Origin of the sequence: Primorskyibacter sp. S87 (assembly GCF_049801055.1) — a bacterium.
GTDB lineage: Bacteria > Pseudomonadota > Alphaproteobacteria > Rhodobacterales > Rhodobacteraceae > JBNAGF01.
Map to the genome: position 1 here is coordinate 57280 of NZ_JBNAGF010000015.1, position 53972 is coordinate 111251.

Annotated in this window: 65 protein-coding genes and 1 pseudogene (2 of these 66 only partly in view); 25 read left to right on the forward strand and 41 right to left on the reverse strand. The window is 58.5% G+C overall.

Annotated elements, in window-relative coordinates:
• The 12 genes from ACP15U_RS20005 to ACP15U_RS20060 form a co-directional block, all read right to left on the reverse strand.
• Positions 1–815, reverse strand: the 5' portion of a protein-coding gene (locus ACP15U_RS20005) for a TrbI/VirB10 family protein (protein WP_425046783.1). Its footprint begins 607 nt before the window's first position; only the first 815 of its 1422 coding nucleotides appear in the window; it begins with the start codon at positions 813–815; its stop codon lies beyond the left edge, outside the window.
• 3 nt (positions 816–818) lie between these two features.
• Positions 819–1550 carry a TrbG/VirB9 family P-type conjugative transfer protein gene (locus ACP15U_RS20010; RefSeq protein ID WP_425046784.1) on the reverse strand — a complete coding sequence of 244 codons (732 nt, stop codon included), beginning with the start codon at positions 1548–1550 and terminating at the stop codon, positions 819–821.
• 3 nt (positions 1551–1553) lie between these two features.
• The gene (locus tag ACP15U_RS20015; RefSeq protein ID WP_425046785.1) at positions 1554–2219 is read right to left on the reverse strand and encodes a virB8 family protein; all 666 of its coding nucleotides are present in this window, start codon (positions 2217–2219) and stop codon (positions 1554–1556) included.
• Positions 2216–3229: a type IV secretion system protein gene (locus ACP15U_RS20020; RefSeq protein WP_425046786.1), complete on the reverse strand. Its 1014-nt coding sequence runs from the start codon at positions 3227–3229 to the stop codon at positions 2216–2218. The genes ACP15U_RS20015 and ACP15U_RS20020 overlap by 4 nt, the downstream gene beginning before the upstream one ends.
• Complete coding sequence (locus ACP15U_RS20025; RefSeq protein ID WP_425046787.1) at positions 3230–3625, reverse strand: hypothetical protein; 396 nt, start codon at positions 3623–3625, stop codon at positions 3230–3232. It abuts the gene before it with no gap.
• Positions 3622–4356 carry a type IV secretion system protein gene (locus tag ACP15U_RS20030; protein WP_425046847.1) on the reverse strand — a complete coding sequence of 245 codons (735 nt, stop codon included), beginning with the start codon at positions 4354–4356 and terminating at the stop codon, positions 3622–3624. The genes ACP15U_RS20025 and ACP15U_RS20030 overlap by 4 nt, the downstream gene beginning before the upstream one ends.
• 35 nt (positions 4357–4391) lie before the next feature.
• On the reverse strand, positions 4392–5498 hold the full coding sequence (locus ACP15U_RS20035) for a lytic transglycosylase domain-containing protein (RefSeq protein WP_425046788.1): 1107 nt from the start codon (positions 5496–5498) through the stop codon (positions 4392–4394).
• A gap of 172 nt (positions 5499–5670) precedes the next feature.
• Positions 5671–8052 carry a type IV secretion system protein B4 gene (locus ACP15U_RS20040; RefSeq protein ID WP_425046789.1) on the reverse strand — a complete coding sequence of 794 codons (2382 nt, stop codon included), beginning with the start codon at positions 8050–8052 and terminating at the stop codon, positions 5671–5673.
• Positions 8042–8320, reverse strand: coding sequence for a type IV secretion system protein VirB3 (locus tag ACP15U_RS20045; protein ID WP_159810859.1), 279 nt, complete (start codon positions 8318–8320; stop codon positions 8042–8044). Before ACP15U_RS20045 ends, ACP15U_RS20040 begins: the two co-directional genes overlap by 11 nt.
• A complete protein-coding gene (locus ACP15U_RS20050; RefSeq protein WP_425046790.1) occupies positions 8320–8601 on the reverse strand; it encodes a TrbC/VirB2 family protein in 282 nt (93 codons plus the stop codon). The genes ACP15U_RS20045 and ACP15U_RS20050 overlap by 1 nt, the downstream gene beginning before the upstream one ends.
• A 23-nt stretch (positions 8602–8624) precedes the next feature.
• On the reverse strand, positions 8625–9245 hold the full coding sequence (locus tag ACP15U_RS20055; RefSeq protein ID WP_425046791.1) for a lytic transglycosylase domain-containing protein: 621 nt from the start codon (positions 9243–9245) through the stop codon (positions 8625–8627).
• Positions 9190–9546: a hypothetical protein gene (locus ACP15U_RS20060; RefSeq protein WP_425046792.1), complete on the reverse strand. Its 357-nt coding sequence runs from the start codon at positions 9544–9546 to the stop codon at positions 9190–9192. The genes ACP15U_RS20055 and ACP15U_RS20060 overlap by 56 nt, the downstream gene beginning before the upstream one ends.
• Positions 9547–9675: 129 nt before the next feature.
• Between ACP15U_RS20060 and ACP15U_RS20065 the strand changes: the two genes are divergently transcribed.
• The gene (locus ACP15U_RS20065) at positions 9676–10254 is read left to right on the forward strand and encodes a hypothetical protein (protein WP_425046793.1); all 579 of its coding nucleotides are present in this window, start codon (positions 9676–9678) and stop codon (positions 10252–10254) included.
• Between the two features lie 15 nt (positions 10255–10269).
• On the opposite strand, the gene ACP15U_RS20070 is transcribed toward ACP15U_RS20065, so the two are convergent.
• The 4 genes from ACP15U_RS20070 to ACP15U_RS20085 all read right to left on the reverse strand — a co-directional run bounded on the left by ACP15U_RS20070 (position 10270) and on the right by ACP15U_RS20085 (position 12151).
• Positions 10270–10848, reverse strand: coding sequence for a PIN domain-containing protein (locus ACP15U_RS20070; protein ID WP_425046794.1), 579 nt, complete (start codon positions 10846–10848; stop codon positions 10270–10272).
• The gene (locus tag ACP15U_RS20075; protein WP_299720344.1) at positions 10845–11309 is read right to left on the reverse strand and encodes a helix-turn-helix domain-containing protein; all 465 of its coding nucleotides are present in this window, start codon (positions 11307–11309) and stop codon (positions 10845–10847) included. Before ACP15U_RS20075 ends, ACP15U_RS20070 begins: the two co-directional genes overlap by 4 nt.
• A gap of 407 nt (positions 11310–11716) precedes the next feature.
• A complete protein-coding gene (locus tag ACP15U_RS20080; RefSeq protein ID WP_425046795.1) occupies positions 11717–11905 on the reverse strand; it encodes a hypothetical protein in 189 nt (62 codons plus the stop codon).
• Between the two features lie 33 nt (positions 11906–11938).
• Positions 11939–12151, reverse strand: coding sequence for a helix-turn-helix domain-containing protein (locus tag ACP15U_RS20085; protein WP_425046796.1), 213 nt, complete (start codon positions 12149–12151; stop codon positions 11939–11941).
• Positions 12152–12739: 588 nt separating this feature from the next.
• On the opposite strand from ACP15U_RS20085, the gene ACP15U_RS20090 reads away from it, so the two are divergent.
• Genes ACP15U_RS20090 through ACP15U_RS20100 form a run of 3 tightly spaced genes read left to right on the forward strand, consistent with a single transcriptional unit; the run spans position 12740 to position 14336 of the window.
• Complete coding sequence (locus tag ACP15U_RS20090) at positions 12740–13198, forward strand: PepSY domain-containing protein (RefSeq protein WP_425046797.1); 459 nt, start codon at positions 12740–12742, stop codon at positions 13196–13198.
• 2 nt (positions 13199–13200) lie between these two features.
• Positions 13201–13785 (forward strand): cytochrome b/b6 domain-containing protein, encoded by a 585-nt coding sequence (locus tag ACP15U_RS20095; RefSeq protein ID WP_425046798.1) that lies wholly within the window; start codon positions 13201–13203, stop codon positions 13783–13785.
• Between the two features lie 11 nt (positions 13786–13796).
• On the forward strand, positions 13797–14336 hold the full coding sequence (locus tag ACP15U_RS20100) for a helix-turn-helix transcriptional regulator (protein WP_425046799.1): 540 nt from the start codon (positions 13797–13799) through the stop codon (positions 14334–14336).
• A 205-nt stretch (positions 14337–14541) separates the two neighbouring features.
• Here the strand turns inward: ACP15U_RS20100 and ACP15U_RS20105 are convergent, their stop codons facing one another.
• Entirely contained in the window at positions 14542–14967 is a 426-nt protein-coding gene (locus ACP15U_RS20105; RefSeq protein ID WP_425046800.1) for a MerR family transcriptional regulator, read from the reverse strand.
• Positions 14968–15093: 126 nt separating this feature from the next.
• Between ACP15U_RS20105 and ACP15U_RS20110 the strand changes: the two genes are divergently transcribed.
• Genes ACP15U_RS20110 through ACP15U_RS20120 form a run of 3 tightly spaced genes read left to right on the forward strand, consistent with a single transcriptional unit; the run spans position 15094 to position 15802 of the window.
• Complete coding sequence (locus ACP15U_RS20110) at positions 15094–15396, forward strand: hypothetical protein (RefSeq protein ID WP_425046848.1); 303 nt, start codon at positions 15094–15096, stop codon at positions 15394–15396.
• Complete coding sequence (gene merF, locus ACP15U_RS20115; RefSeq protein ID WP_116904618.1) at positions 15393–15602, forward strand: mercury resistance system transport protein MerF; 210 nt, start codon at positions 15393–15395, stop codon at positions 15600–15602. The genes ACP15U_RS20110 and merF overlap by 4 nt, the downstream gene beginning before the upstream one ends.
• The gene (locus tag ACP15U_RS20120) at positions 15578–15802 is read left to right on the forward strand and encodes a GDCCVxC domain-containing (seleno)protein (RefSeq protein WP_425046801.1); all 225 of its coding nucleotides are present in this window, start codon (positions 15578–15580) and stop codon (positions 15800–15802) included. Before merF ends, ACP15U_RS20120 begins: the two co-directional genes overlap by 25 nt.
• A gap of 106 nt (positions 15803–15908) precedes the next feature.
• Here the strand turns inward: ACP15U_RS20120 and ACP15U_RS20125 are convergent, their stop codons facing one another.
• From ACP15U_RS20125 to ACP15U_RS20145, 5 genes are all read right to left on the reverse strand, one after another.
• Positions 15909–16376 carry a methyltransferase gene (locus ACP15U_RS20125; protein ID WP_425046802.1) on the reverse strand — a complete coding sequence of 156 codons (468 nt, stop codon included), beginning with the start codon at positions 16374–16376 and terminating at the stop codon, positions 15909–15911.
• 2 nt (positions 16377–16378) lie between these two features.
• Positions 16379–17293 (reverse strand): cation diffusion facilitator family transporter, encoded by a 915-nt coding sequence (locus tag ACP15U_RS20130; RefSeq protein ID WP_425046803.1) that lies wholly within the window; start codon positions 17291–17293, stop codon positions 16379–16381.
• Positions 17283–18053 carry a transglutaminase-like domain-containing protein gene (locus tag ACP15U_RS20135; RefSeq protein ID WP_425046804.1) on the reverse strand — a complete coding sequence of 257 codons (771 nt, stop codon included), beginning with the start codon at positions 18051–18053 and terminating at the stop codon, positions 17283–17285. Before ACP15U_RS20135 ends, ACP15U_RS20130 begins: the two co-directional genes overlap by 11 nt.
• Positions 18054–18158: 105 nt before the next feature.
• A complete protein-coding gene (locus tag ACP15U_RS20140) occupies positions 18159–18704 on the reverse strand; it encodes a c-type cytochrome (RefSeq protein WP_299832016.1) in 546 nt (181 codons plus the stop codon).
• Between the two features lie 115 nt (positions 18705–18819).
• Positions 18820–19248 carry a MerR family transcriptional regulator gene (locus ACP15U_RS20145; RefSeq protein ID WP_323804412.1) on the reverse strand — a complete coding sequence of 143 codons (429 nt, stop codon included), beginning with the start codon at positions 19246–19248 and terminating at the stop codon, positions 18820–18822.
• A 172-nt stretch (positions 19249–19420) separates the two neighbouring features.
• On the opposite strand from ACP15U_RS20145, the gene ACP15U_RS20150 reads away from it, so the two are divergent.
• The 11 genes and pseudogenes from ACP15U_RS20150 to lspA all read left to right on the forward strand — a co-directional run.
• Positions 19421–20017, forward strand: a complete 597-nt coding sequence (locus ACP15U_RS20150; protein WP_425046805.1) for an SCO family protein — start codon at positions 19421–19423, stop codon at positions 20015–20017.
• A gap of 8 nt (positions 20018–20025) precedes the next feature.
• Entirely contained in the window at positions 20026–20439 is a 414-nt protein-coding gene (locus ACP15U_RS20155; RefSeq protein WP_425046849.1) for a disulfide bond formation protein B, read from the forward strand.
• Positions 20436–21095 (forward strand): DsbA family protein, encoded by a 660-nt coding sequence (locus ACP15U_RS20160; protein WP_425046806.1) that lies wholly within the window; start codon positions 20436–20438, stop codon positions 21093–21095. Before ACP15U_RS20155 ends, ACP15U_RS20160 begins: the two co-directional genes overlap by 4 nt.
• Before the next feature lie 25 nt (positions 21096–21120).
• Positions 21121–21582 (forward strand): copper chaperone PCu(A)C, encoded by a 462-nt coding sequence (locus tag ACP15U_RS20165; RefSeq protein WP_425046807.1) that lies wholly within the window; start codon positions 21121–21123, stop codon positions 21580–21582.
• The gene (locus ACP15U_RS20170; protein ID WP_425046808.1) at positions 21582–22208 is read left to right on the forward strand and encodes an SCO family protein; all 627 of its coding nucleotides are present in this window, start codon (positions 21582–21584) and stop codon (positions 22206–22208) included. Before ACP15U_RS20165 ends, ACP15U_RS20170 begins: the two co-directional genes overlap by 1 nt.
• A complete protein-coding gene (locus tag ACP15U_RS20175; protein ID WP_425046809.1) occupies positions 22205–23578 on the forward strand; it encodes a M23 family metallopeptidase in 1374 nt (457 codons plus the stop codon). The genes ACP15U_RS20170 and ACP15U_RS20175 overlap by 4 nt, the downstream gene beginning before the upstream one ends.
• Before the next feature lie 3 nt (positions 23579–23581).
• Complete coding sequence (locus ACP15U_RS20180; RefSeq protein ID WP_425046810.1) at positions 23582–24031, forward strand: DUF411 domain-containing protein; 450 nt, start codon at positions 23582–23584, stop codon at positions 24029–24031.
• Positions 24032–24057: 26 nt separating this feature from the next.
• Entirely contained in the window at positions 24058–24840 is a 783-nt protein-coding gene (locus ACP15U_RS20185) for a ZIP family metal transporter (RefSeq protein ID WP_425046811.1), read from the forward strand.
• 351 nt (positions 24841–25191) lie between these two features.
• On the forward strand, positions 25192–25569 hold the full coding sequence (locus tag ACP15U_RS20190) for a rhodanese-like domain-containing protein (protein ID WP_425046812.1): 378 nt from the start codon (positions 25192–25194) through the stop codon (positions 25567–25569).
• Between the two features lie 122 nt (positions 25570–25691).
• Positions 25692–26375 (forward strand): DsbA family oxidoreductase, encoded by a 684-nt coding sequence (locus tag ACP15U_RS20195; RefSeq protein WP_425046813.1) that lies wholly within the window; start codon positions 25692–25694, stop codon positions 26373–26375.
• 109 nt (positions 26376–26484) lie between these two features.
• Positions 26485–26820: pseudogene (gene lspA / locus ACP15U_RS20200) on the forward strand (signal peptidase II); the annotation flags it as partial.
• Here the strand turns inward: lspA and ACP15U_RS20205 are convergent.
• The 4 genes from ACP15U_RS20205 to ACP15U_RS20220 form a co-directional block, all read right to left on the reverse strand.
• Positions 26811–27287: a L,D-transpeptidase family protein gene (locus ACP15U_RS20205; RefSeq protein WP_425046850.1), complete on the reverse strand. Its 477-nt coding sequence runs from the start codon at positions 27285–27287 to the stop codon at positions 26811–26813. The pseudogene lspA and the gene ACP15U_RS20205 overlap by 10 nt on opposite strands.
• 126 nt (positions 27288–27413) lie before the next feature.
• Entirely contained in the window at positions 27414–28787 is a 1374-nt protein-coding gene (locus ACP15U_RS20210; RefSeq protein WP_425046814.1) for a TRAP transporter large permease, read from the reverse strand.
• Positions 28777–29298 carry a TRAP transporter small permease subunit gene (locus ACP15U_RS20215; RefSeq protein WP_425046815.1) on the reverse strand — a complete coding sequence of 174 codons (522 nt, stop codon included), beginning with the start codon at positions 29296–29298 and terminating at the stop codon, positions 28777–28779. Before ACP15U_RS20215 ends, ACP15U_RS20210 begins: the two co-directional genes overlap by 11 nt.
• A gap of 37 nt (positions 29299–29335) precedes the next feature.
• Entirely contained in the window at positions 29336–31678 is a 2343-nt protein-coding gene (locus tag ACP15U_RS20220) for a heavy metal translocating P-type ATPase (protein WP_425046816.1), read from the reverse strand.
• A gap of 252 nt (positions 31679–31930) precedes the next feature.
• Here ACP15U_RS20220 and ACP15U_RS20225 point away from each other — a divergent pair, with 252 nt between their 5' ends.
• Positions 31931–32200 (forward strand): hypothetical protein, encoded by a 270-nt coding sequence (locus ACP15U_RS20225; protein ID WP_425046817.1) that lies wholly within the window; start codon positions 31931–31933, stop codon positions 32198–32200.
• A gap of 38 nt (positions 32201–32238) precedes the next feature.
• Here the strand turns inward: ACP15U_RS20225 and ACP15U_RS20230 are convergent, their stop codons facing one another.
• Complete coding sequence (locus tag ACP15U_RS20230) at positions 32239–32901, reverse strand: L,D-transpeptidase (protein WP_425046818.1); 663 nt, start codon at positions 32899–32901, stop codon at positions 32239–32241.
• Positions 32902–33186: 285 nt separating this feature from the next.
• On the opposite strand from ACP15U_RS20230, the gene ACP15U_RS20235 reads away from it, so the two are divergent.
• Positions 33187–33828, forward strand: coding sequence for a hypothetical protein (locus ACP15U_RS20235; protein ID WP_425046819.1), 642 nt, complete (start codon positions 33187–33189; stop codon positions 33826–33828).
• Here the strand turns inward: ACP15U_RS20235 and ACP15U_RS20240 are convergent.
• The 4 genes from ACP15U_RS20240 to ACP15U_RS20255 form a co-directional block, all read right to left on the reverse strand.
• Positions 33825–34340 carry a disulfide bond formation protein B gene (locus ACP15U_RS20240; protein ID WP_425046820.1) on the reverse strand — a complete coding sequence of 172 codons (516 nt, stop codon included), beginning with the start codon at positions 34338–34340 and terminating at the stop codon, positions 33825–33827. The genes ACP15U_RS20235 and ACP15U_RS20240 overlap by 4 nt on opposite strands.
• A 97-nt stretch (positions 34341–34437) precedes the next feature.
• Positions 34438–34779, reverse strand: coding sequence for a copper-binding protein (locus ACP15U_RS20245; RefSeq protein WP_299720459.1), 342 nt, complete (start codon positions 34777–34779; stop codon positions 34438–34440).
• A 33-nt stretch (positions 34780–34812) separates the two neighbouring features.
• Entirely contained in the window at positions 34813–37992 is a 3180-nt protein-coding gene (locus ACP15U_RS20250) for an efflux RND transporter permease subunit (RefSeq protein ID WP_425046821.1), read from the reverse strand.
• Positions 37989–40184, reverse strand: a complete 2196-nt coding sequence (locus tag ACP15U_RS20255) for an efflux RND transporter periplasmic adaptor subunit (protein ID WP_425046822.1) — start codon at positions 40182–40184, stop codon at positions 37989–37991. The genes ACP15U_RS20250 and ACP15U_RS20255 overlap by 4 nt, the downstream gene beginning before the upstream one ends.
• A 620-nt stretch (positions 40185–40804) precedes the next feature.
• Here ACP15U_RS20255 and ACP15U_RS20260 point away from each other — a divergent pair.
• From ACP15U_RS20260 to ACP15U_RS20270, 3 genes are all read left to right on the forward strand, one after another.
• Entirely contained in the window at positions 40805–41587 is a 783-nt protein-coding gene (locus tag ACP15U_RS20260) for a DsbA family protein (protein ID WP_425046823.1), read from the forward strand.
• 59 nt (positions 41588–41646) lie between these two features.
• Positions 41647–42102 carry a rhodanese-like domain-containing protein gene (locus tag ACP15U_RS20265; RefSeq protein WP_425046824.1) on the forward strand — a complete coding sequence of 152 codons (456 nt, stop codon included), beginning with the start codon at positions 41647–41649 and terminating at the stop codon, positions 42100–42102.
• 101 nt (positions 42103–42203) lie between these two features.
• The gene (locus ACP15U_RS20270) at positions 42204–44216 is read left to right on the forward strand and encodes a protein-disulfide reductase DsbD family protein (RefSeq protein WP_425046825.1); all 2013 of its coding nucleotides are present in this window, start codon (positions 42204–42206) and stop codon (positions 44214–44216) included.
• A gap of 27 nt (positions 44217–44243) precedes the next feature.
• Here the strand turns inward: ACP15U_RS20270 and ACP15U_RS20275 are convergent, their stop codons facing one another.
• The 4 genes from ACP15U_RS20275 to ACP15U_RS20290 form a co-directional block, all read right to left on the reverse strand.
• Positions 44244–45011, reverse strand: a complete 768-nt coding sequence (locus ACP15U_RS20275; protein ID WP_100269118.1) for a MauE/DoxX family redox-associated membrane protein — start codon at positions 45009–45011, stop codon at positions 44244–44246.
• 18 nt (positions 45012–45029) lie between these two features.
• Positions 45030–45968 (reverse strand): DUF305 domain-containing protein, encoded by a 939-nt coding sequence (locus ACP15U_RS20280; RefSeq protein WP_425046826.1) that lies wholly within the window; start codon positions 45966–45968, stop codon positions 45030–45032.
• Between the two features lie 75 nt (positions 45969–46043).
• Positions 46044–46436, reverse strand: a complete 393-nt coding sequence (cueR, locus tag ACP15U_RS20285; protein WP_425046827.1) for a Cu(I)-responsive transcriptional regulator — start codon at positions 46434–46436, stop codon at positions 46044–46046.
• A gap of 12 nt (positions 46437–46448) precedes the next feature.
• A complete protein-coding gene (locus ACP15U_RS20290; protein WP_425046828.1) occupies positions 46449–48959 on the reverse strand; it encodes a heavy metal translocating P-type ATPase in 2511 nt (836 codons plus the stop codon).
• 205 nt (positions 48960–49164) lie between these two features.
• Here ACP15U_RS20290 and ACP15U_RS20295 point away from each other — a divergent pair, with 205 nt between their 5' ends.
• Together ACP15U_RS20295 and ACP15U_RS20300 are read left to right on the forward strand one after the other, a co-directional pair.
• Positions 49165–49452: a DUF2933 domain-containing protein gene (locus ACP15U_RS20295; protein WP_425046829.1), complete on the forward strand. Its 288-nt coding sequence runs from the start codon at positions 49165–49167 to the stop codon at positions 49450–49452.
• Positions 49453–49503: 51 nt separating this feature from the next.
• Positions 49504–49698 carry a heavy-metal-associated domain-containing protein gene (locus ACP15U_RS20300; protein WP_153217543.1) on the forward strand — a complete coding sequence of 65 codons (195 nt, stop codon included), beginning with the start codon at positions 49504–49506 and terminating at the stop codon, positions 49696–49698.
• Between the two features lie 2 nt (positions 49699–49700).
• Here the strand turns inward: ACP15U_RS20300 and ACP15U_RS20305 are convergent, their stop codons facing one another.
• The 6 genes in view from ACP15U_RS20305 to ACP15U_RS20330 are tightly spaced (at most 27 nt apart) and all read right to left on the reverse strand, a layout consistent with a single transcriptional unit that may run on beyond the window.
• Positions 49701–50429 carry a DsbA family protein gene (locus tag ACP15U_RS20305; protein WP_299720436.1) on the reverse strand — a complete coding sequence of 243 codons (729 nt, stop codon included), beginning with the start codon at positions 50427–50429 and terminating at the stop codon, positions 49701–49703.
• Between the two features lies 1 nt (position 50430).
• On the reverse strand, positions 50431–50916 hold the full coding sequence (locus ACP15U_RS20310) for a c-type cytochrome (protein WP_425046830.1): 486 nt from the start codon (positions 50914–50916) through the stop codon (positions 50431–50433).
• Entirely contained in the window at positions 50913–52298 is a 1386-nt protein-coding gene (locus ACP15U_RS20315) for a multicopper oxidase family protein (protein ID WP_425046831.1), read from the reverse strand. The genes ACP15U_RS20310 and ACP15U_RS20315 overlap by 4 nt, the downstream gene beginning before the upstream one ends.
• Positions 52295–53161 (reverse strand): copper resistance D family protein, encoded by an 867-nt coding sequence (locus ACP15U_RS20320; protein ID WP_425046832.1) that lies wholly within the window; start codon positions 53159–53161, stop codon positions 52295–52297. Before ACP15U_RS20320 ends, ACP15U_RS20315 begins: the two co-directional genes overlap by 4 nt.
• Before the next feature lie 3 nt (positions 53162–53164).
• Positions 53165–53509, reverse strand: a complete 345-nt coding sequence (locus ACP15U_RS20325) for a copper resistance CopC family protein (RefSeq protein ID WP_425046833.1) — start codon at positions 53507–53509, stop codon at positions 53165–53167.
• A 27-nt stretch (positions 53510–53536) separates the two neighbouring features.
• Positions 53537–53972, reverse strand: the 3' portion of a protein-coding gene (locus ACP15U_RS20330; protein WP_425046834.1) for a c-type cytochrome. It continues 5 nt past the right edge of the window; 436 of the gene's 441 nt are visible here — the last part of the coding sequence; the start codon falls outside the window, past its right edge; the stop codon is at positions 53537–53539.

A 53972-nucleotide genomic window follows, 5' to 3' on the forward strand; every position in this document is an offset into this window, starting at 1 on the left:
TCGTTCTCATTCAGAGCCAGGTCAGCGCTGGCCGATCCGTTCGGCGGTCCGCCTGTGCCGGAAGGCGACGCGGTTGACCCCGTAGAATAGACAACAGCGGGTGATCTGATTTGGGCCGTCATAAGCTCGGCGGCTTGACGCTCGGCCTCACGACGCTGTTGCTCTTGTTCCTGCCGGCGTCTTTCTTCAAGGAGTTGTTGATCCCGGACCAGTGCATCATTGGCACGCTCTGCTTCGAGCGCCTCGCGCTGCGCGCGTTCCGCGTCCAGAAGGCTCTGAAGAGAATTCAGGCGGGTTTCGTTTTCTCGCTCAAGGGTGGCCAGTCTTTCATCGCGCTCTTCCACGGCCGCCTCCAGCGCGCTCGTCTGATCGGCGAAGGCATCCCGTAGGTCACTTACAGCTGATTGGATCTCGGCGTTTCGCTCCGCTTGCGCCGCAGCCAGTGCTTCGCGGAGTTCCGCGAGTTCTGCCAAGACTTCCGCGCTTGGTTCGATTTCTGGTGTGGCCGGGGCAGGCACTTCGAGCGCTTCTTCAACAGCAATTATTGCGTCGTTGACCCGCTGGTCGGCTTCGTCGGAGGGGAACTCCAAACGACCACCGTTGGAAAGGCGATCATCTTGAAATGGCTCTACGTCCGAGGTTTGAAGGCGGTCGGGATCGGTTTGCCATTCCGTTGCAAGGAAGTAGGCGACACCCGCACCGCCCAAGCTAAGAGCAAGCGCAAGCGCCGTGACACCGAACCGTGAGCGTGACTTCCTTCGGCTGCCATCATTGAACTTGCCGAGGCGTTCCTGAAGGTTGGGATCCTCCGCCATCGGTCAGTTACTCATATAGATGGTGGAGGTGTCGCGGTAGATGCAGAGTGCATCCTCGCCCAACCGTAGTGTCCAGAAATCATTGACGCCAGAGACGCGAACCGTATTTCCGTTTTGTGTCCAATTGATCGTCCTCTCGCGGCCTCGATTGTCGGCTTTGAAGATCGCGGGTTGGCGCCCCGTCTCAGGGAACGTGAAATAGGTGAACCGGCCGTCGTCGTAGACGGTGACAGGGCGGAAATCTCCGTCGCCCGCAGCCTTGTAATTGTAGTTGCGCGGAGCCTGAAATCCCTTTGGTTGGGCGCTGGCCACCGTCGCGCGTCGCTCGTCTTCCGGATAGCGAAACCGCACTTCGAAAAACATGCCGGTACGCCCAGGGATAGACCCCTCTCGGAGATGGAATGTGTAGCTACGCCGGTTGGTGATGACGCTCATGTTGGTCGACGCGCCTTGCACGTGCGGTTTGATGGTCAGAACGTTCCCGAGCTCCGGGATAGGATCGACCTGAAAGCTTTCCGTATCGCCCACGATGACGGCCTCGAAGCGCTCGCCCTGACCAAACTGAATCGTAGTCGAATGCCGAAGGTCCGTTTCAATCCGGAAGACCTGTTGCTCGTCATAGACCGCATAGCGGATACGAATGTCCTTGGGCCCTCCCTGTGGAGTCGCCTCGGCAAGCGCCTCCCCTGATAACAGCGTGATCAACAGAAAGGGCAGGGCGGTACGCAACACCATAGCTCAGTTCTCCAAGGTTTCGGCGTCGACGCGGTACGACGTCACGACGAAGCCAAGCGGGTTCGCCCAGACTTGCTGAAGCCGTTGACGGGTCTCCGGCCGAAACTCATATCGGAGTGTGGCCACGTAGGGCCTCGTCACCGTACGGTTGTCGCGCGGTTTCCGAAGGGTCTTTGTAAAGCGGACCTGGGCAACACCGGCTTCGACCTGATTGACCGACCGGATCACCACATCGATCTTCGCGTCGCGGCCATAGACCGAGATCGGGTAGTCAGGATTCGTGGACGACCAAAGATCCCGAAGGGTGCGCGCGGCATCTTCATCCGACCTCTGCAGAACGGAGTTGATCCGCTCTTCGCCATCCGTCAGATCGTAGGTCTCACGATCGTCCACATAGGCGACCAGGTTGGCCTGAATGACAGCGTCGCTTTCATCGAGGGTGAGCGCTTCGACGGCCGCAACCCGGTCCATCTCGCCCGTTTCCTTGTCGACCACCACCACGAACGTCTCGACCGTCTTCAACGGGAACAGCGATACAGCGCCGACGAATCCGACAACGCCCACGATCACACCTGCTGCAGCCACGAGATAGGCAAACCTCTCTCGTCGTCGTGGACCGAAGATGAAGTCTGCCTCGAAGGCGTCCTGATCGAACTCGGCACGCGTCATGTCTTGCGAAATGACTTGGTGAGCGCGAGCGCCGCTGCTGGTGTGCGCCTGATAAGCTCGTTGCTCTTCGTGGCTGCACCGCTGACATCACGACGCAGTTCGTAGGGTGTCCGCCCGGTAAGCACACGTCCGGCACCACCTGCACCGTATTCGCCTGCATTGACCACGCCGCGGCGCGCCAGCCCTGTCAGACCTATGGCGTTCGACGCGATCCCCATCACACCGGTGAGGTTTGAAGCGATAAACGGAACGGCGGCCATGACGCCTGCGGACAGGAGCAGGATGACCAGAAAGGGGAGGATCAGGCTGACGGTTTCGACATTGTCAGGATCAGCAGAGGCATCCCCGATCGCCTCGGCGATGGCCACGATAATGCCTGCGGCACCCGCCGCCGCAACGGGCATCAGGGCGTAACCGATTGTGGCGCGGGTCCATGCCTCGAACAGCGACTGGGTCGGCTTGAAGAGCGACGTCAGGATCATGAACGGTGCGATCACGATCATTAGTGTGAATACGATCCGGGCATAGGCAATGATCCCGGCTGTCACTGCCGCGAACACGGCGGAGAGGACAAAAAAGATCGCGCCAAGGACAGCCCCGAACACCCAACCCGCACGGTCCCCGATTGCGTCGCCATAGGCCGTGATCCGGTTCACCATGCTGTCCAGGCTTTCGTAAATGCCGGTCTCATCGCCGGTCGCCGTTAGGGCCAGAATGCGCGAGCCGATTGCTTCTGGAACCTCGGAGGCAATATTGTAGACGACTTCAAAGTTCTCCCAACTTTGCGCAAATATTCCAATCAACGAAATCTTCAGTCCGAAAGCGAACGCACTCCCAAAAGTCATTGGGCGCAACTGCATCACAACGCTGATACCAAGAAACACCAGCAAAAGTGCTGCGCCGATTCCAAGGACATTGCCAACCTGTCCGGCGGCTTCCACGAAGCCTGCTTCGGCCACAGAGTCGATTGCATCATCGACTTGCTGGAGAATGTCCGTGATGATGCCCATTCAACGCTCGCAAGTCTCATCAAGTACAGCTTCCAAGCTGTCAGCATGGCTTCGCAGCTCAATCACATCGAAGGGCAATTTCGGATTGTCCGAGGTGATGTACTGTTCGTTGTTTTCGACGACAAAAGCCCAGTCCACTTCCGCAAAGGGACAGCCGCAGAACGCTGTATCGATTGAGTTTTGATATGCCTCGATGCGCATTATCTCTCGATATCCATTCCTGATATATGCGAACGAATCCAAGTCTTTCGGTGGCCGCGGTACTTTGCATTCACTCTGTTCTTCCGTGGGCTGTGCCATCGTCTCGAACCCGCCCTGAGAGGTTTGAGCGCTCACGCTGATTGAGGAAGCGGCGATCATGAGAGCAAAACAATAGACTGTGGCTGCACGGGTCATTCGGGGACCTCCATCGAGCGAAATTTTCGTTCATCCGCCAGCGTCGCCGCATCGACGACACCGAGTTGCCCGCCGTTGACCCCCGCCGCTGCCTCGAGACGCCAGATTTGGGTGAGGATGATCCCGAGTTCTGCGGTGACGCGCGTGTTGAGATCGACGGCCGCCTTCAATCCGTCTTGATCGTCGATCTGGCCCACCATGGACTCCAGCCGACCAAGGCTTTCGCCCGCTTCGTTGTGGCTTTCCTGAGCGGCAACAGAGAGCATCGCGCTGGATCCGGCCTGCACCGCGATACGGTTGTCGGCAGGTTCCTCGCTTGTGGAGAGCGACGTCAGACGCTCTTGCGTGAAGCCGCTGCCCGACAGAACGCGCTCGACTGCGGTGTCCAACTCTGCGCCCGGGCGAAAACCGCTCAGGAAATCACCGCTCGATATGGCTTCCGCCGTCGCCAGTGGTGCGGTCAACTTGCCCCTTACACGTTCGAATTCTTCGACCGTCGCAAACAGCTGGCCAAGCTCATTACCGTCAACCAGGGAGGCGAGTTGCGCTTCGAGATTGAGAAGCTGGCTGAGTTGGGTTTCCAGCTCCTCCCGCATGGTCGCGAGGTGCTGAAGCTGAACGTTCAGATCCTCAGCCATGTGTTCAAGTTGAAGAACAAGCTGCCGGAGGTTCGATTTGTCAAAGGTTGGCACACCTTGTGCATTGGTTTGATCTGCCGGCGTGACGGCCATCAGTGTGGCTAAGGCGGTTCCGAAGGTCTTTCCTTTCATCTGACTACTCCCATGCGCATGAAGTCGCGTTCAGCAAGACGGTCAGCGGCCAGATGTTGGCCATGCGCTGCCTCGCGCTGACGGTTGGCAGCCATCAGGCGAACACGAAGGTTGAGGATGCGGCCGATCTCGGCCTTGGCGTAAGTGTTGAGCTCGAAGGCACGCTTGATGTCCGGCGTTTCATCGATCTGCCGGATGATCGCGGCGAGCCGATTGATCACCTGTTGCGTCGTCGCATGGCTGTCGGCCGCATAATAAATGCTGGCTTCCGAGATGCTGCTGTATTCGGCCAGAGCCATGTCGGATGGGGACAGCGTGCCGAGCGCATCGGCACCGCCGACAACAGCGAGGTACTCGTTGTAGAACCTGGAGATGTTGCGGACGTAGCCTTGGGTCTCTGCAAAAGGCGGGACACCACCATATTCCTGAACCCGGCCCGGTCCGGCATTGTAAGCCGCAAGCGCGTGCGGGATATTCCCGAAGGTGTTGAGCTGCGTGGTGATGTAGCGTGCGCCGCCGCGCAGATTGTCCATCACATCGTATCGGTCCACGCCCATGTCCGACGCGGTGCCGGGCATCAGCTGCGTCAGACCATAGGCCCCGACTGGGCTTTGTGCAGTCACGCTGAACCGGCTTTCCTGTTTGATCAGCGCCTGAAACAGGAAACGCCACTGGGTGGCGGACAGTCCAGCCCTGCGGACGCCGGGTGCGCCAGCATACTCTCCCGCCACGCGCACAATCATCATCTCAATGGTCTCGCGGCCTTCGCCAAAGAGCCTGCTGTCCATTGGGTGACTCGAGGTGACCGGATAGACGTCTCCGACAGGGAAGTCGGCATTGCCTTCCAAGGCCCTGACATCGAGGCCGGGTCCCGAAAGGGCGGCCGACATTGCCTCCAGAACGCGCAACTGATCTGCTTGCACAGAAGACAGCGATCTTGCTGTTCCCAGCTGATTTTGTTGTGCCTCCATGTCTTCGCCCAATTGCGAGAGGATCGAGAAGAGCTGTCCCAGCCCCGCATTGTCTTGTGTCGGGACGCCCTGCGCCTCGGCCGAAGGAGAGGCGCAGACCAGAAATGTGGAGACCCCCGCGACCAGCCTCATTGCGGTCGTCCGATGTCTTCGAAGACGCAGTCCTGCGACAGGTTTGCCGCAAACGACAGAGTGTCCAAGTTAGCCCGCGAGACCATGGGCTTTCCGTCATTGCCAAAGCAAGGCGACGTCGCGTCCGTATATCGCTCACAGGCGGCAAGCAGAACAGCGAGACAAATGAGGCCTAGTCGCATGCGATTCTCCAGAAGTCTTGGGTGGTGCGCCAGTCGCGTCCAAGGCGCGCTTCGCCGGACTGTCCGCCCCCCAGAATTGGCAGCAGAGGACCGAGTGCGGAGAGATCTGCATCGATGAAGACGCTGTCGCCCGCGGACCGGACCAGAGCGATCCGTTGCCCGGCGGTGGGCCGTGTCAGCAGGTCAGCTTCCTTTTCGTTGACCCTCAGGAAATCGTAATCCGCAGGCGTCGCCCGGTCATTCGGGAACAGGATTTGCGTCGGCACGGTCTCGATGATCGTTTTCCCGACCCGGGCCTCACGTAATTGGCTTGGGTACTGCGTCATCATCACAACGACGCAGTTCATCTTCCGGAGTGTCACAAGCCAGTTCTCGAGGCGGGCTGCAAAATAAGGATCGTCGAGCAACTTCCAGGCTTCGTCGAGAACGATTACTGTCGGGCGGCGATCCTCAACCAACCGTTCAATCCGCCGCAATATGTAGGACAAAACGGCCATGCGTTCGGTCGACATGTCCAGAATCTCGGTCATGTCGAACCCGACAATGTTGCCCGCCATATCGAGGGGCGCGCCGTCTGATGGTTCGTCAAACACCCAGCCAAACCGTCCGCCCGGAGCCCACTCGCCAATCCGGGCCTGTAACTCACCTTCATCGTCAAGCGATTGGAACAGGGTCTGAAAGGAGACGAAACGCTGCAACGACGGCCCGGCTTGCGCGTTTTGCGACACCGCGCTCTGGATGTGACGCGATTGCTCCCCTGATAGCTTTCCGGCATGTGCCAGCAGTGTCGCAAGCCAATCCGAGAGCCAGGCACGGCCGCGTTCGTCGGTTTCCGTTTGCAGTGGGTTGAGGCCGGTGGGGATGCCAGCAAGAATCGTATTGTAGCGACCGCCGAGGGCACGAACGGCCATCTCCAGTCCCCGGTCCTTGTCAAAGAAGAACAATCGGGCCCCAATCCGTTGCGCCTGAGCTGCCAGAAACGCCGTCGTGAGGGTTTTCCCGCTGCCCGTCCGCCCCAAAAAAAGCGTGTGGCCGACCGTGGGTTCCCGGTCCGGAGATCCGGGTTCATGAAAGTTGAAGCCATAGGCAGATGTGCCGGTCGTCGGGAACAGTGTCAGGCGTGACCCCCATGGCGTGCTTTTGTCTGAACGGCCTTCGACGCAGCCATGAAGCGCCGAGAAGTCCGCGAAATTCGTGGTGGAGATGGGCGTTTTTCGCGCGCGATACCCGAAGTTTCCGGGCGCTTGTGCAAAGTAGGTCGCCTTGAGCGCCATGTTCTCCCGCACGATCACGGCCATGATTTCCTGGCCGAGGCGTTTGACCTCCGCCGCGGCCTGTTCGAGCGTCTCTTTGTCAGGTGCGTAGACGGCGACGGACAGGTGGTGGTCGCCGAAGGCGATCCGCCCGGCTTCCTGGTCGTCAGCTGCCTCCATCAGCTGATCGCGCAAGGACACGGCGGCATCATCGGCGGCACGCATTTGACGGACAATCCGCTGGATCCGTTCCGCCATGATGTTGGTGGGGATCGGTGAGAAGGAGTTGGTCAAAACGACATCGAGGGGCAGGTCGAGGCCGTCAAACAGAGAAACATCGGTCAGGGCAGGGTAACTCTTGATGCTGAAGAGCGCGCCAAAACGTGTGGCACCCGTTGTCGCGCAGGCAATGGTCGCCGTGTCGCCATCGAATGTCGCGCGGCAGGAGCCGAGCGCATAGGCGAGCGGCAAGGGCGCAGCTGGCTGGGCAATTGGGGCGTATTTCCCAGTCAGTAATGTGCTCAGGAATCCGAGCCATTCGCCGGTGTTCCTGTCGAGCCGCACCGGTTTGGCAGAGCCAAGTGCGGATTCAAAGAACCCCGTTACTTCGTTAAGTTCCCGCGCGCGGGCTGCGCGATCCTTCATCCACGTGCGCTTGGCAAACGCGTTGAGCAGCGGGATCCGTGCGCCGATTTCCGGACGCCGGAGAATGCTTAGGTAGAGCTGCGACTTCTTGGGCGCGAGATCGGAGATATGTGCTTGCCACCGCTGATCGATTTCGGCTGCAAAGCCGTCGCCTTCGACGGGTGTCAGCGCCACGTCTTGCGGGACAAAGATGCGATGTACGTAAAAGCCATAAAGGTTTCCGGTCTGGGCAATAACGGCTGCAACAGCGCGTTTCATTGCGTCGAGATCGGCATCTGGTGTTGTAGACGACGCAAGACCATCAAGGCGCAGGGTTGCCATCAGATCGCCCTCGCGCAGAACCATGATGTTCGATCCGGCAAAGCTGACGAAAGGCAGATGTTCGGCGAGATGGCTTTCGCGTGCCAAAGCCGCCCCGCTGACCTCGAAGAGCGCTGCACTTGGTTTTGCATATCCGACACCGTCAAGCGCCATAGCTGTCTCCCCTGTGCAGGGATCGGTTCCGCGTTCCCCGCACCGCCCCATAGGAAACGCGCAGCACCTCGAAGAAATGCGGCTCCTTGTCGGCGACAAACCAAAGCACCGGATAGGCGAGGAATCCGACAAGGAAGAAGATCAGAGACTTCGTCCAGATGAACGGCAGGACCACGCCAAGTGACAGCACCACAAGGTAGCCGACTGGAAGACCGAGGTACTTTGGCGGGCGTGCGAGTCCAAGGAAAAGGGGAGAGCGTTCGGCCATCAGGTGAACCCGTCGACGATGGTGCCCGCCGAGAAGATCAGCACGATCCCAATGACAACGGATGCAAACCAGCCCCAGTTTAGCCGCCCCATCATACACATGAAGCCGGTTCCGATGACCGCAAGCGTCGCAACGGCGATCCCGATTGGACCGGTTAAAGCTGCCTCTACCGTCTCGAGCATGGTCTGAATTGGCGAGAGGTCCTGGGCGAGGGCAGGGGTGGCCCACAGCAGCACGGCTCCGATCGCAGGAGGCAGAAATCCTGGTGGCAGTCTTCGCATGGGCTTCCCTCGTTTCTTGTTTCCTATTTGAGGCTCAGTACGACGGCTGGGCGCCTTTGGTCGCGCGCCGTCGTGCCAGGCATGTTTTGGAGCGGAGTGTTAGAGAGTCGCGCGCGAATTCGATGGACTCGCGCGATGTAATCTCGAGTCTCACGGAATGGGGGCACACCGCCATATTCCTCAACGCGGTGGGGTCCGGCGTTGTAGGCAGCAAGTGCAAGGTCGATGTCTTCGAAAGCGGCAAGTTGCGCCAGAAGATACCGCGCCGATCCGTCGAGGTTTTGCGCGATATCGGCTCTGTCGACGCCCAAGTCCCGCGCCGTCGCGGGCATGAGTTGGCCCAACCCGTAAGCCCCCTTTGCGCTTCTGGCAGTCGGTCGGTAGGCGCTTTCCGCTTCGATTAGTGCGCAGAACAAGGCCATCCAGTCGTCAGGACCGAGACCCATAGCCCTGACCGCTTCATTGCCTTCGTGCCTTGTGGCGGTCTGTCTGATCGCCTCAAGAATGTCGCTCTTTGGCGTGGCCGCGAAGCGTCGAGCGTCCCCTAGAGGTGTCTCTTCAGCGGCTCGGCCGTGGAATGTCCAGCCGTCAGTTGTTCGGACGCTGCCGTCCCGACCGAAGATCATCACCTCCGCCGACAGCATCGAAGGCAATAGCGTAGTCGAGGTCAAAACAAAGAGCGCGGCCGTCACCAAATTCACGGTGATGTTTGAAGAGGCCAGGCCAGATGTTGAAGAGGCGGGGTTCAGGACCATGTGGGCCGAACCGCGTCGAGACCAGGATCGCCTCGGGCTCTCCTGCACGGAGGTAGACACACTGATAGCGGGGCTTCCCATCGTCCGTGAACTCGACAAGCTCGTACCGACAGCGGAAGTCGACTCCCGACCCGATGAGGTCTTTCACCCCATCAATGGTAATCAAAATCTGGTCTCTTGCGATCGGCACCGGGCTCCCCCACTGGGAGCCCTTCTACAATCGGCAGCATTCCGCAGAAAGGCATTACTCTGCAATATGAAATATTGCACAATGTGTAATTTGAGCGAGAATTGGCCTAGAGACTCAATGGAGGCCGATATGAAACTTGCTCGAACAGGTGCGCTGGCCGTGGCCGCGGGGTTGGCGTTCGGTGCGGAGGACGCGCGCGCCTACGACATGGACTGCGCCATCATGCTCTGTATGGCTGGTGGGTTTCCCTCAAGTGCTGTGTGCTCAGCAGCCTATGCCGAGATGATCCGGCGTATCACGCCCTGGCCGAGCAGGCCGCCTTTCGGGGTTTGCACCTACGCTGCCGTTCCCGTTGCTTTGGGAGGTCCAGGCGGAAGCGCGGCCTTGGATACTTCGACACCGGAGTATTCCTGGCTGCGCCGGACCCGCGTTCTCTGGTGGCGGGGTCGCTCCTATGAACCGCGGGATGAACCTCGTCAGTGGGACTGGTCGGTCCGATCATGCGATCATGAAAATCAGAACTGCTACTATATCGTCCGGGTCTATGGGTCTTATACGCCCTGGCCGGCGTCCTTCACCTCTGAGAATGGCCAGAACCTCCCAACCCCCGGGTCTGGTGGGCTTTGGTTTTTCTACAGTCGGGCCGTCATGATGGAATATGGCGACTACGAAGGGGCAATGGACTACACCGACTGGGTCAATTACTGACGCCCGCTGCCATTGCTATAGGTATTCGATGTCAGCGCGGGCCTGAGCCGCCAGTTTCGACAGGCCGTGTCGGGTTAGATCGAGAAGAAACTCCGACGGGGACATCGCTGGGTTGTCATACCTTTTGCGGACGCGGCGCAACGCGCGAGCGCCACCCGAAGGAAACAGGTCGTATGTGTTCGCGAGCATGTCATCCGCACCAAGCGTCTCAACGCCATACTCGTCCAGAACTTCGCTTGGAAAGTCCTTATGATTTTCTGTCACGATGACTTGGGCTGAGCAGCGGATCGCCGCCGCGAGGACGTGACGGTCATCCGGGTCCGGCAGCTTCAATTCGGCCATCAAAGGCTGGTGGCCCGTTACGAAGCATTCTTCGAATGTGCTTCTGATCACCGCTTCTTGCTGGCGAACGCTCTTCTCGAGATGCGGTTTGAGCCTGATCAGGTTGCGCGTCCATTCGTCGAGGATCTCGTCCGTCACCCGCGCCCTGAACAGGCCTTCCTGCGTAAACGTCAGCAGGACGTCGCGAACGCGGAACGGGAACAGGACGTTCGCATCAAGGACAACCACGAAGGGGTTGGCCACAAAACTCATGCCTTGTCGAATTCCTGACCCAATCGTGCCAAGTCCCGCATCGCCTGTTCCTGGCGCTGCGCCTTCTCTTCGCGATACTCCATGAGCGCCTTCAATGGTACGCGCCGATGCTTGCCGACTTCTTCAAATCGGATCTGTCCTTCCTTGAGGAGTTTCGTGAGGTGGGGCCGGGACACATTCAGCATGTCTGCCGCCTCTTGGGTCGTGAGCATTGTGCCAACCGGAACCAGCGTCACCATATTTCCATTACTGACATGACCGAGCAGTTCGATGATCAGCTTTCCGACAGCCGGAGCGATGCTGACAGGATCACCGTTCTCTCCGGACACCTTCAAGCCGCCGTCCAATTCCATCGCGACCGCGATCGCCGTGGCAGCATGCGCGGCGCTATCGATTTCCTCGGCGGTCGGCGGACGCTCCATGAGCCCGCTCTGAGCCGGTTTTTCTGCTGTATCGACCACGATTTCCCTCCTGCTTTTAGCCTCTAGATGCACCTCGAGACGCTTACTTACAAGAGAAATAACCGGAATAAGTGAAATAAGCGTAACGATTCCGATAGACGCTGGCAGGTGGCTGGTGTAAACAAAACAGGAACAGATTCGATTTTCGGAGCAGTCCCATGGGAAAGAATACGAAGCGCACTTCAAGCAAAGTGGCCTCTCAAGCAGCGGCAACTCTCAGTGATCCCAACGCCTCTGCGACGGCCAAGAGCCTGGCGGCCTCGGCACTGGCGCAGCAAACAAACTGGGGCTGCCATGGAAGACAAGGCGTCCAAAGTCCTGCAAAGCGACAAGTACAGTGACGATACCAAGTCTTTGGCCGGGACGGTTCTCGCGCAGTCGAACAAGGCGCGCTAACCCGCGTCGCGCTAAGAGTGGTCCAGGTCGATGTCGCGTTCCACAATTCTCATGACACAGCCATCCTCGGGGGGCACGAACCATGCTCGCGTCCGTTTCCCAGTGTTCCAAAGGTGTTCCTGCCAGACGACAAGCTCGCGGCCATCCACGATTGCGACACCTTCGCGCACGGGAACACCCTTCGTAAGGCGCTCATCCACGCGCCGTCCCGGAGCAGGATGTTGGCCGGCCTCCTAGCTGCGGGGTTTCAGTAACTCTGAGGGATCGACGTTGAGGGCGCGCGCGATCTTTTCGAGCGTCGTGAGAGAAGCGGAATACTTGGCATTCTCGATTTTGCCGACATAGCCGCGGTTCACATTCGCACGGTGCGCCAACTCTTCTTGGCTGACGCCCTTGGCACGCCGGGCGTCTTGGAGGTTCAGTCCTACTCGTTCCTTCAGATTCATGACCGAAGATCGGCCACGATGCGGTGTATTTAACCACGCAATATACTATACATTCGACAATGAAGCGGCTGATACTGTGAGATTTTCTTGTTTCAAAGGTGTCGATCAAGCTCGCCATTTGATTGAAGAAGATAGCATGACCAAGTGTGGTAGCGAGTTTGGATCGAGATTTGGGCGAGGTTTTGCCCACTCTGATAAGTAGAGGTGAGGGCGACTCTAAAACCCATGATTGTGGCCGATAAGACTTATTATGTTATTTCATGGTACTCTTTTTGTCTGCAGAACTGAGCGTCTCGGGGTCGAGTCCGGCTGGGACCGAAATCGTATCATAAAGCATTCCTCACCTTCGCCGCACCGTGGACCAACCGGTGTAAGGCGGGACTTTGCGCCCTTTCGCTGCAGTTGCGCCAATGTCGGCTAACGGCGCTAACTTTTTTGGGACTCGCGGCGCTGGCAACCGAGCCCCATAAGCCTGTGCTTACATCGGGGTCCGTAAGCAGTTCTCCAATGGTCCACCCGTGGATGCGTCATCAAATCTTGGTGGACGGCAGCCATTTCGGTGCCGGATCAGAACTCAAGGAGAAACTCATGAAACGTCATGTCTTATTGCCCGCAACACTTTCAGTCCTGTTGGCAGGTGCGGCATTCGCAGTTGAACCGTCGCTTGGTGCCAATCTGGGCACAAGCATCGAAGATATCTCTACGGCCCTATCCGCTGATGGTTACGAGATGACCAAGTACGAGCGGGAAGGCAACCGCATCGAGGTCTATGCCGTCAAAGGCGACGCCCGGCACGAACTTTATGTCGATGCGACCACCGGCGAAGTGACAAAGATCGAAACCACAGCCCGGCGCGGGCCTTCGTCGTTGCCAGGAGTGAGTGACGATCAGATTCGCGCATCACTGGAAGCCCTTGGTTACGAAGTGACCGGATTCGAGCGTGAGCGAGGCGAGATCGAGGTCTATGCCATGAAAGACGGACGCCGTTGGGAACTGAAGATCGATCCCCGGACCGGTGGCATTCTCAGAAGCGAAGCCGAGGACTGATCATGGCCAGGCCGGATCAAAGCACGGGCGAGCGGGTCTGGGACCCGCTCGTGCGACTGACTCACTGGACGATTGCACTGGCCATTGTTCTCAATGGGGTCCTGATCGACGGCGATGCCTTGACCCATATCTGGATCGGTTACACCGCACTTGGCCTGCTGGCCTTGAGACTGCTTTGGGGTCTGATCGGTCCGGAAAATGCACGCTTCTCGTCCTTTCCGATCAGCCTGTCGGGCGCATCGCGTCAAATCGCTGATCTCAAGCGCGGCGAACATAAGGCGTATCGCTCTCATAACCCACTGGACGCACTCATGGTCTATGCGCTTTGGACCATGCTTCTGTTCGTCTCCGTCACGGGCGTGATTTTGGAAAGTGAGCCCTTTCCTGAGCATGAGGGCGAATACAGTCGGCACTACGAAGATGAAGACGACGACGAAGATCGCGCGGAGATCATCGAAGAACTGCACGAGGTATCCGCCAACCTCCTTCTCCTGCTTGCCGTCCTGCATGTCGGTGGGGTCGTGCTCGAGTCCCGCTTGTCCGGTCGCAATCTGGTTCGACCGATGATATTCGGAGACAAATCCTGAAAGGCGCGCCCTTGAATGACACGGCTACAACGCGACGGATCAGAACAGACAAGCGCAGAGCGAGTGCGCTTGCCGTGGTTCTGGCTGTGCAGGCGCTGGCTGCTGTATTCTTCATCGCGGATGTTGGACAGGACCTGCTGTGGGGCGGTTTGAACCCGCACTCGGTGCTTGAGGCCATCGTGGCGCTGGCGCTCATCATCGGGACTGCCTTTGGTGCAATGCAAATGCGCCAGTTACTCAATCGTATCCGGCAGGCGGAAACGGCCATGTCGGTTGCCTCCGGCGCGCTGTTCGAACTGATCGAAGCGCGCTTTCAGGAATGGGGACTTACCCCATCCGAAGCCGAGGTCGCCCTGTTTACGCTGAAGGGCCTTGATATCGGCGATATCGCAAAGGCGCGTGGGGCCGCTCAAGGGACGGTGCGCGCGCAAATGACGAAAGTCTACGCCAAGGCCCAGGTGTCGGGGCGCGGACAACTCACGTCACTTTTCATCGAAGACTTAATGGTGGCGTCGGCTGGCAACGTTCGAGCGCGCGACACGACAAGCTAGTCACCATCCGGTTCTTCCCGAACCGGCGCTGGTGAGTATCAAAGCTCTAGGACATTCATGCGCCGCGCAGCATCAGTCGAATTGGGCTCTCCACCGGCTTTCGCCGCGTAGTCCACGAACGGTTGGTTCGGCAAGTTATGCCTTTTGCTGCAGGGTACATGAACTCTCAGAATGTGGGACATAGTTGCCGTCCAAAAAACTTAGACTAACGGCTGCTTTGCTCGTGTAGGCCGTCGCCAAAGCCATCCTTCATCAAAGCGTCCAACATGGGACAGGCCGCAGTGCCATCGTCGCAGTTCTTGGAAAGGCTCAAGAGCGCTTCTTGGAGGCGCATTAAGTTCTCAATCTTGGCGCTTATCTCAGCCAAATGGTTCTCGGCCATGGTTTTGACCTCGCCACAGGATCGGTCACTCTGCGTGGTGAGCGATAGAAAGGTTTGAATGATCGAGATCGGGAAGCCCAGATCGCGACACCGACGCACGAACCTGAGCTTAGCAATGTCATCGCATGAATATTGCCGCCGCCTACCTGCCGAACGCCCCGGCTTCGGAACAACACCCTCTCGTTCATAATATCGGATCGTTTCGATGTTCACGCCGCTTTTTTCTGACGCTTTGCCGATGGTGAACATTTCGCTTGCTCCTGTAGTGGCTACAGGAAGTAGAAAGGCAAAATGAACATGAATGCAAATCAACAACCCGTGGCAGACCCCGGCATCGCTGCCCGCCTAGTGATGCCCTTCGCAGCGCTTTTGGCGATGTTGTCGGCGTCATGTTGTGTTTTGCCTATCGGCCTTTCGATACTGGGCCTCGGCGGTGCATGGCTGACCATACTTGGCCCATTCATCGCTTACCGTGAGTTCATTCTTGTCGTTGTCGCGATTGCCCTCGTTTGGGCGTGGTATCGGGTGCTGCGTTGCAGGCCATGTAGGGCGCGCGGGCGGTCTGCAATTGTCTGGACGTCACTTGCATCCATCGCCTTTTTGATCGCGCTGTCTTCCCCGCTTTGGGAGGCGTCAGCACAGCGCTTTATGTGGGATTTGTGGAGATCGACGCGATGAAAAACAAACCTTTGGCGCTCGGGGTGGGAGGTACGATTTTGGCGATCCTCTGTTGCTTTACGCCGCTCTTGCCGGTCGTGCTAACAGCGCTTGGTCTGACAGGCTTACTTGGTGTCGTTTACAACGATGCTGTTTTACTGCCGATTTTGGCAGGATTTCTGATACTGACGGGGTACGCGATATGGCGACAGAAGACGCAAAAGTAGTGCTGCAATCTACTCTTAGCTGTCCAACTTGCGGGCACGTCGAAACCGAAACTATGCCAACGGATGCCTGCCAGTGGTTCTATGAATGCAAGTCATGTCAGACCGTCTTGAAGCCGCTTGAGGGGGACTGCTGCGTTTACTGCTCCTACGCGACGGTTCCATGTCCACCGATCCAGCTAGGCAAACCCTGCTGCGCGTAGCAGTCGTTCAAACATCGCACAGCTGAAGAGTAAACAAACCTTCGAATGACCCCTTCGTGAGGCGATTCAAACAAAACGGCGTGTGGACGCTCGATACGCTTCAAATTCAGATCCATACTGTTCGGTGAGCCACGGCTCCGACAATGAGAACGAATGGTGCCGATGCAAGAATTATCCATCCGCCGACAATTGCGATATCGGCCATGTATTGTGGGTTGCGAGAGTAGCGATACATGCCAGCGGTCCTCAGAGTGCCCTTTGCGCCGCCGGTTTGCGACACTCCGAAATGCGCGACTTCGGACCAGACGATGACATTGCCGATCACAATGAAGGGTAGTCCGAGCCCAAACCGCAGGCAGTTGGGAAACGCCAGATCGCCCCAGCCCAAGATGCCAAGCACGATCAGAATGCCAAACAACGAAAATGTCGGCACCCAGACCAGAATTGGTGTGATTGACGTGTATCGCTTGGGTGGCCAGACGCGACGCTCCGGGAACGCGATTGACCAAAGGATCGAACCAAGCGTGGCCGCAGCAATTACCAAACCCACGAAAACTAAGGTAGTTTCCATCATGTTTAGGCCGCGTCATGCCCGTAGAGCTTCGCGCCAACGTGAGCATTCTTCGGATCTTCCAATTCGAGCGTGGAGTGCCGGATACCGAACTCTTCGGCGAGGCGCTGCTTCACGGCAGCTTTAATCTTTTCGCCGGACGCGGTATCGGCCGTCACGACATGGCAATCCAATGCCACCTCGTTCTCTTGCATCTGCCACAGATGGACATGGTGGACGTCATGGACGCGGTCGACCTCCCTGATTGCAGCAACAACGGCATCATTGTCGACGTCGGGTGGGCTTCCGAGCATCAGGATTCGGATGGGGCCGCCGATTTCTGTCAGGGCGAGATAAAGGATGTAGAGCGCGATACCGATCGTGATCGCCGGATCGACCCACCACATATTATAGAGCAGGATGAGCGAGCCGCCGATAATCACCGCAACAGAAGCCAACGCGTCTGACAGATTGTGCAGGAAGAGCGCCCGGATGTTCACGCTGCCCTTTTGCATCGAATACGTCAGCAGCGCTGTCAGCGTGTCGACGACCAGCGCGACTGAGCCCAGGATCACCACAGTCCAACCGGCCACTTCGGTCGGTTCGATCATGCGCATCCCGCCCTCGTAAATGAGATAGATACCGACGAGGATGAGGGTGGTGTAGTTGATCAAGGCAGCCACAACTTCAATCCGGCCATAGCCGAAAGTCATACGAGCGTCAGCGGTACGTCTTGCGATCTTTCGTGCCGCGAAGGCGATTACCAAAGATGCCATGTCGGAAAAATTGTGCAGCGCATCCGCAATAAGCGCGAGGCTGCCGGACAGGATCCCACCGACGATCTGCGCAACCGTCAGAAGTGCGTTCGCCCAGATCGCAATGGAAACACGCCGATCTCCGGACGCAGGGTCAATATGCGCGTGACCGTGATCATGAGGCATGACGTGATTCCCCGTGGTTATGATTAGGCAATGCCAAGCCAGGGATCTGCGGCACGCTACCTAATCTGATCCGGCGCACGCGGGCGTTCATCCAATGGCGGATGATGTGGCGGTAAAGCAGACCCTTTATGAAGCTGAACGACTGCTGATGTTTTGCGTAAAAGTCGTCGGGCGTCGCGAAGCTCCCGAAATCCTGAACAATGCCTGTCTCTTGGATGTAGGTGTCGCCACCCGTCCACTCCACAGGTGGAGCCTGCAGGCAATCGGTCCCTGCCCCGTATCCGCAAAGACTGGGTGTCCCGGAGAAAGAGGATTGCAGTGCCGTCAGGAACGCAGCGTCAAGGATAAACCCTTCGAGGTTCACCCAACCCGACTCTGTCTCCACCTCAACCCAGGAATGGATGATTTCCTCGGGTGCGATGGGATAGACCAGTTCCGGAACAACACCGCGTTGCAGTGCCTTGTGAATGGTGAAACCATGCAGGCTGCACCGCACGCCCACCGCACGCAGCAACGCCATGAGAAGCGTCCCCTTGGTGTTGCATTGACCAAAACCGTCGGCCAGCACATCTGTGGCCGAGATGTCGTCTGAGCGGTTGTACCCAAAAGCAATTTCATTGCGCACGAAATCGTAGACAGCCCCGATCCGATCATGTGTCGACAGGGTGTTCCAACCTTTATCCTTGACCAATCGTGTAATCGACGGATGGTCGAAGTTCAGGATTGGGGTTGGTGCAAGTAACGGTTCAGTGATTGTCATCGGCACTCTCCTTGATTCGATTTAGGAGAGTTGTACTTGCTATAGTTACTGTAGCTTAAAGTATTAAATTGGCTAGCTAAACCAGCGCCAATTTCAAGCAGCGGCTTACGGAAATCCCGCACGCATGTATGCGATTATTTTCCAGACGTCGTCTTCGCTGAGTACTTCTTCAAAAGCTGGCATATCAGTTCCAAAACGCTCACCGCCTTCGAAGATCGCCCAGAGAAGATACTCGTCTCCCGCCATAGGCATTTGCACGAATCTTTGTAGAAGAGCCGGGGACGGAACCAAAGAGCGTCCGGCCTCACCATCTCCGAGGCCTTTTGCGCCATGGCAACTTGCACAGGAATTCGAATAGAGCGCCTTACCGTCCGCGATGATCTGTGCCGTGCCCCGCACCGTACTGCGGGCACCGCGATAGGCTGTGGGAACCCCTTCGTTCATGTACGTCCAATGCCGCTGCATGCGCATTTGTTGTCCGGGCCCCATGTTGCCCCAACCCCAACCTTGCATGTGATCAGACCCCATTTGGCCGGAACTCATCCGACCGTGCCCCCACCAGCCGCCATTATTCTGTTGGGCCAATGCGCCAATTGACCCGACACCAATTGCCGCGACTACGGCGAGACTAAGAAATGTTCTCTGCTTCATGGCGGGTCGCTCCTATGGTTGGTAATTCCTCTCGACAAAACTGACACCGAAACTGATCTACGTCATTGAGACAGATCAACTGCGGGCAAAGAGCGAATGCACAGCGTTGCAGAGTTTAGGCGCCAATCTCATCGTGATCAGTCAGACACTCCGAGTGATCGCGCAAAACCTCGAGAACCTTACAGTCGGCCGTATTGCCCCCGCTGCATTCGTGGATCATGCGCTTCAGCTCGGTGCGCAGCGCCTTCAAGCGGTCCATCCGCAACTCGACCTGCTTGAGTTGCCGGCGCGCGATGGAATCGGCCTCATGGCATGAGCGATCCGGATTGTCGCTGAGATCGAGAAGTTCGCGGATCGCTTCGAGGGGAAACCCTAACTGTCGCGCATGCCGAATAAAGGACAGGCGGTCGACTTCAGCATCGCCGTAGCGCCTCTGTCCCCCCTCTGTCCGACCGGGCTCAGGCATCAACCCGATTTGTTCATAGTACCGGATGGTCTGAACCTTCGTTCCGGTCTTCTTTCCCAGGTTTCCGATTGTCAGCATGCAACCTCCATATCTATAGTTTTGGTAGCTATAGCTACTGGCGTCTGCAAGCCAATGCCTCCTTCACGTGTCCGTGACACGCGGTCTTCACATGAAGAAACGGATTGAACCTCTAGCAACTAGAACATTTAGAACGGTGTAAAGATGGGCGAAAACGGGTGCAGTACGACCAATGAAACTATCTGCGTTACAAAAAGGGCTTTGGGGACTCACCGCGATCGCGACATTGGGGCTCGTCTGGCTGCAAGTTTCTACCAGAAGTGAACAGCGCGTTGATGATCCCGCGTTCCAAGCGGACTTCGAACTGACCGATCACCAAGGCATGGTGCGCATCGAAGAAGACTTCGCGGGGCGCTGGATGCTCGTGTTCTTCGGCTTTGCGAATTGCCCCGATGTGTGCCCCACGACCCTGGCCGAGGTTGCCGCCGTCATGGATGCGCTCGGCTCTGACGCCACCCAAGTCCAGCCGCTCTTTATCTCAATTGACCCCGAACGCGACACGCCTGAACAACTCGCGGAATTCGTTCCCGCTTTCGACGCAGGTATCATAGGACTCACCGGTACGGCCGATCAGATTAAGCGAACATCGGAAACCTTCCGCGTGTACTTCGAGAAGATTGAGGAAGCGGCTTCGCGCGACGGATACACGATGGGGCATTCCTCCCAGCTGTTCCTCTTTGATCCGCAAGGCGGATATGTCGGTGCCTGGACATACGGCACGTCGGCAGAGGAAATCCTGTCCGATCTGAAGGCGCGGATGTCGCTGTGAGCCGGGTGATGTCAAAAGAGGCGGCTTTGACCGCCGCGTGGATCGTCGCTTTGGGGAGTTCGCTGGCCGTGCTCTATATCGGTGAGGTTCTGGGGCAGGCACCTTGCAATCTGTGCTGGTTTCAGCGTGCGTTTATGTTCCCTCTGGCCGTCGTGTTGGGCCTCGGTCTCTGGTTGGAGGATCACCGGGTCGGTCGCTACGGTGTTGCGCTCGCCCTTGGTGGCGCTGCCATCGCACTCTGGCATCTGGGCCTCTATACCGGGCTCCTCCCGGAGCGCATCCAACCCTGCACTGCGACCGGCCCGTCCTGCACCGATGACAATCAGGTCTTCCTCGACGTCCCCATCCCGCTTTTGTCGTTTATCGCCTTTGGGCTGATCGCGATCCTGTCCATTTTCTCCCTGAAGGAGCAGCGCACGTGAAAAACAAATCAGTCGTTTTATCGGTCCTTATCGTTGGCCTTGCGATCTTTGCCGCCGCCGTTTGGTATCAATCACGGCCTGCCCCAGTTGCTGAGGTCGAGCCAGTCCAGCCCGAAATTGCAGAGGCACTGATCCGGTCCTACTCTCCGATCCTCGGTCCTGAAGACGCTCCGGTCACCATCGTCGAGTTCTTTGATCCGGCTTGCGAAGCGTGCCGCGCCTTCCATCCGATCGTGAAGGACATACTGGCCGAACATGACGGCGCAGTGCGTGTTGTGCTGAGATATACGCCCTTTCACGGGGAAGGCTCAGAGCAGGCCATACGTGTCCTTGAGGCGGCCCGTATGCAGGGCATTTTCGAGCCGGTCCTCGAAGCGCTCCTCGAGTATCAGCCGCGTTGGGCGTCCCATGGTGCGCCCGCCCCTGGCTTGATACTTGGGATTGCGCAGCAGGCTGGCCTGGACGCGGACGCCGCAAAAACGCAAATGATGGCGCCGCAGACTGTTGGTGTTCTCAATCAAGATCGCGCGGACGTGGAAGCAGTTGGCGTGCGGCAGACCCCCACTTTCTTCGTCAACGGCAAACCTCTCAATCCTTTTGGCGCTGACGAGCTGCGCGCCCTTGTTGCAGCGGAAGTCGCCGGGAGTGGATCATGAGCAAAAGACTATCAGGAACAAACCTATGAGAAAATCGATCTTCACTGCCCTTGCATTCAGTATTCTGGTCGGTTTGCCCACTGCCTCTGTTGCTGGGTCGGAAGGTATTGTGGTCGAAGACGCCTGGTCTCGCGCCTCTATCGGCATCAATCGTCCGGGTGCGGCCTACATGACACTGCGCAATACAGGCACCGATCCGGTAACATTGGTGGGGCTTGAAACACCCCTTGCCATGATGCCGGACATCCATGAGACGACGACCGACGCAAATGGTGTGAGTTCCATGGGCCCCGTCGGTGAAATCATCATCCCAGCGGGCGAAAGCGTTGCGCTGGAACCAGGTGGCATGCATGCCATGCTGATGCGGTTGCAAACCAAGATGGTGGAAGGCGAGACCTTTCCGCTAACACTGAACTTTGCCGATGGCGGGACGCTGACCGTTGACGTGCCCATTCTTGGCATTGCAGCACGTGGGCCGGAGGGCTGATGAGCCGACGCGCCCTCTTCACCTATGGTGCCGCAGTCACCGTCGCGCTTGCACTTACGCTGTTCATCGGCTGGTGGCGTGTGGACGGTCCCGGCGCGGCTGAACCGGTGGCTCAGCGGCCTTTGCCGCTTACCCAGATGGAATTCCAGATGACTGATCAAGGCGGTGCAACTGTCGGACCTGCGTCGCTTCTGGGCAATCCATCCGTGGTGTTTTTTGGCTTCACATACTGTCCCGATGTGTGCCCCACCACATTGTCGGATACCTCTGGCTGGCTCGACGACCTTGGAGATGATGTTGCGGACATGAACGTCGTGTTCATCACGGTCGATCCGGAGCGCGATACCGTGCCCGCCATGGCTGAATATGTCAGCTATTTTCATCCTGCGATCCAAGGGTGGAGCGGAACGCTGGATGAGACGGAACGCGCTGCGGCAGACTTCCGCGCGAGCTATGAGAAGGTCGCTACAGAGGGCGACGACTACACCATGAACCACACGGCGAGCGTTTTTCTCTTCGATGCTGAGGGACAGTTTGCCGGCACCATCGACTACCATGAAGCACGAGAATTCGCAGTGCCAAAAATCCGCCGTGTTCTCGCAAGAGCAGAAGAAGAAACGTCATGAAATTGAGATATCTTGCCATCGGCGTCGCAGCAGCAGGCGTTGCTGTCGCGTTGGTAATCGGGCTCCCGACTAACTGGAAAAGGGCCCCTGTCCCGGACACGCTTGTTGCGGTGTCTGATTGGCAGCCCGCGCCACTGCAGAACCCTGTAATCCTAACTCAACCGCTGATGCCCTTAGAGCAAGCAGTTGTTAGATCGGACACAGTCGCTTGGGCACCAGAACCGCCATCGCGCCCAGTCCTTGATGTGGCTTTGCCAGAAACCAAACCTCCAATGGAGATGTGGTCGGGCAGTTTGTCCTCAGGTGAAACCCTGGACGCCTTGCTGTCAAAAGCAGGCCTCTCTGCACCAGATCGCGCCGAAGTGGCGCTGGCGCTGGCCGCGGAATATGACCTGCGTAAGCTCAAACCGGGATATGGGATTGAGGTTGAAACGTCGCTTTTGGGGTTGCTCAGACGGGTGGTTTTGTACGTCGACGCAGGCGTGCAAATCGAAGCCGTGTTTGCCGATGAGATTGCCACACGGAAGATCATGCCTGAGCCCGACCTGGTTCTGCGTGCGGCGGACACGACGGTGGGAACCTCGATCTTTGCAACCCTTGCATCGGCAGATATTCCAGCGCGATTTGCTGTCGACTTGGCGGAGATGTTGGGTGGCACTGTCGATTTCCGACGTGATCTGAAAGGCGGAGAGCGGTTGCAACTGATGTGGCGCGAGGCCATGCTCGGCGACCAGGTTATCAGACCGCCTCGCCTGTCTTTCGCTGCGATAACCATCGACGAAGCTCTCTATGAAATCGTGTGGCCTGACGACAATTCAGGAAACGCGACAATCTTTGTCGATGGGGAATTGCTACGGGTGTTTGCGCAGCCGGTGAAGGGCGCGCGGCTGAGTTCGGTCTACGGCAATCGCAGGCATCCTGTGTTTGGAGACGTGCGCATGCACACAGGGGTAGATTTCGCGGCTCCGCATGGGACGCCGGTTTATGCAACTGGACCCGGCCGCATCTCATTCATTGGGCGGCGCGGCGGCTATGGGCGCGTGGTCGAGATTGCGCATGGTTCAGACACCATGACCCGCTATGCGCATCTGAGTTCTGCGCCTGAAGGTCTCTCCATCGGGGACCGGGTTGCCGCAGGCGACATGATCGGCCGCGTTGGCGCCACAGGCACAGCGACCGGTCCAAACCTGCATTATGAAGTGCGCGTGGACGGTCGTCCGATCGACCCGATGTCGGAAGACCGGCTTGCCGAAGTGGCAAGGGCTGAAGCAACCAATCCAGAAGTTCTGGCACGCCTTGAAGACAGCCGAGCGCAGTTTTCAGGATTGCTGGACCCGGACGTCGCCACCTCAACGTCAGAAAGGCTCTAGATCATGAGACAACTATCGCTTGCAACTGCCTTCTTCCTCGGTCTCGCCGTTCAGGCGGTCGCTGAAGCCACGCCGATTGATGTCAAAAAGACAAACGGCTGTGGGTGCTGCCTTGCGTGGATGGAGCACCTCGAAGAAAACGGCTTTGCACCCACCGGCGAAGACATGTTCGCCGGGCTTCTCGTCCGCTTCAAACTCGACAACGGTGTTCCGCAACGCATGGTGTCCTGTCACACGGGCCTCATCGAGGGGTACGTGATCGAGGGCCATGTGCCGGCGGATGATATTCGCAGGTTGCTCAGCGAAAGACCGAACGCTGTCGGCCTCGCGGTACCAGGCATGCCGCTTGGATCGCCCGGCATGGACCAAAGCCGCTGGCGCGAAGCCTATGACGTGTTTCTCATCAACAACGACGGATCGACGGAAGTCTTCTCCAGCTATCCTGGCAACTGACTTCAACATTGTAGAAAGACCTGAATTTGGATACTCTCTCCCCCATCATGCTCGGATTTCTGGGCAGCCTGGCTGCTGGATCACTGACAGCCGTTGGCGCCATACCCGTGCTCTTTGGGCGGATTCCATCGCGTGCAACACGTGACCTCTCGCTAGGATTTGCAGCGGGTGTCATGCTCGCGGCGTCGTTCTTTTCGCTGATCATTCCCGCCCTAGACGCCGCTGACGCACGCTACGTGAACGGAGCAGCGCCGGCAGCCATCGTCTGCGTGGCTATTCTGCTGGGAATGGGTGCCGTTGCCCTGATGAACGAGAAACTGCCGCATGAGCACTTCAGCACGGGTCGTGAAGGGCCGGAGGCGGCATCGCTCCGCCGCGTTTGGCTATTCATTATTGCCATCACGATCCACAACTTCCCCGAAGGACTGGCCGTAGGTGTTGGCTTTGGGGCAGAAGGTGTTTCTGGCGGTCTGCCGCTTGCAATCGGGATCGGACTACAGAACGCACCCGAAGGATTGGCCGTAGCTGTATCGCTTCTTGGGGAGGGGTACTCGAAATTCCGCGCTTGGGGGATCGCCGCTCTGACAGGCATGGTCGAACCTATCGGTGGTCTGCTCGGGGCGGGGATTATCACGATCTCCGAACCGCTTCTGCCCTGGGGACTGGCCTTCGCAGCAGGTGCGATGCTCTACGTCATCAGCCATGAAATCATCCCCGAGACGCACAGAAGCGGGCACCAGAACAAGGCCACGCTGGGCCTGTCGATAGGACTCGTCTTGATGCTATTCCTTGATGTCTGGCTCGGCTGAGGCGATGAACATGATGAGGACCCGCCTTATCGGACTTCTCAGCGCCTCAGTCGCACTTCTGGCAGATCAAGTCACAAAAATGGTCGTCGTTGGAAATGCCTCGGTGCTCGCAAGAGGCATCGACGTTTTTCCCGGATTTGACCTAGTGTTCTGCATCTGACATATGGTTCCCGATGGAAGCGGGGCATCCGACACGGGTCCGGTATTCGTGAGCAAAACCGTCAGATGACGGCTAAGAGCCCGGAGCGGACGCCTTTTTTGCATAGAAATGAACCAGATCAATCGCGTGCTTGCTATTTCCGCAAGCGAGTTAGAAACTCGGTGTGACGGGCTTTCGCAGGAGAAACGAAGATGAAATCAGCCAACGATTACCTTGAAGAAGCAAATGCCGTTGTGCCTAGAATTTCGACGGAAGCTGGCATCAAAAAACACAAAGATGGGCAATCAGTGTTCGTTGATGTGCGAGATAGTGCCGATATCGCAAAGACCGGCACCATTGCCGGTGCTGTTTTGGTTGCACGTGGCACGCTCGAGTTTAAGGCGGATGACACTCACCAACTCCACAATCCGACCCTAAAAAAAGATGCGGATATCGTTTTGGTCTGCGGCGCCGGTGGCCAGGCCGCGCTTAGCGGTAAAACTCTTGTGGAAATGGGGTTTGAAAATGTGTCGAATGTTGGTGGTATCTCTGCTTGGAAGGACGCAGGCGGTCCCATGGAGCAAGTCTGACACGCTCGAGGCTAATATCGAATAGGCCAAGCAACCGATCGCTAGGAGTTCGATTGCGAGGGCAGGGCCGGACAACCAAGGCGGCCCGTCACGATGATTTCTGCAACTAAGGACCAATCTCTATGAGCCCGCTGAAAATGGTTCACTTCTCTGACATCCTATGCATCTGGGCCTTTATCGGACAGTCGCCTCTACATCGGCTCGCTGAGAGGTTTGGCGACCAAGTAGAAATCGAAGTGCACTACACTTCGGTGTTTCCAGATACCAAAGCAAAGATTTCCAGACTGTGGGGAAACAAAGGTGGCTTTGACGGGTATGCACACCACGTGCAGGACGTGGCGCGTGGCTTTGACGACATAAAGGTACATCAGAAAGTCTGGTCCGAAACCCGACCACTCTCCTCGGCCAGCCCGCATCTTTTTCTGAAAGCTGTGGAACTGGTGGCTCAAGACGAATGCGCACTAGGCTATCGATCGCGTCTCTCTGTGAGAGCCGCAAGAGCACTTCGTTCCGCATTCTTTGAGGACGCACAAGACATCTCTGACTGGTCCGTTCAAAAAGACGTTAGCGAAGGCATCAGACTAGAGTTTTCTGATGTCCGTAAAAGGATCGAAACGGGTGAAGCTATGGCAAAGCTGACAAGTGATTATGAGCTAGCCCAAACGGCAGGGGTAAAAGGCAGCCCAACTTACGTGATCAACAATGGTCGGCAGATATTATTTGGGAACATAAGCTACGCCATTCTTGAGGCGAACGTTGCCGAAGTTCTCAAGGAACAAAATCAACTGAAAGCCAGTCCTTGCTGAGTACGAGCGAAAGGCAGCTTTGTCCCGCATAGCCGACACCCGGAAGTACGCCCAAAGCGCCGAGACCGCATAACACGCAAGCTGGGACTCTTGCGTCAGGTGCAGAACACTAGTGTTTTTTCGAAACGATGGCGTGACCTTTGGCATGCTTGCGGGTTTCCCTTGGTGGGGGCTGACTTTGCTTGCACTTGGCATTTCCTGCGGGTTGTTCCAGTTGCTCTTGCGAACCCAAAGCCAGCTTGAGGCCATTGCCTATGGAGCGATCATCGGTGGCGCGCTTGGGAATATCCTGGACCGTGTCCGGTTTCGGGCTGTGACAGACTTTCTGGATTTCCACATCGGCGACCTACACTGGCCTGCGTTCAACCTTGCGGATGTTTTCGTCGTCGGTGGTGTTGCTATTTTGCTCCTGGCCCCGTTCTTACGGTCAAACCGTCAAGCGTAAATATCAATTGGCGTGCCATCGCGTACCATCGCGTAGACATCTTCGATTTGTCGATCCGTGACGGCGATGCAGCCGGCCGTCCAATCCTGCTTGTTCGTCGGATCGATACCTTTTCGAGGGCCCCCATGGATGAAAATGTCGCCGCCGGGCGATTTGCCCTGCGCTTCAGCAAAGGCAACGTCCGCATCGTTGGGATAGGAAATGCCAACAGACAGATGAAACAGGCTGTTCGGATTGCGGCGGTCGATGGTGTAGGCACCCTCAGGCGTGCGGCCATCGCCTTCGAATTGTTTGTGTCCCTCCGGCGCGAAGCCAAGGCCGACCGGGTACGTCTTAAGCACGCCTTGCGCGCCATCAAGGACCAGAAGTCTTTCCGACTTGTAAAGGCGCACGCGCGTGACTTCCGGACCGTTGTACGAGCGGAATTTACTCGCACATCCAGCAAGGAATGCGGCCATACCGCCCATGAGAAGAAAGCGCCTTGGAAACCTGTAACTCATCGCTGCTCGATGTCCTTTGTGGACGATTTGTTTGGAAAATGAGTATCGCAATGCTGAATTCAGATCAATCGCAGCCGATACCCGCTGCATGAGTCACCGTTGGATCAATTGCGGCGCGTCCGCATCCCCAAGGGACATTTCAGGCAGCCAGGTGATGAGTTGAGGAAACGACATCAGCGCTACGATCAATACAATCTCAATAGCAACAAGAGGTACCGCTCCGCGATAGATATCGGATAGGTTGATACCCTTCGGGGCCGCCATCTTGGCAAAAAACAGGGCATAGCCGAAGGGAGGCGTCAGGAAGGACGTTTGCAAGGCCAACGCAATCAGGCCAGCGATCCAGATCTGCGCAAAGTAGGCAGAGCCGACGTGATCTGCGAAGTCGAGCTCTGAAATAATCGGCATCAGTACGGGTACAAAGACCAGCAGCACCTCGATCCAGTCAAACACAAACCCCAGTATGATGATTACGGAAAGGAGCATCGCCAGAAGTTCCCACCGGGTGAGCTCGAATGCGGAAATCCAGTCAAAGATGACGTCCGGTCCACCAACAAGGTGGAAACTCAGCGAGAAGACCGATGCGCCCAGTACAATGAAGAAGACCATCGACGTCATCGTGCTTGTCTGCACCGTGACAGAGTTCAACGATGAGAAAGACAGACGCTTTCGCGCCAGCGCGACCAATAGCGCGCCAAAAACCCCTACTCCAGCCGCCTCTGTGAGTGTCGCAAAGCCCAGAATTATGCTGAGCGGAATGGATGCGATGACCGCGACAGACGCGAGGACGAACAAGAGGTCTGACACAAGATTGGTTTTGTGTGCGTCCAGCGGGATTTCGACGGTTTTTCGCAAGGTGACGGCAAAATAGATCGCGAAGGCCATGACCATCAGAAGAACAGGCACGATGAGGGCCACATACATCAATCCGATGCGCAGATAGAACACGTTCGAGATGAAGAACAGCATCACGGCAGGCGGGAACACGACACCCAGTGCACCAGAGGCCGCAACAGCACCTCCCGCTGTTCGCGGTGTGTAGCCGGAGGCCATCATCGGGGCATAGGCCACCAAGGCCACAGTGATGACCGATGCGCCGATCACCCCGGCGGCTGGCGCAAGGACGAGACCGATCAGCAAAGTCGCAATGGCGTAGCGACCCGGAACGCCTGTCAGAAGACGCCCCAGCAAGCGAAACATGGTTTCGGCAACGCCGCTGGCATTCAGGATCAGGCCAAGAAAAATCAGCATTGGAACGCTTGTGAATTGGACTGATTCATTGGTCAGTACACCACGGGCCCGCAGGTAGATCAGCCCCAGATGCTGAAAATCAGTGATACCGACCCAAACCGCAGCCACAAACCCCAGGAAGCCGGTCCCCGCGAGCACCAGAGCCACAGGAAAGCCGCTGAAGACCCCAAACGCTATCACGACAAGCATGGCGATCGTGAGGACCTCATTTACCATTGTGGAAGCCGCTTGATTTTTCCGGTGCACCTTGCGCGCGTTTTCCCGCCAGAAAGGCGATGTTGCGCAGGGCTACGATCACTCCCGCAAGAGCCAGCAAGATGGGGCCGACGACCCCCGCTACGCGTTGTGCCCACAACTGGGTTTCCGCGAATTTCGTGGTGCGCATCAGACCGTCCCACCCATAATAGGTCAGGATGACGGCGAGCGGCAGAAGGACAAAAAGGCCGCCAATCAGTTCGATCCAAGCAATGCAGCGGGCGGACCAATGCCTTCGAAAAACATCAACGCGCACGTGACCGTCGCGCAGATAGGTATACCCAAAGGTCAAGAAAATTAGGATGAACAACAGTGACGTGGACAGGTCGGGCAAATAGCTCGACACGCCAAGTTGTAGTTTGCGATCCAGCATCTGAAGCGCGCCATAAGCAGCAATCGAAACAACTGTTAGCCACGCAGTCAGGACGCCGATGCCGCGAATGCAACGCTCAATCCAATCAATCAGTCGCAAGCCGCCTCCCCTCCCAACAGGCCTTGCCAGTCGCCTATCAGTGTCCGTGTGCCAGTGCGCCTCTTGCCATTTCTGTGTCGACCTGTTGTCCACCATGCGGTCCAGCATCGTCCTCTTTGGCCTGTAGAAGCCGCAAAGCATTGGCAACGACAAGAAGGGACACGCCGACGTCTGCGGCGATCGCGCCCCACATCGAGGCCATGCCGAAGGCGGTTGCGACCACAAAGACGGCTTTGGTCGCAAGGGACAGCCCGATGTTCTGTTTGATGATCGACATGGCTCGACGGGAATGGCCAATCAGCCAGGGAACCTTGCCTATATCGTCGGTCATGAGCGCAATGTCTGCCGTTTCAATTGCAGCGTCCGATCCCACGGCCCCCATAGCGATGCCGTAGTGCGCACGCGCCATTGCAGGCGCGTCGTTCACGCCATCCCCGATCATCGCGACAGTTCCATACTCTGCCACCAGTTCTTCGATTGCGGTGACCTTGTCTTCGGGCAGCAGTTCCGCGCGCACTTCGTCGATGCCGACTTCTGCAGCCACTGCCTTTGCCGTGGCCGTGTTGTCGCCGGTGAGCATCACGATCTTTTTCACGCCTTGTGCGTGCAGCCGCGCAACAATGCCCTTGGCATCAGGCCGGATTTGGTCGCGCAGCTCCAGGATACCACTGACTCCGGTGTCGTCGCCGACCACCACAAGCGTGTTGCCTGCCTCTTCGATCCGGTTGCGCAAATCAGATGGAATTGCGGACCCGAACCCTTTTTCTTCGGCAAATCGGTCTGACCCCAGCCAAATGGACTGGTCGCCCATGTCTCCTTCGAGGCCGCGACCCGGCACGGTGCGTGTGTTGCCGGCTGCGGAAACGGAGAGGCCGTCTTGTTCTGCACGACTCAGGATCGCGCGGGCCAACGGGTGTGATGATCTTGCTTCAAGCGCGGCGGCGCACATAAGCAGCTCGCGTTCGGATGTCTCGCCAATCGGATAGATCGCAGCGACTTCCGGTTCTCCCATCGTGATCGTGCCGGTCTTGTCCACCGCAAGCGCCGTCGTGCGGCCCGGCGCTTCAACATAGGCCCCGCCCTTGATCAACACGCCATTGCGCGCTGAGGCCGCAAGGGCTGCGACGATAGAAACCGGCGTTGAGATCACCAAGGCACAAGGGCAGGCGATGACCAGCAAGACCAGCGCGTTGTAGAACCAGAAGCCCCAGTCACCGCCCGCGACAAGCGGTGGTATCAAGGCAATCAGAACGGCCAACCCCATTACAATTGGTGTGTAGATGCGGGCGAACTTCGTCACCCATTGTTCAACCTCAGCGCGGCGTGAATGTGCATCGCCCACCATGCGGATGATTTTGGACAAGACCGTGTCGGAGGCAGCTTTCGTTGCCCGTACAGTTAAAGTGCCCTCGCCATTAATGGTGCCGGCGTAGACATCATCGCCCGCTTCTTTTGGCACCAAGGCGCTTTCACCCGTAATGGGGGCCTGATCGACGGCCCCTGCCCCGTCGACAACTTCCCCGTCGAGCGGAATACGGTCGCCACCTCGCACGATGAACCGCGCACCGACAGCTACAGCCGCGGCGGGAACGTCGGCCTCTGAGCCATCGTCATAGAGCACACGGGCTGTCGGGGGTGCGAGGTCGAGAAGCGCTGACACAGCATTGCGCGCGCGCCCCACGCTCCAGCTCTCAAGATAGAGCGAAAGCGAAAAGAAAAACGCCACCGTGGCGGCCTCGAAAAATTCGCCAAGCCCGATGGCACCGGCCACTGCAACGACCATCAACAGGTTCATGTCCGGAGAAAGCCGACGCGCCGACGACCACGCTTTGGGTGCGACCAGCCACACGCCCAAGAGGATCGCTATTGCGAACAACCCTGCTTCGGCAATGGGCATCGGCGCTTCACCATGGCCGGAGAACAAGCCGATGGCGCCGCCGAACCCAGTCTCAATGATGTGGTAGATGAACCCCGCCGCCCAGAATCCGCCACTAAGCATCGTGAACAGTTTTTGTTTCTTCAGATGTGCGGCCTGATCAGCGCTGGCGTCTTGGGCATCCCAGGGTTTGGCCGTCATCCCGGTGGTCGCAACCAATTGAAGGATCTTGTCCGAAGACGGGTTCGTCCCGCCATCCAGAACCGTCATCCGCGCATTGATAACGTCAAATGCGAGATACTCCGTACCACCAACTTCCGGTCCGACGACCCGATTCAGGATCGAGACCTCTTCGGCACAATCCAGGCCGCTGACATGGAAACTGCGGCCGTCCGAGGCTTGAACGGTCGTTGGCTCAATGACCTTTTCTCCGCAACAGCTGTCGCAAGCGTCCTCAGATAAAGGAGAATGGTCGCGGCTGTTTTGAGCACCGTCATGTGGCATGGATTATCCTCGGATTCGCAACTATGGGGAGGTTTTACGCCCTACAGCAACTAGAGGTTCAAGAGAAAAGTTCGGTCTTCCAGGTAGCCGCGTGGTTAATGGGGTGATCGCAGGCGGTTTGGGTCGAAACCATTGAGTTTCGGTCACTTTCCTCAGGAAATTCGCCTGTGATCTTGCCTTTGCATTGCACCACATGCCGTCGGATGCGAGAAAGACTCATCTAGGAGTTCAAAGCAGCAGGACAGTGAGATTATGTACACGCGGAGGGCAGTTTTTATCCTTTTCGGCTTGGTACTCGGAGCCTGCTCGGAAACTCTCTCGAATTCACAAGGCTCGGGTTCGCTTCCGCCGGTTCCAGAGCAAATCGTGGCGCTGGCGGCTCCAAACCAGGATTTGGCAACCGCACGCTTGCGGCCGGAAGACAATTGCTACTGGTACATGCATTCCGGGCCGGTCGAGGACACTCTCTTGCCGCTCAGGACAGCGGGCGGCAATCCGATCTGCGTCAAGCCAGCCGCGTAACTTTTGAGTCTGGGCCAGCCTGATCGTCAAACTGAAAGCTAACTGCGCGCGGTGACGTTGTCTTCTGCTGAATACAAAAACGCTGTCGAACCAATGGTGACCCGAGGGTAAAGCTCATTGATATGGGCCATGACCATTCGAACGCAGCCAGAGCTGGCGCGGCCACCAATTGATCTGGATTGCGGTGATCCGTGTATCCTCAGATATGTGTCACGCTGCCCGACGAACAAATAGATTGCGCGAGATCCTAGTGGATTTTGCGGACCCGGCTCCTGGCCATTTTCGAATTCGGCGTATTCCGGGTTGCGCTCGATCATCGATTTGGTCGGTGTCCAGTGGGGCCACTCGACCTTCCGACGGATCGTGTAGGTCCCCGGCTCGTAGAGATTGCCGCGCGCAATCGCTACACCGTAACGCATCGCGGTACCGCCTTCCTCGATGTGATAGAGATACCGCGCGACCGCATCGACATGAATGTCGCCGGGTGTCAGACCAGGCCGGGCTTCAACCCGACGTGGCAGGAAGCGCGGTTGCAATCCCCATGGGTTCGAAGTCTCGAGATCGAAATTTGTAGGCGTCACCTGCGCATCCCAAGCCGACTTTTGCGATGTCGTTGGCCATGTACTGGCAAAGACAGGGTTTGAAATTGGCGCGGAGAACAGAGCTGCGCTGGTCGCGATGAAATGGCGTCTTGTTAACATTTTGAACTTGTCTCCGTCGTGACAGTCATCTGGCCTCGCGCAGGCCATTTACGTTTTTTCGATACAACCTACACCTCCTAGAGCTTCAAGAAAATAGTTCACGCCACACGGTTTCGTGTGCGCAGAAAAGCTTCTCGATTTTATTGAATGCCGAGAATCGAAAGTAGCATTGATCAATCGAATAGGAATTGTCTTTCCGTTGGATAGGGCTCTATCTATCATGGATCCTTAGGGTCAGGTCGTTCACTGGTCGACCTAACGGCGCGAGTGTGTCACCGTCTTGGAATGGACAGATATTTCACGCTGCAAATGTCCAGCGCTCAGTTTCTCAAGAACGTCCTGTTGTTCAGTCTCGCAGCGTTGCTCCCGATCCTGTTGATTTACATTTTGCTTGCTCCGGGCTTTGCTCCGGCCCTCGCAGCAGGCGGACCAGCGCTTGTGCGATTTCTGAGGCAGGTCGTTACCAATGGATTGCCTGTGATTTTTGTCGTGAATTATGTCAGCTTCTTTCTGTTCGCTTTGACGCAACAACCTGATCGTAAACATCGAGATCCAGCGGTTTTCGTGTTGTTGGATCTGTCGATCCGGGTTGTGCTCTTCCTCAGCCTCCATGCCCTGATCTACGTTTTATCCGCGGATTGGTTCGGTTCGTTCGGAAGTAGCCGCGCGACCGCGTTGAGCGTGGTGGCGCCGACGCTGGCGCGCTCTGCTTTCTTTGAAAACATCTCGGGTGTCTATCTCTACGCCACGATGGTGAGCGCGTTGCCTTTGTATGTGTCAGCGATCAACCAGTCGTCGAGCCTGCGCCCACTTGTCGGTCTCTTTCCACAGAAAACCGGCGTGGTCGTGTTCGCTCTGCTCACTCTCCTGCTGGCAGTGGTATCATTGACCCTCGTCGCGGAACTCATCGCGCATCTGCAAGGCTAGGTCGCCGGATAGGGACTTTTCGAGCGGGGGTTGCGCATGTGTTGCGCAAGGGCGACCAGCCAAAGGCCCGCAAGTGCGGCGCTCCAAAGCGCGTTCCAACTTGCCATCGACAGGGTCAGAAATTCCCACGCAACTTCGTCACACATCACCAGCGTTGATGGTCCTCTGGTCGCTGACGGAAGAAGATCAGCACCCGATAGGTTCGACATATCGAGCCCTGAGCCTGTGCAAGAGGTCGGCCCTTCCCACCAGTCCCGTTCGACGCCGGTGTGAAAGAGACCAAGGGCCGCAGTTGTTGCTGCCGAAGCAGCACCGACCACCAAGAGCGGCAAGACGGGCAGGCCGATGAGCAAGAGCAGACCAACACCCATCGCAACACCATGAGGATATCGTTGCCAGAGACACATCGCGCAGGGCGCATAGCCTAATGCCTGAAACACGAAAGCTGCCATGAGCAACATTGCCGATCCGGCCGCAGCGACTGCGCCAATTTGCTTTGCTGATGCCGTCATGGGTTCTCCTTCGATATTGATGCGGAGCATCTCGCGCCATTTGTGGTCAGGGATGCCGCGATCGTCAGCCCGAAGACTGCAGACCGCGGCAAACCCATCAGTTCGGCATGATGGCCCCAATGGCGTACATGCCGTCTTCGCCCTGGACCAACATCAACGTGACTTCGTCTCCAGCGGCCACGTCACCCATCATTTGGGCGTTGTCGAGGACCGGCAAATCCATGGTCATGGCGGGCCAGCCGATTTCGGGAATGGGATCATGGCTGACATTGGCCGTACCCTCATCAATGGAGTTCACGACGGCCTTTGTGTGAACCGCGCCCTCCATTTGTGCGTCGGACATGGGCATGTTCGAATGATCCATGTTGTGGTTCATTTGCGCGAAGCCCACGGATGTGGAGAGGGCAAGTATCGCAAGTGTTGAAGTGAGTTGTTTCATCGGAATCTCCCTGATGATTGGATAAAGGTGGTGCTATTCAGCAGGCACAGCATCACTGGGCTGCGGAACGGGGTTCGTGATTTCACGGTTCACGCGTCGGAGCGCGAGCCGCTTCCAGATCACGAAGATGGACGGGATCACAAAGAGTGTGAGCAGTGTGGCAGTGACCATTCCCCCAATCATGGGAGCGGCGATCCGCTGCATGATCTCGGAGCCGGTCCCAGTGCCGTACATGATCGGAATAAGGGCTGCGAAGATCGTGGCGACGGTCATCACCTTCGGGCGCACCCGCAACACAGCACCTTCGAATACTGCTTCTTCGATATCGTCTTTTGTCAGTTTTCGCGTTTCTGATTTTGCAAGGCTGCGCCGTTTTTCCCAAGCAAGGTTGAGGTAAAGCAGCATGACAATGGCGGTTTCCACCGCGACGCCCGCGAGTGCGATGAAGCCCACAAGGACGGCAATTGAGATATCAAAACTGAGATACCACAGGAACCAAACGCCGCCGGCCAGTGCGACCGGAAGGGCTGCAAGAATGATACCGACTTCAATCACCCGGTTGAACGCCAGAAAGAGCATCAGCGTGATTATGAGAAGGGTCGCTGGCGCAACGATGGCCAGCCTTTCCTGCATGCGCTCAATATATTCGTACTGACCCGACCATGTCAGGGAGTAGCCGGATGGCAGACTTACCTCCTCTGCCACCTTCTCCCTTGCCTCGGCGACATAGCCCCCAAGGTCGCGACCCGTGATGTCGATGAAGACAAAGCCTGTGCGTCGGGCATTTTCCGAGCGGATCATGCCTGGGCCGTCTACGATACGGATGTCGGCAAGAGCGCTGAGCGGCACCTGCGCGCCTGACGGTGTCACAACGGGCAGGTTTTCGAGGCGCTCGGGACTGTTGCGCCATGCCTGGGGATAGCGCAGGTTGATCGGGAAGCGCTCCAATCCTTCGACAGACTCAGACACCTGCATGCCGCCGATGGCTGTTTGCACCACATCCTGCACGTCTCGGACGCTCATCATGTAGCGGGCCGCGGCATCCCGATTGACGTCAATCTCGATGAACCTTCCGCCGATCGGTCGTTCGGCATAGGCTGATGCGGTCCCGTCGATGTCACCGACGGCGCGCTCCACCTCGATGCCGATCTCAGTGATGACCTCGAGATCCGCGCCTGAAATCTTGACGCCCACCGGGGTGCGGATGCCCGTGGCCAGCATGTCGATGCGGTTCTTGATCGGCTGAATCCAGACGTTTGTGACGCCCGGGACCTGGACGATGCGATCAAGCTCGTCCCGTATCTTTTCCATCGTCATGCCGGGACGCCATTCGGCCTCGGGCTTTAGCTGGATCGTGGTCTCGACCATCGTCAGAGGAGCCGGATCCGTGGCTGTCTCTGCGCGCCCGACCTTGCCGTGCACGGTCTCGACCTCCGGGACGGTCGCGATCAATCGATTGGTCTGCTGCAAGACCTCCCGCGCCTTGCCCGTGGAAATGCCAGGGTAGAAGCTTGGCATGTAGAGGAAATCGCCTTCGTTCAGCTCAGGCATGAATTCCGAGCCAATGCGCTGGTAGGGGTACCACATTGAGGCGACCAGAGCCCCCGCCAGGATCGTCGTGGCCCAGGGCCATGCGATGGCGGCATCAAGGAATGGCCGATAGACAAAGACCACGATCCGATTGAGAGGGTTTTTGCGCTCGGGCAAGATGCGGCCGCGCACAAAATACCCCATGAGGACCGGCACCAATGTGATGGAGAGGATCGCGGCGGCCGCCATGGCATAGGTTTTTGTATAGGCGAGCGGCGCGAAGAGGCGCCCCTCCTGGTTCTCCAGCACAAAGACCGGTAGGAAACTGACCGTGATGATCGCGAGGGAATAGAACAGCGCGGGGCCAACTTCAGAAGCGCATTCCTGCACGATCCGCCATCGGTTTTCGGCGGTGAGTTTTTCCTTCTCCAATCGCCTGTGCATCGCCTCGATCATGACGATTGAGGCATCGACCATTGCGCCGATCGCAATAGCGATCCCGCCAAGCGACATGATGTTGGCATTCACGCCCTGCGCTTTCATCAGGATGAAGGCGGCGAAGATGCCGAGGGGCAGGGACAGCAGGATGACGAGCGAGGACCGCAAATGCAGGAGAAACGCCGCACAGACCAACACGACGACAATGAACTCTTGCGTCAGTTTCTTTTGGAGATTTTCTATCGCCCGTTCAATGACGCCGGAGCGATCATAGGTCGTCACGATCTCGACGCCGTCCGGCAGGTTCACGCGCAACTCGTCGATGCGGGCCTCGACCGCCTTGATGGTCGCCAGCGCATTCCCGCCCCATCGAAGTATGACAACGCCGCCGACCGCATCGCCCAGCCCGTCAAACTCCCCTACCCCACGGCGCATTTCGGGGCCAAGCCGAATGTCAGCCACATCTCCCAGCGTCAGCGCCGCGCCGCGCTCGTTGATCATCAGGGGTGCGCTCGCGAGGTCTGAGACCTCGTCGACATAGCCTGACGAGCGCACCATGAACTCGGCTTCGCCCATTTCGATCACACTGCCGCCGGTCTCGCGATTGGCGGCCTGAATGGCATTACGCAGCTGAGCAAGCGTGATGTCGTAGGCGCGCAGCTTGTTCGGGTCGACAACGACCTGATACTGCTTGACCATGCCGCCGATGGTAGCGACTTCCGAGACCCCATCCACCGCCTGCAATTCATATTTCAGAAACCAGTCCTGCAGCGTTCTGAGCTGTGCCAGGTCATGGTTTCCGGTTCGATCAATCAACGCATACTGGTAGATCCATCCGACACCAGTCGCGTCTGGTCCAAGCTGAGGAGAGACGCCTTCGGGCAGGCTGCCTGTGATCTGGCCGAGATATTCCAGCACCCGGGATCGCGCCCAATACAGGTCCGTCCCGTCTTCGAAAACGATGTAGACAAAGCTGTCGCCAAAAAAGGAAAAGCCACGCACGTCCTGCGCGCCGGGCACGGCCAGCATTGCGGTGGCGAGCGGATAGGTGATCTGGTTCTCGACGACCTGGGGTGCCTGTCCGGGATAGGGCGTGCGCACGATGACCTGAACATCCGACAGGTCCGGGATGGCATCGACCGGGGTTTCCCGGATCGCCCAGATACCGACAGCTCCCATCATGAACGCGAGGACCAGGATGATGAACCTATTGGCGATGGAGCCTTTGATGATGGCGGGGATCACTGTGTGACGCTCCCGTCGAGGGCCACATCAACAATCGTCATCGAGAAATCGGGATTGCGGTGCAGCAATAGCGTGAGATCTGTCCCAACCGGAAGCTGCGTTGGATCAAGTGCATCGTCCAGAGCGAAGTCCATGGTCATGCCGGGCATGCCGATCTCCCGCATGGGTCCGTGTGTTACGTTCGCCGTGCGCGCCGTGGCATCTACGCTGTTGATTTTGCCTGCAACTTGCATCGGCGGTGTCGCGGGCTCTGCCGCGGACAAAACCATATTCATGCCATCCGGCCGGGAAAAGGTAAGCGTCATTTCCGCTCCGGTTGCGAGACTGGCCAGATCAAGGGCCTCATCAACGGCGAAATCCATGGTCATGCCGGGCATGCCAATTTCTTTCATGGGCCCATGTGTGATCGTGGCCATGCCCGTGTCGGCATTGATGGCTTCAATCGTGCCCGCAACAACAATCGCGGGCGCGGACTTCATCGTCGCCATTTCCGGATCAGCGGTTTCAGCCGGGTCTGACCCCTCGGCGCGCACCGCAATGATTGAGAACATACCGCTTTCATCAGCGGCGAGGTCAAACTCGATGGGCTGATCAATCGGTACGTCGCCAAGTTCGACGCCGTCTACAGGTAAGTCCATGGTCATCGCAGGCCAACCGAGTGCCGCAATCGGCCCGTGTTCAAGGGTCAGTTTGCCGTCTGGCGTCACCGCTTTGGCCAAGCCTGTGCCGGTCGCGGCCACGCCGTCGTCAGGGCTCAATTCCAACAAGCTGAGCAAACCGTCAGCGCCGCGAGCTGCGGTGAAGGCGACTTCCGCCCCCTCTTCTAGCCGATCAAGCGCAACATCCGAACGCACCGGAAACTCCGATGTCATCGCAGGCCAATCCAGACTGATCAGCGCGTCATGGCGCACGGTCGCAATGCGATTTTCGCGATCAAGAGAGACAAGGACGCCTTTGCCCATGGCGGGCTCGGCATCGGTTGGTGCCATGCGCATGAAGCCTGCGCTGAGCGCGCTTTCGCTGTCGATCAGGAACTGAGCGGAGGCGACCACCTCTTCACCGGGTCCCAAGCCCTGAAGGATTTCGGTCCGCCCACCCTCGCCGAAGTTGTCGCGCAGGCCGGTGGTGACGAGCCTTGGCCTGAATGTGCCCTCGCCCGTGGCAAGAATGACCCGCTCCGCCGCACCCGTCCGGATCAGCGCTTCCGACGGGACTGTCAGGACCGTTCTGCTCTCGTTCGGGGTTAGACTGACACTGCCAAACATGCCGGGGCGGAGCACGCCGTCCGAGTTGTCAAAGCGCAATCTGACCGGCAGCGTTCGGGTCTGGGGATCGAGCTCGGGGTAGACATAGTCGATCTCGCCTTCGAAAATGCGTCCCGGCAAGTGTTCGAACCGCGCGACGGCGCGCATGTCCTCAGAAAGCCTTGCGATATCGCGTTCGAAAACGTCGACGATCAGCCAAACCCGACTGAGGTCGGCCACCGAAAACGCAAGAGTCCCCGGTTGAAGATACATGCCATCCGCGGCGTTCAAGGCGATTACGACGCCCTCCTGTGGGGCTTCGATCTGAATATTACGAACGAGTTCGCCGCCAGCCTCGATGTCAGCCACCTGGCGTGCGGACATGCCGTGGCTCATGAGTTTGCTGCGCGCGGCCTCCAGAATGCGTGGATTCCCATCTTCGACCGCACGGACAAGGTCGCCCGTTGCCGCGGCTATGAGAGGTGAAAACAGCTCAAAGAGCACCTGCTGTTCAGACACCCTGTCGCCAACGGCGCGCACTTCCAGTCGTTCGATCCATCCCTCGACACGCGTGTGCACGTGGCTGGTGAGGTGCTCGTCATAGCCGACAAACCCCACCGTTTCGATCCGTGGTGCCACATCCGTCATGCGCGCAATGGCAGTGCGTACCCCGATGGCATTGATTTCCGCTGCGTCCAGCGAAACTTCTTGCGGGTCCCCGGAGGATTCCTGTCCCGCATAAACGGGGACCAGATCCATGCCCATGGGCGACTTTCCAGGCCCGTCCCTGCGGAAATTCGCATCCATGGGGGCGACCCAATAGAGGATATCCGGGCCTGCGGAGCCAGCTTGCTCTGCTGGGTTCAGGTAGATCCTCTCAAGATAGACGCCTCCCGCCAGGCCCCCCGCCAGAGCCAGAACAGAAAGCGCCGCATATCGTCCGCGCATAGAAACCTCCAGTCGCTGACGCTCCATGCGTCAGGCAAAACGAACCAATGCCCGCTGATACGCAGGCGGTGACGTTTCAGGAGAGGCGGGGTGGACGGTCGGGTGCGCTCAGTGTCAGAGAGCTGGACCAGCGTGGAAGGACGTCAACAGCATCGCTCGGCTGCGGGTCGTGTGTCGATGCATCGACACCGTCATGTTTCGCATCGATGTGGCAGCACAGAGCCGTGTGGCAGTCGCTGCCGTGCAAGACTTGGGTCTCGGGCTGCGATGCGTGCATCGCCGAATGGACATGGGTCACGTCCATTTGGTTACTTGCGGTGTGCGCGAGGCTCATTGCCTGGTGGCCGCTGTGATCATGATGAACTGCAGCTGCTGTGCCGGCCATAGCCATGACTCCGGGCATAACCAACGCAATGCATAGGCTGAGCACGGTTGCGAACCGCAGGAAATATGAGACACCTGACACCATTGTGACGCTGACGTAGCTTTGTTCACAGGGTGCGGCAAGAACTTCGCGCGAGAAGATTTGTATCGGAATGTAAAGTTGACGGCGGGAAAAGGCCCACGGTAGTCGGAGTAGCGCATGATTATTTAGTCAACGAAGTTGGTCCCTTAGCGAAATGGATGCAAAAAAGCGGTCGACCCTTCTCACGATAGCCGCCATCGGCATTGGCTATGTTGCTTTGAGGAACCTCCCTGCCTTGTTGCCGGAAACGCTGGAGCTCGAACCTCTCGATCAACCGGCTGGATTTAGAAAGTACGTTGCGGGCGAAACGTCGGGCGGGTTTGACCCCTTTGTGGGTTTGGGCACCACGCAGAGTGCCGACGTGACAGCGCAGAAAGCTGCGGCGTTGAAGAGAGTGTCAGCAGACCTGTGTGATGCACTCTATGGTGAACTGAACGCTACGGCATCTATCGTGCCGCTCGCCTCTTTCTCAGATTACTATTGTCCGTTCTGCCGGGTGCAGACAAAGCGCCTGGCGGGCATGACAAAGAACATGCCAGACCAGGTGGCCGTTGCATGGCACGAGCTTCCGCTGCTCGGCGACAGTTCGAACCTGGCCGCCAAGGCCGCGTTGGCGGCCAAACGACAAGGGGCTTATGTCACGTTCCATGAGCGATTGATGACGACCCCGTTTCAGGCATCAGAGGAGTATCTCGTCCGCTTGTCGGATGATCTCGGTGTCGACAGCGCACAGTTGATCGCCGACATGAACAGCGCCGCGATTGCGCGAGAACTCGAAAACAGCGCGGCCCTTGCCCGTGTGTTTGCCTTTGTCGGGACACCGGCGCTCGTGATCGGCCGCACCGTCGTCCAAGGCCAGATCAGCGATAAGATGATCCGACAAATCATCGATCTCGAACGCGAGGAGGGTTGGGATATTGCCTGTCGTTCAGCATAATGCGGTGTCGGCGCGGTCTTTCTCGCGACCCGCCGTAGGCGGCGCACTCTGGGTGCAAGATGCATAGACGGCGTTTCCTGCTTTTGTCATCGGCTTTGACCCTCGCCCCGCGACTGTCTGCGGCTGCGACCCGGACGGTCTGGTCTGCGCCTGAGGCGGCTGCCGCACTGGCAGATGGCGACATCTTCTTGATCGATGTCAGATCCCGCCCGGAGTGGCAGGACACAGGCCTCGCTGAAGGGGCCTGGCCAATCAGCATGCATGAAGACCGTTTCGAGGAGCGGCTCTTTGCGGCGCGGGACCTCTCACACACAAGGCCCGTCGCTCTGATTTGCGCAACCGGAGGCCGCAGCGCTCGGCTGTTGGCCGCCCTCACACGGGCCGGATATGCAGGCTTCATCGACGTCTCGGAAGGCATGCTTGGCTCACGTAGAGGCCCGGGTTGGATTGCACGCGGTTTGCCAACAACCGATCTTAGCATGGCGCTCACCCATTTGCCTGCCTCGTTGCGCTGAGCATGCGAGAGCGCTTTCATATCGGCAGGTGGATCCTGATCCTGACTGTCATTTGGCTCGGCGGCTTACCGGGACAGCCCGCCTCAGCGGCAGAATCAGAGATGTTTTCAAACCCCGCCGTTACAGCGCGGCTGATTTCGGCAGAGGATGGAATTGCCCCGGACGCCGCCTCCGTTTCGCTTGGATTGGCCCTGGAATTTGGGGAGGGATGGAAGGGATATTGGCGAACGCCTGGAGAGGTTGGGCTGGCTCCTGCCCTCGATTGGGCCGGGTCCTCGAATCTCAGCTCCGTGGACATCCTCTGGCCCGCACCGGAGCGCTATGAGGCCTTCGGGATCGAGAATTTCGGCTATGCCAATCAGGTTGCCCTGCCGCTCCGCGCGACCTTGGAGACAGCGGGTGAAGCGCTCAACTTGCGCGCTCGGGTTTCCTTGCTCACTTGTTCAGACGTTTGCGTGCCCCACGATTTCGCTTTGTCACTGGCGCTGCCCGAGGGCGTTGGAATCGACACGGGTTCGGCCGATATTATCGCCAGGTTTGTCGACCGCGTTCCGCTGGGTCCTGAAGATAGCGACATCCGGATCTCTAGTGCGGCCATTGACGATCAAGCATCCGCGCTGACTGTGACCGCAGAGAGCACACGCGCATTCCGGGACGTTGATGTCTTTCCGGAGTTCGGCCCGCTCGTCACTTTCGGCAAGCCGGATATCCGCCTCAACCAAGACCGAACGGAACTCTGGGCGCAAATCCCGATCAATGCCTGGTCCGAGGAACATCCAGCCCCTTTGATCACGATCACGGATACGGCGCGCGCGGTGACGTCCCCCGTATTGCTCACCACGGAGGCCCCTGCCCCTCCCTACGTCATTGCTGGTGCGCAGGCAGGTCTTCTCAAGCTGATTGCCGTGGCTGGCATTGCTTTTCTGGGAGGATTGATCCTGAATGTGATGCCCTGCGTTTTGCCAGTTCTGTCGATCAAGCTCGCCTCCGTGCTCAAAGCATCCGGCCAATCGCGGGACATCACCCGCAAAGGATTTCTGGTGTCCGCCTTCGGTGTTCTGACATTCGTTTGGGGTCTAGCGGCGGTCTTGCTGGCGCTCCAATGGGTTGGAGTCTCGATCGGCTGGGGCATGCAGTTTCAGAACCCCATTTTCGTGAGTCTCATGTTTGTCGTGATCGTAATCTTCGCGGCAAACCTCTTCGGTGCTTTTGAAATAGCCTTGCCGCAGGCCGTGCAGGACCGCTTGGGAGCCGGCAGCGCAGGATCTGGATACGCGGCGGATTTCGGCACAGGTTTCCTCGCTGCTGTCCTTGCAACGCCTTGCTCCGCACCCTTCCTCGGGACTGCGATCACCTTCGCCCTCGCAGGGACACCCCTGGACGTTGCCGTGATTTTCACGGCCCTCGGCCTTGGATTGGCCCTCCCCTATCTGGTGATCGCCGCACGCCCCGAATGGGTCTATCTTCTGCCCCGGCCGGGCCGCTGGATGCTCTTTGTCAGAGCCGGTCTCGGCTGTCTTTTGTTGGCGACGGCAATCTGGCTCCTGTTCGTTCTGGTCGGCGTGGCAGGCGCGCTTGCGGCCGCGGGGGTGTTTGCAGCAACTGCAGCCTTGGTCTTGGGCGCCTCTGTGCAGTGGCCAAAGCCGATGTTGCGCCGCGTGTTCCTGACGATCTCCTTTCTGGGTGCGGTCCTGAGCGCCGGCCTGATCGCATCGCCCGAGCGTCCGGACGCGACGGCGAATGCGCCATCACATTGGCAAGCCTTCGAAGTTCAGAACATCGCCCGGCATGTTTCCGAAGGACGTGTCGTGTTCGTGGATGTCACGGCTGACTGGTGCCTGACATGCAAAGCCAACAAATCCCTGGTGCTTGACAGAAGTCCTGTGCTGGACCGCTTGCGGGATGGGACGGTGATTGCCATGCAAGCGGACTGGACCCGCCCAGACGATACCATCTCGCGGTTTCTTGAGCGGCACAATCGCTATGGAATCCCGTTCAATATTGTATTCGGTCCCGGTGCCCCTTCGGGCATCGCGCTGTCAGAAGTGCTGACCCCGGCTTCGGTTCTCGACGCGTTGGACGCTGCCGCGACCCGCAGCATCGCTTCGGATTAGAAATGGGATGCAAGTGTTACATCCGCTTCAAAACCATCCGAACGCCCGCGCGGGCATCCAGAGGCCCATGAAGATCATCATCAAGTTCTCCGTGAGCGAGACGAACCCCAGAGGCACGTTCGACGCCCCGCCAACGCAGGCGCATTTGAGCTCCCGTTTATCGATGTAGACGGCCTTGAAGACGGACACCGCGCCGATCGTGCCGATAAAGAGCGCTATCGGCGCGCTGATCCAGACCAAAGCGCCCGCGACCATGAGAACACCCGCAATGGCCTCGCCGAACGGGTAGACATAACCGTAGCGCACCCAGCGTTGGGCGAGCAGATCGTAGTTCAGGAACATGGTGGAGAAGCTCTCGATATCCTGAAGTTTCTGGACCGCCAGAAAGCACATCGAGATCGCAATGAACCACTCGAAGGTGCGCAGCGTGAAAAGGGATCCGAAACTGGCCCAGCTGAGGCCAAGCGCCATCAGAAACGCCATTGAAAAAATCGCGACGACAGGCTGATAGGAAGTGTCGTCCTCCTCGGGCACATCTTGTCTGAAGTGCTTGCGCAGGGCTTCATAACCGCCGATCCGCTCGCCATCCATAAAGGTCTGTGGGGTTGTCTCGACCCCGTGTTCCTCCAGGAAAGCATCGGTTTCGGCTCGCGACGTCAGATGGTGATCCTCGACCTCGTAACCTTCGCGCTCCAACAGATCCTTTGATTTCAGACCGTAGGGGCAAAGGTGGTCGTCCATTACCATGCGGTACAGGACCGCCTCTCTGGTCGATTGGGAATTGTCCTTCGGCATAATGTACCCTCCGATCGGTCAGGTTTTGCAGGTCCAGTAGCCCATGAAGCCCACGGCCAGCGCCGGATCACCGCTCAGTTTGAACAGCAGTGTCGCGCCTTCAGCAGAGTCTCCCTCGCCCGGCGTGATGGTCAATTGACCCCCATCGGTGCCAAGTACGCCGCCGTTGGAGATGTCGCCCTCGGCGTCGAACATCACCAGCGAGCCAGAGATTTTCGTCACGCCCTGCCCGCTGCCGTCGGTGGCCAGAATGGGATCGGCGTTGACGGCCCGCACGAAGGTACAGGCGACACTTGACCCGAGAGCTCGGGCGATCTCATCGGTTGACAGAGGTGCTGGCCGAATACCTGCAATGACCGGTGTAGCGACCGCCTGTATCAGGCTGTCTATGCTGGCGGGGCCTGCAGACGCACCCAGCGGCCAGTCAGACCCGGCTTCACCGTTTGTCGCAATATCGGCGAGCAAATAGCGCATCTCCGAGATTTCGCGGTTTTGAGCATGCACAATCTCCTTCGCCAGTGCGGCGACCCGTGGATCTGTGATTTCCGCCCGTTCACTGGTCATGATCGCGATGGAATGGTGCGGGATCATCGCGCTCATCCAGCTTTCGTCCTGTACGGTTTCCTGGCTTCGAACCAGCCACAGGGCACCGGCAAACAGAACGGCCGACCCGGCAAAGATTGCAGTGTTGACGGTTGTGTTTCGGTACATGCCGAGCATGAAGGTCAACATGACAATTGCCATGGTCGCGCCCATCACAAAGGTCATGTAGAAGCGTGTCTCACTCCAATAGACATGCTCGAATGCGTAGGTGTTCAGGTACATCAACCCGAACATCAAGGCGGTGGAAGTGCCGACCATCGCAAAGAAGCGACCATAGGAGGATTGCGCGTGGTCGTGCGATTTGGCTTTGGCCTCCTCATGGGAATGCTGGGTTTCGAATGTAGGTTCTGACATCGGAATTCCTCTCCTTCACCAAGCGAACAAAGTTCCAGCGCTGGAAGGTTCCCAATCCAAGCTATTTTTTTCGTGTTACTCCGTCGCGCCTGCCAATTCTCCCAAGATCGGGCAATCCGGGCGATGATCACCGTGGCAGGCATCGACGAGGTGCGACAGTGTTTCCCGCATCTCCCGAAGCTGCGCGATCTTGTCATCGATGGCCGACAGATGCTCTTCGGCGATGGCCTTCACCTGAGCACTCTCCCGCGTTTCGTCCTCGTAAAGGCTCAGAAGGACACGGCAATCCTCGATCGAGAACCCGAGCGCCCGGGCGCGACCGAGAAAAGCCAGTTTATGGAGGTCGGTTTCCCGAAACGCGCGGTATCCGTTGTCGCTTCTTTGCGGCCTGATCAGGCCGATATCCTCGTAGTATCGGATGGTTCTTGGTGGAATGCCGGACCGGTCCGCAACTTCTCCAATATTCATGTCCTTGCCCTCCTATTCAGCAGGTTGCGATTGCGTTTCGATCCGCGGCGCAGGGGGGGTCGCCTCTTCGCGCATCGCGGGGGTGATGCGGCGCAGACGCAGGGCGTTTGTCAGAACCGAAACAGAGGATAGGGCCATGGCACCCGCCGCAAAGACCGGCGACAGAAGCAGCCCAAAGGCCGGGTAAAGAACGCCTGCGGCGACCGGGATCAGCGCGACATTGTAGCCAAAGGCCCAGACCAGGTTCTGGCGGATGTTCGTCATGGTCCGTTTCGAGACCTCGACAGCATTCACCACACCGCGCAGGTCCCCTGACATCAGCACAACATCCGCGGATTCGATGGCAACGTCGGTGCCTGTGCCGATGGCAATGCCGACATCGGCGTGCGCCAGGGCCGGCGCGTCGTTGATCCCGTCGCCCACGAACGCGATCTTTCGGTCCCCGGCCCGCAAATCATCGAGCGCGGCCACCTTGCCATCGGGCAGGACCCCGGCAATCACGTGATCGATCCCGGTCTCACGCGCGATGGCCTCGGCAGTTTCCTGTTTGTCGCCGGTAATCATCGCAACTTTGAAACCGCGATCATGCAGGGCGGCAATGGCCTCCTGGCTCGCGCGCTTCACAGGGTCCGCGACAGCGATCACCGCCGCCAGTTCGCCGTCTATGGCCGCATAGAGCGCGGTCCGACCGCGGCTTGCAAGATCCTTTTCCCTATCCATCAGCGCGGCGATCTCGATCCCTTCGCGGCGCATGTAACGATCCGCACCGACCAAGACCTCTTGGCCCTCGACTGTCGCGGCAACACCGTAACCCGTGACAGACCGAAAGCCCGTCGCAGAAGGCACAGCAACACCGTCGCTTTGCGCGCCGCGGAGAATGGCCTCAGCAATCGGGTGTTCGGACTGTGCTTCGACGGAGGCAATCAGGCCGAGAACGCGCTTCCGATCGAAGCCGTCTGCCACGATCACATCGGTAAGGGTCGGCTGGCCTTCGGTGACGGTCCCGGTCTTGTCGAGCGCGACGACATCGACCTCTGACAGCGCTTGAAGCGCATCACCCTTGCGAAAGAGCACCCCCATTTCCGCCGCGCGGCCGGTGCCCACCATGATCGATGTCGGCGTGGCCAACCCCATGGCGCAGGGACAGGCAATGATCAGAACGGACACACCGGCCACCAGTGCAAAGGTAAGCGCGGGGTCAGGTCCGACGGTCAGCCACACAAGAACCGTCAATGCCGACAAGACCATGACAGCCGGGACGAACCACAGCGTCACACGATCCACAAGGCCCTGGATGGGCAGTTTGGCCCCCTGCGCTTCTTCGACCATGCGGATGATCTGCGCGAGCGTTGTGTCCGCCCCGACCCGGACCGCTTGGAAGGTCAAGCTGCCGGTCCCGTTGACGGTGCCGCCCGTGACGTTTGCCCCCGCGGATTTAGCAACGGGGACCGGTTCGCCCGTGATCATGCTTTCATCGACGTTGCTGGACCCCTCGGTCACCGCGCCATCCACCGGGATCCGCTCTCCGGGGCGCACAAGGATCACGTCGCCAACAGCCAAGGCATCGACATCCACTTCCTCTGCCGCTCCGTTCCGAATGACACGGGCGGTGCGCACCTGCAGACCCAGAAGCGCCTGAATGGCGGCTCCGGTACGACCTTTCGCACGCGCCTCCAGCCAGCGTCCGACCAGGATGAGAACGACGATCACGGCCGCAGCCTCGAAATAGACCGCACGCACGCCTTCGGGCAGAAGCGCTGGCAAGAAGGTGGCAACCACGGAATAGACCCATGCGGCCCCCGTGCCGACAGCCACGAGACTGTTCATGTCAGGCGCACCCCGAAAGAGTGCTGGGACGCCTTTCGTGTAGAAATGACGCCCCGGCCCGAACAGGACGATCGTTGTGAGAAGGAACTGAATGATCCAGGAGGTCTGCGTCCCGATGCTGCGCTCGATCACCATGTGAAAGGCAGGTACAAGATGCGCGCCCATCTCGAGGATGAAGACCGGGAGGGTGAGCACCGCTGCAAGCAGGACATTGCGCCGCAGTCCGTCCGCCTCTTCCGCCTTGCGTTCCACCCGGGATTGGCTGGCGTTTGCTTCTGCAATCTCCGCCGGGTAGCCGATGGCCGCGGAGGCCGCCATGAGGTCCCCGGGCGATACTGTCCCTTCGAGATACTCGACCATCGCCGTCTCGGCGGCCAGATTCACAGTGACCGACACCACACCGGGAAGGTCGGCAAGCGCCTTGTCCACCCGTCCCACGCAGGACGCACAAGACATGGACGCGATGTTCAGGGTGATCTTCGCCGTCCGGGCCGGATAGCCCAGTGTTTTCAACGCTTCCGCAGCCTTGGTCAGATGAGCTGGCGTCTCGACAGACAGGCGCGCAGTTTCAGAGGCAAGATTGACGGTGACGCCGGCCACGCCCTCCAACCCAGACAAAGCCTTTTCAACACGGCCCACGCAGGAGGCACAGGTCATGCCCTCTATGCTCAGCGTTTTCTGGTGTCTTTCGGTCATGGCGGTTCACCTCAATTCGAGCTTCAAGGCGAATGTAGGGCTTCCAGTCACTGGAAGCTCAAGGGCAATTCACAAAAACCTTCAGCCACCCGTGTGAAGGGAGCATAACCTGTCTGTAACCAGCTGTTTCCAAATGAAATGTATCGGAATGTAAACTTGCTGGCCCGCCCGCTTGTCAGATATCAGAGGGCTCGGAGGTCCAACCATGCACGCCCAAAAGACACAAAATTACGGAACCGGAACCAAAATCATGCATGCCGGGATGTGGATCTGCTGCGCGGTCATGGTTCTGCCCCTGCTCGTCTTCTTCGCAGGCGGTGGGACCATCTCGGGGCTCTCCACCAGCCTCGGTGTGCTGGCCCCAATCCTGCTGTGTCTCGCGGCTCATGGGGTGATGTTCCTTTTCATGGGAAAATCCTGTCACGGGACCCGCCAGCCGTCGGATGCGATATCCCCCGAAAAACGCGCGGAGCCCCAGGCGACAGACGCTTGACCTTCCACCTGCTGGAAACCCTAAGCCTCTCCTAACCAAGGAGGGTCATCCATGAAATTCCATGTCCCGGACATGAGTTGCGGTCATTGCACGGCCGCTATCACCCGAGAAATTCTCGCGCTCGACCCGGCGGCGCAGGTTACCCCTGACCTCACCGCCCGAACGGTCGCTGTGGAGACACGCCAGACCGGTAGCGCTGTCGCAAAGGCGATCGAGGCGGCTGGCTACAGCACACACCCGGTCTGATCCTATTGCTTGGCCGCGCGGGCTTCTTCCGTCAGCCGGATCATCTGGTCCGCGTCGATGACACCTGGAACCAGCGCATCGCCGATCACGAAGGACGGCGTCCCGTTAAAGCCAAGGTCGCGGCTCATCTCCATCGATGCAGAGATATGGGCGTCAATCTCAGGCGCCTGCATGTCGCGACGGAGTTGGGCGATATCGAGCCCGACCTCTTCGGCCACGCGGATGACGCTCGCCTCTTCCGCGCGGCCCTGCATCCCCATCAAGGCCCAGTGGAATTCCTCGTACTTGCCCTGTTCGCGCGCGGCCAGCGCGGCGCGGGCAGCAAAGACCGACCCCTCGCCGAGGATCGGCCACTCCCGGTAGACCAGTTTGACGTTCGGATCTTCGGCGAGCAGCGCTTCGATCTCTGGTTTCACGCGGCGGCAATAGGGACAGTTGTAGTCGAAGAACTCGACCACGGTCACATCGCCATCCGGGTTGCCGAGGACCGGCGCGTTCGGATCGTTCTCCAGAACATCCCGGTTGTCAGACAACACGCTTGCCGCCGCTGCCGCCTGGCGCTGCTGTTCGCGTTGTTCGATGATCTGAACCGCCTCGAGCACAATCTCGGGGTTCTCGCGAATGGCCTCGAGCACCAGCTCTTTCACCCTGTCCTCACTCAGCGTGTCAGCCTGCGCGGCCAGTGGCAGTGTCACTATGGCGAGTATCGCCATCACCTTGGTGATTTGCATTCTAATTCTCCCTGCTGCGCGTCTCGCCTTCCGTCCGCACAGCTTGCATGTCCTGAATCCGTTCGGGCCAGGTTGATTTGATGTACCCCAGGATGTTCCAGATTTCCTGATCGCTCAGTTGATCCCCGAAGCCGGGCATCCCGCTGTCGAAGTCCATGCCCTGCGCCGCCATGACAGCGCGTCCCCCGAGCTTGGTGTAGTCAAACAGAAGCTGGTCCCCGTGGTGCCAGGTATGCCCGGTCTCGTCATGCGGCGGCGCGGGCAATCGCCCGTCTTCGCCCGGGCTACGCCAGTCCGGCTGACCCTCGAGATTGGCACCGTGGCAGGCCGCACAGGTCTCGGCATAGAGCGCTTTTCCGGCGACAATGTCGATGTCTTCGGGCATGACGCCGCGCTCGGACTCGGCAGCTGCGCCGGTCCAGACATAGATCCCTGCCCCGAGGAGAAGCAGCAGTCCAATGCCCAGGGAGAGCGTAGCCCGGGTCACGCCACATCGACCCAGGTCATCATGCCCGAGGCCGCGTGCGAGAGCATGTGGCAATGCAGCAGCCATTTGCCGGGATTGTCCGCGACAAAGGCAATGTCCCGAACCTCGCCGCGCTGAAGCAGCGTGGTGTCTCTCAGAGCTCCGAGGCTTCCGTCAGCTGCAATCTCGTGGAAATGCATGCCATGCAGGTGCATCGCGTGCGGGAAGGAGGTGTCGTTGGTGATCTTGATCCGGACCGTTTCGCCCCGTGAAAGAGATGCCAATGGAGAGCCGTCCATGCCCCCAACCGATCCGTTGAAGGCCCAGAATTGCCCGGCTTGCATCATGTCGCGCATCGATGACATCCGACCGCCCATCATCGCGCCTCGCATGCCACCCATGGCCCCACCTTCCATGCGCAAAGCGATGTCTCTCGCTTCGGCCAGATCCGGCACAGGAACAGGATTCGGTGGCAATGCCAGCGGCGCTGCGCGGCGCGCGCGCGTGCCATCTGATCGCACCTCGAAGGCCACTTGAGAGAAACTCTCGTCACGGTCGAACTGTACGATATGCCCGGCGCCACCCACCTCTGCGACGACATCGACAATCAGATCGATGCGTTGGGCGGGGGCGAGAAGAAAAGTCCCGTCAATCGGCTGTGGCTGACCCAAAGGCATGCCGTCCAAGGCAACAATCCAGCCGTCGAGCCCGTCCAGCCCCAGTTGAAACACCCGTGCATTGGCAGCGTTGATCAGTCTCAGCCTCAGCCGGTCGTGCCGCGCCACGTCGCGCGACAGGTTATAGCGCCCATTCGTGGTGATGTAGTTCCCGAGCCGGCCTGCATGACTGAGATCATGCATGGCCCCGAAGGTGTCCGGAATCTGTGCGGTCTCGGGATCGATCAACCAATCATCGAGGATAAGGACCTCCTCATGATCGATGTCGAGCGCGTCGGGCTCCTCCACGATCAGCGCTCCGTGCAGTCCACGGGCGACCTGCTCAAACGACCGGTTATGGGAATGGTACCAGTAGGTGCCGGCGTCGGGGGCCACGAAGTCATACTCAAAGCTCTCTCCCGGAGGGATCGCATCCTGCGTCAGGCCCGCCACGCCATCCATGGCGTTCTCAATGCGAATGCCATGCCAATGAACCGAGGTCGGCGCCGGCAGGTCATTGACGATCCGCCGGGTTACCCGAGCCCCTTGTGCAATTCTGATTTCCGGGCCGGGGGCGTGCCCTTCGAAGCCCCATACCGTTGTCTTTTCATATTGCTCCGGCAGCAATTGGAGATCGGTGACGCTGGCTCTCAGCGTCACCAATGTCGTCTGTGCGGACAGGGCCTGCGGCAACACCGCCAAACCGGCGGCACTCATTTTGAGAAAGTCACGTTTTGTCAGGCTCATGTGGGCACCGTAAGAACTGAAGTGAAGATGGCTGTTGCGAATAGAATGACGCCAACGCAGAGCCATTCCAAGGAAATCGACTTTGACAGTTGCGGGCCGACGCCGGGATCACCCCGTTGAAGAGCCGGTACGAGACGCACCTTATTGAGTGCTGCCAAAGCCAACAGCAATGCCACAGCGGCAAGCTTTGCCAAAAGCCACAGACCGTAGCCGGTTCCGAACAGGGCTGAGACGGATCCCACCAGGCGCCAGGTCATGATCGCGCCGGCAACGACGAGGAGCGGAACGGCGACAGCGGCGATCTGGCCAAAGCGATGCCCGAGGGCTGCGGCGTCACCCAAAGTGTCCGCGGACCGCGAGAGGCGGCTGAGTGGAAGGAAGATGCCAATCCAGAATGCCGCGGCAATGAGATGCGCAAACAAGACACTCTGAAACCACAGCCGATCCTGGCTCGCCACATGACCGATCTCGCAAAAGCTCCAGATCGCGACAGCGCCGCCGACCGCAGCGACCCATAGCCAACGCCCGCCGATCGCAGCGCCGAGAACAAGTGTCCCCAGACCGAGGAGCCGGAACAGCAAAGCCTCTCCGGGTGGGGTCTGCCATAGAAGTGCCAGAATGGACGGATCGACCATGCCGGAGACGTCATCCATGAGCACCGCACCCCGGACGGCAAATCCTAAGGCGGCCATTGCCACCGCCAGTGTGGCAAAGCCAATGGCCCAAATGCGCGCTGCGCGATCGAGTGCCGACATCTGGTCGGCGAGAACAAGTCGACAGAGGATAAGGCCTCCGCTCGCGAGGACCCCGAGGTAGAGGAAGAACTTGGTGGCAATCGCGGCCAGTCCCCAGAGATCTGGCACGCCTCACTTCACCTCGAAGGAAAAACTACCGGTCATGGGATGTCCATCGACGCCCAGACCGCGCCACTCGATCTGGTAGAGACCGGATCCCATCGGCACGAGCGGCAAGGAGAATTCTTTCACGAAGCCTGATTGTGCGCCGAGGTCGAGCGTTTCGACCTGGGTGCCCGCATGGGTCATTTCGACTTTCGTCAAACGCATCCCGTCGTTGAACCGCATCTCGAGTGTCTCGGGCACGTTTTCCAGGACCGCGCCATCGGCAGGCGTCATGCTTTCTTTTTCCGAATGCGCCAGGGCGTTCGTTCCAATCATGGCCAGAAAAACGGCAATTCCTAGTATTTGCTTCACGCGACTATCCTTCACTTGTTTGCCTGCTCAGTTTATCCCATTCGCCCGCTGCAATTCCCGCACATAGGCCACGATCATCTTTACATCCCCATCCGTCACGCCCTCCACGGGTGGCATGTTTCCAAAGCGCCAATGATGTGCCCGAACGCCGTTCTTCGCCGCCAGCAGGAAAGCACCGTCTCCGTGATGGCTGGGTTCATAGATCTTGTGCACCAATGGTGGGGCGACACCGTCCTGACCAGCGGCATTCGTACCATGACACACTGCGCATTTGGCCTCATAGGCCAATTTGCCGACCTGTGCGTTGGTCGAGAGAGTTTCTGGCAGAACAACCTGGACCATCGGTGCGCCGCCCGCACTGACGTCGCCGGAAGCTCGCTCTACAGCGTCGTCGCCCGGCCCTGTCCACAAAAAGCCGACGGTCAGAATCGCCACGATCGCCAATGCAATGACGCTGTATCGC

What these genes read in the sequence shown, in the direction of transcription:
- ACP15U_RS20010 (WP_425046784.1), bottom strand. Translation starts at nt 1,550, where the DNA reads ATGGTGTTGCGTACCGCCCTGCCCTTTCTGTTGATCACGCTGTTATCA.
- ACP15U_RS20015 (WP_425046785.1), bottom strand. Translation starts at nt 2,219, where the DNA reads ATGACGCGTGCCGAGTTCGATCAGGACGCCTTCGAGGCAGACTTCATC.
- ACP15U_RS20020 (WP_425046786.1), bottom strand. Translation starts at nt 3,229, where the DNA reads ATGGGCATCATCACGGACATTCTCCAGCAAGTCGATGATGCAATCGAC.
- ACP15U_RS20025 (WP_425046787.1), bottom strand. Translation starts at nt 3,625, where the DNA reads ATGACCCGTGCAGCCACAGTCTATTGTTTTGCTCTCATGATCGCCGCT.
- ACP15U_RS20030 (WP_425046847.1), bottom strand. Translation starts at nt 4,356, where the DNA reads ATGGCCGTCACGCCGGCAGATCAAACCAATGCACAAGGTGTGCCAACC.
- ACP15U_RS20035 (WP_425046788.1), bottom strand. Translation starts at nt 5,498, where the DNA reads ATGAGGCTGGTCGCGGGGGTCTCCACATTTCTGGTCTGCGCCTCTCCT.
- ACP15U_RS20040 (WP_425046789.1), bottom strand. Translation starts at nt 8,052, where the DNA reads ATGGCGCTTGACGGTGTCGGATATGCAAAACCAAGTGCAGCGCTCTTC.
- ACP15U_RS20045 (WP_159810859.1), bottom strand. Translation starts at nt 8,320, where the DNA reads ATGGCCGAACGCTCTCCCCTTTTCCTTGGACTCGCACGCCCGCCAAAG.
- ACP15U_RS20050 (WP_425046790.1), bottom strand. Translation starts at nt 8,601, where the DNA reads ATGCGAAGACTGCCACCAGGATTTCTGCCTCCTGCGATCGGAGCCGTG.
- ACP15U_RS20055 (WP_425046791.1), bottom strand. Translation starts at nt 9,245, where the DNA reads ATGCTGTCGGCGGAGGTGATGATCTTCGGTCGGGACGGCAGCGTCCGA.
- ACP15U_RS20065 (WP_425046793.1), top strand. Translation starts at nt 9,676, where the DNA reads ATGAAACTTGCTCGAACAGGTGCGCTGGCCGTGGCCGCGGGGTTGGCG.
- ACP15U_RS20070 (WP_425046794.1), bottom strand. Translation starts at nt 10,848, where the DNA reads ATGAGTTTTGTGGCCAACCCCTTCGTGGTTGTCCTTGATGCGAACGTC.
- ACP15U_RS20085 (WP_425046796.1), bottom strand. Translation starts at nt 12,151, where the DNA reads ATGAATCTGAAGGAACGAGTAGGACTGAACCTCCAAGACGCCCGGCGT.
- ACP15U_RS20090 (WP_425046797.1), top strand. Translation starts at nt 12,740, where the DNA reads ATGAAACGTCATGTCTTATTGCCCGCAACACTTTCAGTCCTGTTGGCA.
- ACP15U_RS20095 (WP_425046798.1), top strand. Translation starts at nt 13,201, where the DNA reads ATGGCCAGGCCGGATCAAAGCACGGGCGAGCGGGTCTGGGACCCGCTC.
- ACP15U_RS20105 (WP_425046800.1), bottom strand. Translation starts at nt 14,967, where the DNA reads ATGTTCACCATCGGCAAAGCGTCAGAAAAAAGCGGCGTGAACATCGAA.
- ACP15U_RS20110 (WP_425046848.1), top strand. Translation starts at nt 15,094, where the DNA reads ATGTTGTCGGCGTCATGTTGTGTTTTGCCTATCGGCCTTTCGATACTG.
- merF (WP_116904618.1), top strand. Translation starts at nt 15,393, where the DNA reads ATGAAAAACAAACCTTTGGCGCTCGGGGTGGGAGGTACGATTTTGGCG.
- ACP15U_RS20120 (WP_425046801.1), top strand. Translation starts at nt 15,578, where the DNA reads ATGGCGACAGAAGACGCAAAAGTAGTGCTGCAATCTACTCTTAGCTGT.
- ACP15U_RS20125 (WP_425046802.1), bottom strand. Translation starts at nt 16,376, where the DNA reads ATGATGGAAACTACCTTAGTTTTCGTGGGTTTGGTAATTGCTGCGGCC.
- ACP15U_RS20130 (WP_425046803.1), bottom strand. Translation starts at nt 17,293, where the DNA reads ATGCCTCATGATCACGGTCACGCGCATATTGACCCTGCGTCCGGAGAT.
- ACP15U_RS20135 (WP_425046804.1), bottom strand. Translation starts at nt 18,053, where the DNA reads ATGACAATCACTGAACCGTTACTTGCACCAACCCCAATCCTGAACTTC.
- ACP15U_RS20140 (WP_299832016.1), bottom strand. Translation starts at nt 18,704, where the DNA reads ATGAAGCAGAGAACATTTCTTAGTCTCGCCGTAGTCGCGGCAATTGGT.
- ACP15U_RS20145 (WP_323804412.1), bottom strand. Translation starts at nt 19,248, where the DNA reads ATGCTGACAATCGGAAACCTGGGAAAGAAGACCGGAACGAAGGTTCAG.
- ACP15U_RS20150 (WP_425046805.1), top strand. Translation starts at nt 19,421, where the DNA reads ATGAAACTATCTGCGTTACAAAAAGGGCTTTGGGGACTCACCGCGATC.
- ACP15U_RS20155 (WP_425046849.1), top strand. Translation starts at nt 20,026, where the DNA reads ATGTCAAAAGAGGCGGCTTTGACCGCCGCGTGGATCGTCGCTTTGGGG.
- ACP15U_RS20165 (WP_425046807.1), top strand. Translation starts at nt 21,121, where the DNA reads ATGAGAAAATCGATCTTCACTGCCCTTGCATTCAGTATTCTGGTCGGT.
- ACP15U_RS20170 (WP_425046808.1), top strand. Translation starts at nt 21,582, where the DNA reads ATGAGCCGACGCGCCCTCTTCACCTATGGTGCCGCAGTCACCGTCGCG.
- ACP15U_RS20175 (WP_425046809.1), top strand. Translation starts at nt 22,205, where the DNA reads ATGAAATTGAGATATCTTGCCATCGGCGTCGCAGCAGCAGGCGTTGCT.
- ACP15U_RS20180 (WP_425046810.1), top strand. Translation starts at nt 23,582, where the DNA reads ATGAGACAACTATCGCTTGCAACTGCCTTCTTCCTCGGTCTCGCCGTT.
- ACP15U_RS20190 (WP_425046812.1), top strand. Translation starts at nt 25,192, where the DNA reads ATGAAATCAGCCAACGATTACCTTGAAGAAGCAAATGCCGTTGTGCCT.
- ACP15U_RS20195 (WP_425046813.1), top strand. Translation starts at nt 25,692, where the DNA reads ATGAGCCCGCTGAAAATGGTTCACTTCTCTGACATCCTATGCATCTGG.
- ACP15U_RS20205 (WP_425046850.1), bottom strand. Translation starts at nt 27,287, where the DNA reads ATGGGCGGTATGGCCGCATTCCTTGCTGGATGTGCGAGTAAATTCCGC.
- ACP15U_RS20210 (WP_425046814.1), bottom strand. Translation starts at nt 28,787, where the DNA reads ATGGTAAATGAGGTCCTCACGATCGCCATGCTTGTCGTGATAGCGTTT.
- ACP15U_RS20220 (WP_425046816.1), bottom strand. Translation starts at nt 31,678, where the DNA reads ATGCCACATGACGGTGCTCAAAACAGCCGCGACCATTCTCCTTTATCT.
- ACP15U_RS20225 (WP_425046817.1), top strand. Translation starts at nt 31,931, where the DNA reads ATGTACACGCGGAGGGCAGTTTTTATCCTTTTCGGCTTGGTACTCGGA.
- ACP15U_RS20230 (WP_425046818.1), bottom strand. Translation starts at nt 32,901, where the DNA reads ATGTTAACAAGACGCCATTTCATCGCGACCAGCGCAGCTCTGTTCTCC.
- ACP15U_RS20235 (WP_425046819.1), top strand. Translation starts at nt 33,187, where the DNA reads ATGGACAGATATTTCACGCTGCAAATGTCCAGCGCTCAGTTTCTCAAG.
- ACP15U_RS20240 (WP_425046820.1), bottom strand. Translation starts at nt 34,340, where the DNA reads ATGACGGCATCAGCAAAGCAAATTGGCGCAGTCGCTGCGGCCGGATCG.
- ACP15U_RS20245 (WP_299720459.1), bottom strand. Translation starts at nt 34,779, where the DNA reads ATGAAACAACTCACTTCAACACTTGCGATACTTGCCCTCTCCACATCC.
- ACP15U_RS20255 (WP_425046822.1), bottom strand. Translation starts at nt 40,184, where the DNA reads ATGCGCGGACGATATGCGGCGCTTTCTGTTCTGGCTCTGGCGGGGGGC.
- ACP15U_RS20260 (WP_425046823.1), top strand. Translation starts at nt 40,805, where the DNA reads ATGGATGCAAAAAAGCGGTCGACCCTTCTCACGATAGCCGCCATCGGC.
- ACP15U_RS20265 (WP_425046824.1), top strand. Translation starts at nt 41,647, where the DNA reads ATGCATAGACGGCGTTTCCTGCTTTTGTCATCGGCTTTGACCCTCGCC.
- ACP15U_RS20270 (WP_425046825.1), top strand. Translation starts at nt 42,204, where the DNA reads ATGTTTTCAAACCCCGCCGTTACAGCGCGGCTGATTTCGGCAGAGGAT.
- ACP15U_RS20275 (WP_100269118.1), bottom strand. Translation starts at nt 45,011, where the DNA reads ATGCCGAAGGACAATTCCCAATCGACCAGAGAGGCGGTCCTGTACCGC.
- ACP15U_RS20280 (WP_425046826.1), bottom strand. Translation starts at nt 45,968, where the DNA reads ATGTCAGAACCTACATTCGAAACCCAGCATTCCCATGAGGAGGCCAAA.
- cueR (WP_425046827.1), bottom strand. Translation starts at nt 46,436, where the DNA reads ATGAATATTGGAGAAGTTGCGGACCGGTCCGGCATTCCACCAAGAACC.
- ACP15U_RS20290 (WP_425046828.1), bottom strand. Translation starts at nt 48,959, where the DNA reads ATGACCGAAAGACACCAGAAAACGCTGAGCATAGAGGGCATGACCTGT.
- ACP15U_RS20295 (WP_425046829.1), top strand. Translation starts at nt 49,165, where the DNA reads ATGCACGCCCAAAAGACACAAAATTACGGAACCGGAACCAAAATCATG.
- ACP15U_RS20300 (WP_153217543.1), top strand. Translation starts at nt 49,504, where the DNA reads ATGAAATTCCATGTCCCGGACATGAGTTGCGGTCATTGCACGGCCGCT.
- ACP15U_RS20305 (WP_299720436.1), bottom strand. Translation starts at nt 50,429, where the DNA reads ATGCAAATCACCAAGGTGATGGCGATACTCGCCATAGTGACACTGCCA.
- ACP15U_RS20315 (WP_425046831.1), bottom strand. Translation starts at nt 52,298, where the DNA reads ATGAGCCTGACAAAACGTGACTTTCTCAAAATGAGTGCCGCCGGTTTG.